The sequence below is a fragment of the Brachybacterium zhongshanense genome, from assembly GCF_055385755.1.
Window position 1 is genome coordinate 3,112,578 of sequence record NZ_AP043790.1, and the last position, 57,671, is coordinate 3,170,248.

Here is a 57,671-nt window from a genome sequence, read left to right on the forward strand (position 1 = left end):
CCCGGTGGGGCCGCCGAACTTCTCCAGCAGGTCCAGCACGAGCCCGGTGGCGAGGCTGCCGCCGGCAAAGACGCGCTCGAGCGCGGGATGGATCTGCGTCAGCAGTGACCGGATCCGGTTCAGCGCCCGCGTGGTCTCGTGGGCGAGGTCCTCATCGAACCCGGCGAGGACCTTCAACGCGGAGAGGACCTCGCTGTCTCGATCGACCCGCCGCAGCGTGTGGGGCATGGTGCGGGCCGTATCGGCGATGATGAACGCGTCCCGCGCATCGGTCTTTGACCTGCCTGGATAGAGGTCTGCGGCCTTCCGCATCGCCAGTCCCGGCAGGTAGGCGACCGCGCAACCGGAGTCGCGGGCGACCGCGATCGGCAGCGCTCCGATGGTGTTGGGCTGATCGACGACCATCAACACTTCGCCGTGGTTCTGCAGCTGGGTGAACAGCTCGCGGAGTCTGGTCTCGTCCTGCGGGAGAGGCTTGTCGAACAGCTTGTTCCCCTCCGGGTCGAGAGCGCACGCGTGGTGAGCTGTCTTCCCGACGTCCAAGCCGACGACGACCGAGAATCGTGTCTGCATGATGCTGTCCTTCCCTGGAGCATCATCGCTGGTCGCAGTCTCGACACCCGAAGCCGGCACCCACGTTACAAAGAGACCTCAGCAGTGCTGGGCCGTGTCCCTATCAGCGGTCAACGCGTGTCTCTCGACCGGGCGGCAACACCCCCCGGACCATTGATGGCAGGGCAACAAAGCCATACCCGGCCGAGCGACCAGACCCCGTCCATCGGGGTGCTCACAAGGTAACGGGGCGAGGGGGTCGCCGTGCCGCTCGGTCATCTCCGCGATGAGGCCCTGCATGGGGGCTGTGGAGAAGCCGCGGCCCGTCGAGGCGGCCCGTGCGGCGGCATCCAGGTCCATGCCGAGCCAGGCCATGAGAGGGCCGATCAGCGGAGAGATCCGTTCCATGATCGCGTCGGAGTTCTCGCCGGTGCGGGCGTAGCTCCCCGGCCGGGCGACGGGGGAGTCGCCCTCGCCGGTGCTCACGGCGAGGGCGGAGGGGAAGCCGCTCATGAAGCCGATGTCGACATGATGGTTGCGCAGGGCCTCGACGACCGCGGTGCAGTCCGGGACGTCGACGATCTCCACCTCGCGCCCCGACTCCTCCTCGAGGATCCGCGCGAAGGCCTCGATGGGGGTTCTGCGCTGTCGGATCGTCGCCCAGCGGCGTCATGGCAAGGGTGATCGCATCGTCCGATGAGGCATCGGCGGCGCCGACGGAGCGGCCCGACAGGGCAGCGGCACCGAGGGCGATGACGCCGAGTGCGGAGAGTGCGCGGGCACGCAGGGCAGATCCTTCCGGAGCAGTTTCGTGAATGCCGTTCCCGGAAAGGAAAGCGCCCGCACATGACCACGAATTACGAGACTGCCGTACCCGGAATGGAACCGCCGATGAACTTCCGGTGGCTCCACCCACCATCGATGGACCATCACCGGTGGGCCATCGCCGACGGTCCCCGGACATGCAGGAGCGCCCCGCACCACAAGGGTGCGGGGCGCTCCTGCATCAGTCGGACGGACCGATCAGCGCAGCACGTCGGTCAGGCCCGAGCAGAACCGCCCGACCTCCTACCGCTCGTGCCTCGCAGCACGTCGGTCAGGCCCGAGCAGATCAGGCCTTGACGCCCTTCGCGGCGACGACCTGCACGGTCAGGTTCGCGAAGATGTCGTCGTGCAGGCGCACGGTGGCCTTGTGCTCGCCCAGGGCCTTGATCGGCGCGGGGAACTCGACGCCACGGCGGTCGATGTCCTTCTCGAACGCGACCTTGACGCCCTCGGCGATCTCCTTGGAGGTCACGGCGCCGAAGAGGCGGCCGTTGTCGCCGGCGCGCTCGGCGACGACGATCGGCTTCGACTCCAGGGTGGCCTTCAGGGACTGCGCCTCCTCGATGCTGGCGATCGCGCGCTTGCCGCGGGCGGCACGGATCTGATCGAGCTGGCGCTGGCCGCCGTCGGTCCACGGGGTGGCCAGGTGGCGCGGCAGCAGGTAGTTGCGCGCGTAGCCGTCCTTGACCTCGACGACATCGCCGGCGGTGCCGAGGCCGGTGACCTCGTTGGTGAGGATGAGCTTGGTGGTCATGTGCTTCCCTTCCTCGCTCAGCGACCGGAGGTCGAGTAGGGCAGCAGGGCGATCTCGCGGGCGTTCTTCACGGCCTTGGCGATCTTGCGCTGCTCCTGGACGGAGACGCCGGTGACCCGACGGGCGCGGATCTTGCCGCGGTCGGAGATGAACTTGCGCAGCAGCGCGGCGTCCTTGTAGTCGACCGTCTCGAGGCCTGCGGCCTTCAGAGGGTTCTGCTTCTTCTTCGGCTTGCGAAGAACAGGCTTGGCCATCGTGGTGCTCCTTCTTCCTAAAGGGAGCCCGGGCATGCACCCGGGATGGAATGGATGATTCGTTGGATCGGTGCGGGCTAGGAGCCCTGCGGACGATCGCCTCTCGGCGCTCCGCTGTCCGGGGCGATCCCCGGATCCCGATCAGAAGGGCGGGTCGTCGTACCCGCCCTGGTTGCCGCCGCCGGCCCACGGGTCGGCGCCCGCACCCTGAGGTGCGCCGCCGTATCCGCCCTGGCCGCCCTGGCCGCCGCCCTGCGGGGCGCCGCCGAAGCCGCCGCCCTGCTGGCCGCCGCCGAAGCCGCCGCCCTGCTGACCACCCTGGTTGCCGCCGCCGAAGCCGCCGCGACCGCCTCCGCGCTGCACCTTGGTGGGCTTCGCGGTGGCGTAGCGGAGGGAGGCGCCGATCTCCTCGACGTCGAGCTCGATGGAGGTGCGCTGGTTGCCCTCGCGATCGGTGTACGAGCGCTGCTTGAGACGGCCCTGCACGATGACGCGCGCGCCCTTCTCAAGGGACTCGGCCACGTTCTCGGCGGCATCGCGCCAGATCGAGCAGCGCAGGAACAGTGCCTCGCCGTCCTTCCACTCGTTCGCCTGACGGTCGAATGTGCGGGGGGTCGACGCGACGGTGAACGACGCCACTGCCAGACCGGACTGCGTGAAACGCAGCTCGGGGTCGGCGGTGAGGTTGCCGATCACCGTGATGACGGTGTCATTCGCCATGGATGCTCCTGTGCTCCGAGGTCGGATGGATGGTGCGTGATGGCCGACGACCGGGAGGCCGTCCGGCCGGCGATGGGGTCCGGGCCCTCAGGCGCCGGACCGTGTGCGGGGCGCCGCGCCGACGAGCGGTGCGGAGCCCCCGACGATCACTTGGCGTCGGCTCGCATGAGCTTGGTGCGCAGGACGGACTCGTTGAGGCCGAGCTGGCGGTCGAGCTCCTGAGCGGTGGCGGGGTTCGCGGTGAAGTTCAGGACGATGTAGATGCCCTCGGACTTCTTGTCGATCTCGTAGGCGAACTTCCGCTTGCCCCAGACGTCGACGTTGTCGATGGTGCCGCCCTCGGTCGGAACGACCTGGACGAGCTTCTCGAAGGTCCCGCTGACGGTCCGCTCATCGACGGACGGGTCGAGGATCACGACCATTTCGTAAGCGCGCATGTTCTGGTACCCACCTCCTGTGGTCTCTGCGGCCACGGTCTCTCCGTGGCAGGAGGGTTCATGCCATCCGCGACATCGCACCGGCGGCGCATGTCACGGACCGTCCAACCCTACCCGGCGGCGCGGACCCCGGCCAGGGGGCCTGTCGACGTGCGCGGGGGATCACAGGCCGATAGCGTGCGGTCATGGAGCCCACCGATATCGAGCTGCTGACAGCCCTCTCACGCCCGTCCCTCGCCCCGGACGGCTCCTTCGCCGTCTACGCGTCCTCCCGTCCCGACCTGCGCGCCGACCGCGCCGTCGGACAGATCTGGCGCCTGGACCTGCCGCCCTCGGGATCCGACGGGTCCCACGGATCGGACGGGGCCTCGCAGGCTCCGGAGCCGCACCGCCTCACGCGCGGCATCCACGACACCGCCCCGCAGGTCTCGCCCGACGGGGAGACCATCGCCTTCCTGCGACCCGACGGGCGCGACCGTCCCCAGCTGCATCTGCTCGACGCCCGCGGCGGTGAGCCCCTGAGGCTGACGGACGAGCCGCTCGGCGTGTCGGCGTTCAGCTGGGCGCCGGATGCATCGCAGCTGGTCATGCTCGCGCGGGTGCCTGAACCTGGTCGGTACGGGAGCGTCGAGGGGCTGGATGCCGCGGCCGAGTCCCCGCGCCGCATCACGAGCGTCCGCTGGAGCGCCAACGGCCTCGGCTATGCGACCGACCGCACCACCCAGGTGTTCGTCCTGGACGTCCCCTCGCTCGAGGACGAGCCCGCATACCCGTCGGCCCCGCAGCCCGACGGCACGCCGGCCGCCCCCGCCCTGCTGCCCACGGAGCCGCTGCAGCTGACCGAGGAGGGCGCCGAGCACTCGTCGGCCGCCTTCACCGCGGACGGCTGGGCCGTCCTCGCGATCCGCGAGGAGTTCGAGTCCGACCGTCGTGACCTGCGCACCCAGCTGGTGTCGATCCCGCTGGACGGCGAGGACGAGACCGTCCTGCTGTCGGCCGAGGACGGCTTCGCGATCCAGGATCTCGCGGTGGCGTCCGACGGCGCGATCCTCATGATCGCCTCGACTCCCGCCGAGGGCCGCGACTTCGTCGCCCCGGACGCGGCGCTGTGGATCCTCGATCCGCTCGAGTCCGACGGCCAGGCCGACGGCGAGGGCAGGGGCTTCGCGGCTCCCCGCCGTCTCACCGACCCTGAGCTGCATGACGTGGCCGGGCCCGGCGTCGGCCCGATCGCGCTCGACGACGAGGCCATCGTCGCCGCCCTGACGCGGGGCCGCGCGCATCTGCTGCGCGTCGACCGGGAGGGGCGCACGACGACGCTCCTGGACGGAGACGTCCAGGTCACGGGTGCCGACGCCGTCCGCACTGCCGACGGCGATCGCGTCCTCGCGGCGCTCACGGCCCCGGACTCCCCGGGTCGCCTCGTCCTGCTCGGATCACCGGGCCCGTCGGCCGCGGAGGCGCTCGTGGACACCGGAGAGCCGCTGCGGCAGGTCGGACTGGCGTCGCCGCGCGAGCTCGAGCTCGAGGGCCGCTCCGGGTATCCGGTGCACGGCTGGGTCACGACCCCCGAGGGCGAGGGGCCCTTCCCGACGGTGCTGATGATCCACGGGGGCCCGCACGCTGCCTACGGCGTGTCCGTCTTCGACGAGGTGCAGACCCTCGTCGCGTCGGGGATCGCCGTGGTCCACGGCAACCCGCGCGGATCCGCGGGCTACGGTCGGGAGCATGGTCGGGCGGTCCGTCGGGCCTTCGGGACGGTGGACTTCGAGGACGTGATCGACCTGCTCGAGGGCGCGCTCGAGGCCGACGCCCGGCTCGATCGCGAGCGGCTGGGGATCATGGGCGGCTCCTACGGCGGCTACCTCACCGCATGGACGATCGCCCACGACCATCGGTTCCGCGGCGCGATCGTCGAGCGCGGCTTCCTCGACCCGTTGAGCTTCCAGGGCACGAGCGACATCGGCAGCTACTTCGGCGACGAGTACATCGGCACCTCCGCGGAGGACATCGCCCGGCAGAGCGCCTTCGCGGTCGCCGACCAGGTGCGCACGCCGACGCTCGTGATCCACTCGGAGGAGGATCTGCGCTGCCCGCTCGAGCAGGGCACCCGCTACTACTCGGCGCTGCGCCGAGCGGGCGTCGAGTCCGAGATGCTGATCTTCCCCGGAGAGGACCACGAGCTCACCCGCAGCGGCCGGCCCCGCCACCGGATCGAGCGCTTCGAAGCGGTGCTGGGCTGGTGGGAGCGCATCTTCGCCGACTGAGCGGCGAGTGGGACCGACCGGTGCGCGCGAAGTGGTGCGCGGGGAGGGTCGGGGCCCGTGGGCCTCAGCCCTTCCCGCCGCGTCCCATGGCCCGGCGGACGCGGGCGTACCAGCCTCCGGTGCTGCGGGCACCGGCGATCCCGCCGCCCGCCATCGCGCCGGCGGTGCGCCCCTGGAGGCGGGTTCCGCAGCGGTCGCACAGGATGCGGCCGGTCACGGAGCGGTAGGAGCGTCCACGGATTGTGGTCCGACAGTTCTCGCATCGCATAGCCATGCCCCGATCGTGGCACAGCCGACGGTCGGGCCCGGACGGGCGGGCAGGGCGGTCAGCCGCCGGCCTGACCGCCGGAGCCGGACCCGCTGCCGTTCCCGTTGCCCCCGGAGCCGGATCCGCTGCTCCCGGAACCGGAGCCGGAGCCGGCCGACCCCCCGTTCCCGGTGCTCCCGCTCCCGCCGGAGCCGGATCCGCTGCTGCCTGAGCCTCCGCCGCCGGAGCTCGCGTCGCCGCCGTCCCCGCTTCCTGAGCTGCTGCCGCCGTTCTGGCCACCGGAGCCGGAGCCGCCGGTGCTGTCGCCGTCCTGCTGCTGGTCGCCTCCGTTCTCGGGCTCGGTGGTCTGCTGCTGGGTGGGCTCCTCGCTGGGCTCCTCCGTCGGCTCCTCGGAGGGCTCCTCCGACGGCTCCTCGCTGGGCTCCTCGCTCGGCTCCTCGGAGGGCTCCTCGCTCGGCTCCTCCGTGGGCTCCTGGGTGGTCTCCTCCTGAGGGGCCTCGGTCTGGGCGGGGGCGGTCGTCTGCGGCGCCGTGGTGCGCTCGTTGGAGAGAGTCACCTCATCGGCGAAGTCGAGCTTCTCCTCACCGGCGAGCGCCTGCGACATGATGCCGCCCCAGATCGCCGTCGGGTAGGTTCCGCCGGTGATGTTGGTGTAGTCGCCCCAGGGGGTGATCACCTCCTCGCCGGAGCCGTCCTCGGAGGGCTGGAACATGCCCACGGCGGTGACGAGCTGCGGGGTGTAGCCGACGAACCAGGCGGAGCGGAAGCTCTCCGAGGTGCCGGTCTTGCCGGCGACCGGGCGCCCGTCCATCATGTCGACCAGGTCGTCGGCCGAGCCGGTCGACGGCGGGCCCTCGAGCGCGACCGTGGCGTTGGTGGCGACGTCCTCGGAGATCACCTGCTCGCCGTCGTCCTCGTGCTCGTAGTCGACGGAGCCGTCGGAGGCGACGACCTTCTCGATGTAGTAGGGGTCGTGGTGGACGCCGCCCGAGGCGATCGTCGCGTACGCCTCGGCCATGTTCATGACCGTCGGGGAGGCGGTGCCCAGCACGTTGGAGGACTCGGCGTTCAGGCCGGAGGTGTCCTCGGGCAGCCCCAGGGTGATCGCTGTCTCCTCGGTGCGCTCCGGACCGATGTCGATGTTCAGCTCCGCGTACGCGGTGTTGACCGAGTGCGTGGTGGCCTTGCGAAGGTCGATCCAGCCATAGCTGGTGCTCGAGAAGTTGTTGACCGTCCAGGTGCCGTTCCCGAAGGTCTTCGGGGAGTTGCCGTCCAGGTAGGTGTCCAGCGAGTAGCCATCCTCGAGGGCGGCGACCAGCGTGAAGGCCTTGAAGGTGGATCCGGCCTGCATGGTCGACTGGGAGGCGTCGTTGATCGACTGGCTGACGTAGTCCGCGCCGCCGTACATGCCCCGCACGGCCCCGGTGTCGGGGTCGAGGGTCACGGTGCCCACGCGGTTGCGCTCGGGCCGTTCGCCGATGCCCTCGACGCCGTCGACCGTGGCCTCCTGCACGTCCGGGTCGAAGGTGGAGATGATCGTGTAGCCGCCGGTGTTCAGCTCATCCTCGGTGTAGCCCTGGTTCAGGAGGGTGGTCCTGACGGCCATCAGCAGGTAGCCGTCGGTCCCTCCGAGGGAGTTGGAGGCGTTGACCTCGACCGTCTCGGGGAACTCGAGGGCGTCGGCCTCGTCGGCCGTGAGGTACCCGGTCTCGTTGACCTGGCGCTCGATGACGCGGGTCCACAGGCTCAGCGACTTCTCGGGGTTCACGTCGGGGTCGTAGGCCGACGGTGCGGGGATCACCGCGACCAGCAGGGCGGCCTCCGCATCGGTCAGGTCGGCGGCGTCCTTGCCGAAGTAGGCCTGCGACGCCTCCTGCACCCCATAGGCCCCGCGACCGAAGTAGATGGTGTTCAGATAGCTCGAGAGGATCTCGTCCTTGGAGAGCTGCTGGTCGATCTTGAGCGCCATGAACATCTCCTGGACCTTGCCGAAGTAGGAGGTGTTCGTGCCGGTGTAGTAGCGCTCGACGTACTGCTGGGTGATGGTCGACCCGCCCTGGCGGGCGCCCCCGGACAGGTTGTTCACGAGCGCGCGCACGATGCCCCGCGGGGAGATGCCGCGGTTCTCGTAGAAGGTCGAGTCCTCGCTCGCGACCACCGCGTCCTTGATGTTGTCGGGGATCTCGTCGTCGTCGATGACGGTGCGGTTGATCTCGCTGAAGTGACCGAGCTCGGTCTCGCCGTCGGAGTAGTAGACGCGGGTGGTCTGCGCGAGGGCGAAGTCCGAGGCCTCGGGCACATCGGTCGTGCTGTACAGCCAGACGGTCACGCCCAGCCCCGCGAGGACGAACAGCGCCATCGCTCCGACCACCATCCGCAGGGACGGGAACCAGCGCCACGGGTTCTTCGCACCGGCGCGCGGATAGTTCAGGAAGTTCTTGGGCGCTCGCTTCGCGGACTTCGCGGACTTCGACGCCTTCCCCGACGTCGCAGCAGCCTTCCCGAGCCCCGAACCGGCCGCCGCGCGCGAGGCCGTCGCGCCGCGACCGCCCGCTCCGGTCCCCGCATGACGGGCGTTGACGGAGGTGCGGCTCGTCGCACGCCCCCCGGCGGCCGACGACGCCGCGGCGGCCTTGCCTGCTCCGCCCTTGCCTGCACCGGCGCCGCCGGTGCGGGCGGTGCGGCTGGTGCCCTTGGAGCTGGTGCCCTTGGAGGGCGAGGTGGGGGACGAGGCCCCGGACCCGGAGCCCGAGGACGAGCGGGACGTCGACGAGCCGGAGGTGCGACGCACTCCGGCCGCACGGCGGGCTCCGCCGTTCGACGATCGGCTCGATCGCCGTGACGAGCGTCCGGAATCGCTCATGACTGCTGCTCCTGGTGCATCGGGGGCACGGACGACGGCCCGCCGGAGGGCGGGGCGACCCACCAGTATGAGCAGAGGAGCCTGGATCCGGTATGGGTCGGCGTCGAAGGACACACGGTGTCCACGTCGGCGCGCAGACCCTCACAACTCCCTCACGTCCTCGCGGTGCCGCATGCCGGGGGGCATCGAGAACACATCGGCGCGGACCAGGATCACCAGGCGGACTGCCTCCTCAGGCCCGGCCGCGAGCCTCCCACCAGGCGCGCAGCTCCTGCTCGGCACGCTCCTCTCCGAGCGGGCCGTGCTCCATCCGCAGCTCCAGCAGGTGCTTGTAGGCCTCTCCGACCTCACGGCCGGGCGCCAGACCGAGGATCTCCATGATCCGGTTGCCGTCGAGGTCGGGCCGGATGCGGCCGATCTCCTCCTGCTCGGCGAGCTCGGCGATGCGCTGCTCGAGATCGTCGTAGGAGCGGGAGAGGTGGCGCGCCTTGCGCCGGTTGCGGGTGGTGACATCGGCGCGGGTGAGGCGGTGCAGGTGCTCGAGGAGGTCTCCGGCGTCGGTGACGTACCGGCGCACCGCGGAGTCCGTCCAGGGTGCGTCGGCATAGCCGTGGAAGCGCAGGTGCAGCTCGATCAGCCGGGCGACCTTCTTGGTGGTGTCCTTGTCGAAGGTCAGGGCGCGCAGGCGCTTGGCGGCCATCTTCGCGCCCACGGTCTCGTGGAAGCGGAAGGTCACCACGCCGCCCTGCTCGAAGCGACGGGTGGCGGGCTTGCCGATGTCGTGGAGGAGGGCGGCCAGCCGCAGGACCAGGTCGGGGCTCTCGCAGGGGCCTCCGCTCCCGGCGGGGCTCTCGAGGTCGATCGCCTGGTCGAGCACCGTCAGGGAGTGCTCGTAGACGTCCTTGTGCCGGTGGTGCTCGTCGATCGTCAGACGCATGCCCGGGAGCTCGGGGAGCACATGATCGGCCAGCCCCAGCTCGACCATCAGCTCCAGACCGCGCCGAGGAGCCGCTCCCAGCATGAGCTTGGTGAGCTCCTCGCGCACTCGCTCGGCGGAGACGATCCCGATCCGGTCGCTCAGGTCCGCGACGGCCGCAGCGGTCAGCGGCTCGATGCGGATGTCGAGCTGCGAGACGAAGCGGACCGCCCGCATCATCCGCAGAGGATCGTCGTCGAAGGACTGCTCGGGCTCCACCGGGGTGCGCAGCACGCCCTTGGCGAGGTCGGAGAGGCCGTCGAAGGGGTCGACGAGCTCGAGGGAGGGGATGCGCACCGCCATCGCGTTGATCGTGAAGTCCCGGCGCGAGAGGTCGCCCTCGAGGGTGTCGCCGTACTCGACCTGGGGCTTGCGGCTCGCGGGATCGTAGGACTCGGTGCGGTAGGTCGTGATCTCGACCTTCACCCCGTCGCGGATCCCGCCGAGCGTCCCGAACTCCCGGCCCATGTCCCAGATCCCGCCGTCGCGCGTCCAGGTGCGCAGGATCGCCTCGGTCTGCTCGGGGCGCGCCGAAGTGGTGAAGTCGAGATCCGCGCTCGAACGACCCAGCACCGCGTCGCGCACGGGCCCGCCGACCAGGGCGAGCTCGTGCCCGGCGGCCTCGAAGCGGCGCCCGAGGTCGTGGATCTCCTCCGGCAGCGCGCGGAACATCGAGGTCGCGCGGGTGCGGGCGATCTCGAGCCGACGGAGGTGCTCGTCGGCAGGGGCGTCCGCAGAGGCTCCTGCAGCCGGTGCTGCAGAGGATCCTGCAGGCGATGCTGCGGCGGGAGAGGCAGGGGATGCTGCCGGGGTGTCTGCTGACTCGGTCACGGATGGTCCTCAGGGCGCGAAGGGGACGATGCGCGAGCCGCCCCGATCGCAGGACGGCGCGCAGGATCTCTACGGTAGCCGCCGCATACAGTGTCCCCATGCCTTCGTCCCCGTCGCTCGCGCGCCTGCTCATGGCTGCGCTGCTGGCGACCCTGATGATCGCGGGCCCGGCTCTCGCGGGCGGGCTCCTGCCATCGCTCGCACCGGCCGCCTCGGCGGCTACGGACTCCCAGGTCACGGCCGCTCCCGGGACGGTCGCGGCCCCGGCCGCACCCGGCGACGGCGAGGGCTCGGACGATCAGGGCTCCGACGACGATGCGGACGCCGACGACGCCCCTGTCTCGCTGGACCTCGTCTCGCTGGACCCGACCTCCCTCGCACCCGGGGGGACCCTCACAGCAGTCGTCGCCGTGACCAACACCTCGTCGGAGCCCGTCGATGCGGCGGCGCTCGAGCTGCGCGCTCGCAGCTCCCGCGTCACCGATCGGACGACGATCGCCGAATGGCAGGCCGCGACCGAGCCCGATGCCGTCGGCGAGCCCGTGGCGACCTCCGCGTCCACGAGATCGATCGCGCCCGGCGCGACCGTCCAGCTGACCGTGTCGGCGGATGCCGATGACCTGGGCTTCAGCACGGAGTCCTACTACTGGGGCACGCGCCGGATCTCGCTGACCGTCACCACCGGAGGCTCCGGGAGCGCCGTCTCCGACGACGGGACCGATGGCACGGCGGCCGACGGCGACGGCGGGGACGGCGAGGCCGTGCAGGGCGAGGTCGTGAGAGGCGAACCGGTGGCGAGCCTGCGCACCTTCGTGGTGTGGCGGCCCGAGGGGGCATCGGACACGATCGCCCAGTCCGTGCTGCTCCCGATGGCCAGCTCCGACCCCGGTGCCGCCGTCGTCGACGCCGAGGCCATGGCGTCGTCGGCGGAGAGCGGACAGCTCGCGACCGTCCGTGCGCTCGCGCAGCGCACCGACGTGGACTGGTGGCTGGATCCGGCGCTGCTGGATCCGCCTGCGACGGCCCAGGGCACGGAGACGACGGACGACGGCGCCGAGGACGGCGACGCCACGGCGGATGACGATGCCACCGGGGACGACGGGGACACGACCGGGGATGACGGCACGACAGGGACAGCCGGCGCCGACGACACGGGCGATGCCGGGGACGCCGGCGGCGCCGACAGCACCGACGACAGCACGTCCGGTGAGGAGGGCGAGGAGGAGTCGGCCGACTCCGACGCACCGCCGGCCCCGCCGACCGTCTACGCGGAGGACGAGCTGTCGGCGCAGATCGCCGACGAGCTGGTCTCGGCTGCGGGTGACCGCACGATCCTGTCCATGCCGTATGCACAGGCGGATGTCGAAGGGCTCGGGAGCGCGGGCGCCGACGACCTGCTCACGGTCCTCACCGAGCGGGCCGACGCGACCTGGGAGAGCACCGGCGTCTCCCCGCAGCTGACCGCCCTGTCCGTCGACGGCTCCGCGGCGGATGCCGACGCCCTGGAGACCGCCGCCGACGCGGGGGCGGAGGCTGTGATCGTCCCGTCCGCGTCGATCCGCACCGACCTGACCTCGACCGTCACCCCGAGCTCCGTGGCCCTCTACCAGGGCTCCGGGGCCTCGGAGGCGGGTGCGCTGACGCTGCTGACCCCCGACTCGGCGCTCTCCGCCGAGCTGTCCTCCCTCACGACGGGGTCGGACGCGGAGCTGACGACCCAGCGCATGCTCGCGGAGACCGCGACGATCGCCTCGGAGTACACCACGGCCGATCGGCATCTGCTGATCAGCCCGCCCACCCTCGAGGGGCTGGACGCGTCCGCCGTCGGAGCGGCGCTGGACGCCCTCGGCGAGGCGCCCTGGATCACCGCTGGCAGCACCTCCGACCTGCTCGATGCTGCGGAGTCCGGCGCGCTGACCACCGACACCAGGTCGGAGGACGACGATCTGTACGGCACGGGCGAGATCACCCCGGACGAGGTCCAGCCCTCGAGCGTGGACGCGTCGGGCCTCGCCGAGCATCTCGAGGTCTCCGAGGGCACCGGGCTCGCCGAGCATGTCGACGCCCAGCTCGTCCACCGGGTCCAGGCGACCTGGAGCCGCGCCGACCTGCTGGCCTCCACCATGGAGGACGACGTCTCGCTCGAGCCCTTGCGCCTCGAGCTGCTCTCGGCCGTGTCCTCACAGCTGCTCGATCAGCCCGAGTCGGCCTCCGACCGGGCGGACGACGCCGATGCGCGGACGACGACGATGCTCGACTCCCTGCACGTCGTCCCCGCCTCCGGCTACAACCTGATCTCGGACGCGGCCGGCGTGCCCATCACGGTCACCAACGAACTGGACTCGCCGGTGACGGTGCGGATCGCCGTCGAGTCGGACCGTCCGCTGGTGCAGGTGACCGATCAGCCTGTCGTGACCGTCCCCGCCCGCGGCCGGGTGGAGACGACGGTGCCGGTGGAGGCGATCGCGAACGGCACGGTCACCCTGACGACGCGGCTGACGACGGAGGACGGCACGTCGCTGACCGATGCGGTCGAGGTGCCGCTGAACGTGAACCCCGCCTGGGAGAACTGGACGACGATGCTGCTCGTGGTCGCCATGGGCACGCTGGTCGTGGTCGGGGTCCTGCGGGCTCGGCGGGTCGGTGCCTCGACCCGGGCTCCCGCCGTCCACGGCCCTGAGGACCCGGTCGAGCTCTCCCGCACCGGCATCTCCCAGCCGGTGTGTCCGGAGCACGAGGACCGGGAGGACGAGAGCCCGGAGGAGAGGTCATGAGCGAGCGGACACTGCGCGTCCACCACGTGCCCCGGCATCGCCGGCAGGGCACCCCGACCTCGCGCTCGAAGCTGATGCAGGCTAGCGTGCTGATGGCCTCGGGCTCGATGGTCTCCCGTCTGCTGGGCTTCGTGCGCAACTATCTGTTCGGCATGGTGCTGGCGGGCTCGGCGACCTCCGCTGCGAGCGCCTTCAGCGCCGCGAACGCCCTGCCGAACACGGTGTGGCTGCTGGTCGGCGGCGGCACCCTCAACGCGATCCTGGTGCCTGCGATCGTGCGGGCCGTGAAGCAGCCCGACCGCGGCAGCGAGTACATCTCCAAGCTGATGACGCTCGTCGTGACCGCCTCCGCGGTGCTCACGGCGATCTGCATCGCCGCCGTGCCGCTGCTGCTGGTGCTGACCAGCGGTGTGCTGCCGGCGGAGACGTACGCCCTGGCGGTGCAGCTCGGCTACTGGATGATGCCGCAGATCCTGTTCTCGGCGCTCTACGTCATGTGCGGGCAGCTGCTGAACGCCCACGACTCCTTCGGCCCGTACCAGTGGGCCCCGGTGATCAACAACCTCGTCGCGATCGTCGGCGCGCTGCTGTTCCTGGGCCTGTGGGGCGCGGCGGGCGACCCCTCGCAGTGGACGATGACGATGATCATCGCGATGGCGGCGATCAACGTCGGCGGATCCGCCTCCCAGGTGGTGTTCCTGACCTGGTACGTCAAGCGGCTGGACCTCAGGCTCCGTCCGCGCTGGGGCCTGAGGGGCCTGGGACTGGGCAAGCTCAGCCGACTGGGCCTGTGGACCCTGGCGATGCTGGGTCTCGGCCAGGTCGGCGTGTGGGCGGCGCGATGGTCGACCGGCGGCGCGGTCGCCATGACCGAGCAGCTGCACGACCAGCCGGAGCAGGCGGCGCAGTATCCAGCGCTGCTGTCCCTGGACTGGGCCTATCTGGCGTTCATGATCCCCCAGGGGATCATCGCGGTCTCGCTGGTCACCGCGACGTTCCCGGCGATCTCGCGGCATGCGGCCGACGGCGCCCACCGATCCGCGCTCGACGGCTACTCCCGTGCCAACCGCCTGCTGGCTGTGCCGATGATGCTGTGCACGGCGGTGTTCGTCGCGCTGTCGGGCCCGATCATGTGGGTGATCGGCGGCGGCACCGGGGAGACCGCTGCGCGCGCGAACGGGACGGTGCTGGTCGCGTACACGCTCGGCCTCGTGCCCTTCGCCGCGCTGTACCTGGTCAAGCGCGTCTTCTACGCCTACGAGGATGCGCGCACCCCGTTCATGGTGCAGATCCCGATCACGGTCCTGTCGCTCGTCGCGGTGCCCGTCATCCTGTTCGCGGTGGATCCCCGCTATGCGGCGATGAGTGCCGCGGGCGTGTCGAGCCTGGGCAACCTGGTGGCGTGGCTGATGGGTCTGTGGGTGCTGCGGCGGCAGTCCGCGCTGCGGGGGATCACCATGCCTCCGCTGCGCGGGGGACTCGCGCTGGGGGCGCGCCTGCTCGGCACCACGCTCGCATCCTGGCTGGTGGGGACGCTGCTGGTGGCTGCAGCGGGCGATCTGATGTGGTCCCATCGAGGGATGGCCGTGGTGGTGGGCGCCGTGGTGGCCGTCGTGATGACAGCGGTCTTCCTCGTTGCGGGCTGGCTGCTGAGGATCGATGAGGTCCGCTGGATCGTCGGACTGGGTGTCAAGCCTCTCCGCCGACTCCGGGGTCGGACCTCGTAGCATGGGGAGCGCTCGCAGCGGGCCCACCCCGCCAGGACGAGGAGAAGGACGGTCCGTGAACAGCTTTCCGCATCAGGAAGCCCTGCTCTCCCGGTGGACACTGGAGGGCGGAATCCCCCTGTCCGGAGTGGCCGCCGATGCCGCCTGGCAGCGAGCGCGCTCCCTGACCACCGGCGACCCGGTGGCGCTGTTCATCGTCTGGGGGCCGACGGCTCTCGAGACGGCCGATGCGGTCCGTCGGGCGTTCCTCGTCGAGGATCCCCACCTGATCCCGGTGAAGGACGTGCTCGTCCTCGGCGGGCCCGACGATCCGTCGGCCGATCCGTCCCTCCCGACGACGACGGTGGTGGAGTACCCGATGCCGACGGCCCCGCCGCTTGCGGCACTGCTCGGCGGGGATCCCCTGCATCCCGAGACCGCCCGCTCGATCATCGGCGAGGCCGCGAGCGGCCTGGATGTCGCACGGCGGCGGGGCATCCGCCACCAGCTCCTGGACTCCAACCGCATCTTCGTCGACACCTCATCGGGCGAGGTGACGGTGCTGGGCACGGGCGTGGAGGCGGCCTCGCGCGCCGACCTCGACCACAGCCGTGAGAGCGCTTCCCTCGAGGATGCGAACGCTCTGGTCACCCTGCTCTACAGGTGCCTGTCGGGGCACGGTCCCCGCAGGGACGCATCAGGTCGCGTCCCGCGCCCTTCGGAGCGCCTGGGCGCCCCTCTGCCCGAGGACCTCGACCTGCTGTGCGATCTCGTGCTCAACGGCGAGGGGGATGACGTCCCGGACACCACCCGCGGCCTCGTCGCGGCCCTGGCCCCGTGGCAGTCGATCCCCGTCACCCTCGAGGCGTACACCGTGCAGTCGGCGCAGGACGACGACACGATCCGGCGACCGCGATCCGAGGACGCAGACAGCACCGCCGCCAGCACCACCAGCACCACTGCGAGCACCGCTGCCGCCGCGAGCACCGCCGCCGCCAGTGCCGCTTCGACGGCCGGTGCGCCGTCGGCGGAGACGACGACGGGCGCGGCCGGGGATGCACCGGATCTCGAGGACACCGTCGTGCGGCCGTCCACGGCCCGGGGCACGACGTCTGCGGCCCCGTCGGACGTCCCCGACCCCGCCTCCGCCGCCGCCCCCTCCTCCGATTCCGCCGCTCCTGCCGCCCTCTCCTCCGATTCCGGCTCAGCCTCCGACTCGCCGGCTCCTGCCTCGGCGGCTGCCGCCTCGACCGCCACCTCAGCCGCTGCCGCCTCCGCAGCCGACGCGCGTGCCCTCGTGGACGATCTGCATCTGACGCAGCGGCGCAGCCGGAGCGCCTTCCCCGGCCACCTCGAGACCGGTCAGCACGCTCCAGTGGCTTCCGGCCCGGAGGACGTCTCGACCGACTCCGCACCGTCGGACCCGACCGCGGAGCAGTCGACCGCACAGCCCACCGCGCCGATTGCCGCGGCGCCGTCAGCCGCGGCGCCGTCAGCCGAGAATCCGCTCGCCCCGCCGCCCGGTCCGACCGCGCAGCTGTCATCCGCCGATGGGGCCACACCCTCGCAGGCGACGCCAGCGACCTCGGCCGCACCCGCCGTGACGGTCGCCTCCGCACCCGTCGTCCATCAGGCGACCGGGGCCTCACCGCAGGGACCCGTTCCCGTCACGGGCCGCGTCGACCGTGCAGCACCGGAGACCGCCGACGGACCGATCCTCGTGCCCGGCCGGTCCCGCTCCTCGACCGAGGACGATCCCGCGCGGTTCACCCCGGCGGCCTCGCGAAGCACCCTGTTCCGGGAGGTCATCGGCGTCGCCGTCGACAATGACGACCCCGACACCTTCGCCCTCGGCCCCTCGCAGCCGGCAGCCCGGTCGCGCCAGTCGCAGTGGATCCTGCTCGGTGCGGTGCTGCTGGTGATCGTCGCGCTCGTGTTCGCCGTCTCGACGATCACCTCGGGCCTCCGCGATCGCGTGGAGAACCCGCTGAACACGCAGCCGGAGACCAGCGCGGCCGCCACCCAGACGGAGGAGCCGACCGAGGAGCCCACCACCGAGGAGCCGACGGAGGAGGAGCCGACCCTCCCGGCCGCCCAGCTCAGCGGGGTCGAGGAGTTCTCCCCGAACGGTGACTCCCTCGACCATCCCGAGCAGGTCGACCGGACCACCGACGACGACCCCGAGACGTTCTGGTCCACGAAGATCTACCAGTCGCCCCAGTTCGGCGGTCTGAAGGATGGGACGGGCCTCAGGCTCAGCCTTGCGGAGGAGTCCACCCTCTCGTCCGTGACCGTGACCACGGCACGCAACAGCGGCGGCACGATCGAGCTGCGCGCCCTGAACGACGACGGCTCCCTCGGGGACGTCCTCGCCTCGGACGCCTTCGCCGGAGACGGCTCGGTGACCCTCTCACCGGAGGAGCCCGTGGAGGCCGAGGAGGTCGCCCTGTGGTTCCCCGAGCTTCCCTCGGACTCCAAGGGCGACGGCTATCGGGGCCGCGTCGCAGAGATCCAGGTCGGATGACGTCGCCGTCGGGCGGGTCCGCCGAGCGATCACGGGCCGGAAGGCGGCACGGATCCAGGATGCCGAGGTTCCTCGGGATCCCCGTTCCGCTGGTGGTCCTGGCGCTTCTGCTCTCCGCCGCCGTCGGCCTCCAGCTGAGCGGGACGCTCGAGACGGCGACGACGACACGATCCAGCGCGATCACCTCCGTGGACTCGACGGGCAGCACCGGGAAGAATTCCTCCGGTCTGCCCGTTGTCACGGACAGCACCCTCGGCACCGAGGTGCAGCGCCTGGTGGACACGGGCGCCATCCAGCCGATGACGAGCTTCGATGCGGCGCAGTGCCTGCAGGAGCTCGGCATCACCGACTCGGTGCAGATCATGGAGGAGGTCGCATGGGGAGCCGATCAGACCGCCAGCTGGCTGCTGGTGTACGGTCCGGGAGATCGCGACACCCTGCGGGCCGCGGGCGGCACCGTGAAGGTCGCTGTCGTCCTGCCGACCTGCGGCAACGGGGATGAGGCAGCGGCCGAGGAGAAGCAGCTGTGGTCGGGCTCCGTGCTCATCGGCAGCGTCTGACCCCACCCCGGCTCCCCGCCTCCGGCCGACGATCCCCGCACCCCGCACGAACCCCCGCACCCCACCGGCATCCTCCGCATCCTCGCCATCCTCTCCACATCACGGCACCAGCAGCATCACGATCACCAGCATCGGAAGGACATCCATGTCGCAGCCCATCCAGGCACTCAACATCCTCGGTTCCGTCACGCCCCAGACCGGCTCCGCCACCGCGGGGGAGTCTCCCCAGGATGAGACCGTGCACGAGGTCGTCATCGTCGGCTCCGGCCCCGCCGGGTACACCGCTGCGATCTACGCGGCGCGCGCCGAGATGAAGCCGATCGTCCTCGCCGGCGCGCTCGACGCCGGAGGCGCCCTGATGACCACCACCGACGTCGAGAACTTCCCGGGCTTCGCCGACGGGATCCAGGGCCCCGAGCTCATGGCCACCATGCAGGCGCAGGCGGAGCGGTTCGGCGCCGAGATCCTGTTCGAGGACGTCGTCGACGTGTCGCTCGAGGGTGACGTCAAGACCGCCACCCTCGATGACGGCACCGTGTATCGCGCGAAGGCCCTGATCATCGCCACAGGCTCCGCCTACCGCAAGCTGGAGATCGACGGCGAGGAGCGCCTGTCCGGGAAGGGCGTCAGCTGGTGCGCCACCTGCGACGGCTTCTTCTTCAAGGATCAGGACATCGTCGTCGTCGGCGGTGGCGACAGCGCGGTCGAGGAGGCGACCTTCCTCACCCGCTTCGGGAAGAACGTCACCCTGGTGCACCGTCGGGATGAGCTTCGCGCCTCGAAGATCATGAGCCGGCGCGCGGAGGCCGACCCGAAGCTGCAGTTCGCCTGGAACAGCGAGCTCGTCAGCATCAACGGCGGCGACAAGGTCGAGTCCGTGACTCTTCGTGACACCGTGACCGGGGAGGAGCGCGAGCTCGCGACGTCGGCGGTCTTCGAGGCCATCGGCCATCTGCCGCGCACCGACCTGTTCGCCGGCAAGCTCGAGCTCGACGACCAGGGCTACATCGTCTGCCAGGGAAGGTCGACGTACACCTCCGTCGACGGCGTCTTCGCCGCGGGGGACGTCGTCGACCACACCTACCGCCAGGCGATCACGGCCGCCGGCTCGGGCTGCCAGGCGGCCCTCGATGCGGAGCGCTGGCTCGCCGACCGTGCCGCGGAGGCCGACGATCCGAGCGCAGAGACCAGCACGGTCCCAGCCGCTCTCTGAAGCCGGCTCGGCGAGACTCCGGGCCGGCGCTGCATCAGTCCGCCGGCCCGGAGCACTGCCAGTCCTCCGAGCCGAAGAATCCCCAGTCCGGACGACCGGAGAGTCCCCAGTCCGGACGACCGGAGAGTCCCCAGTCCGGACGACCGGAAGCCAGGACGACCAGCCACCTGCAGCCCGGTGGGCCGGGGCGGGCAGGCGGTCGGCACCGCCCCGAACCCGGCCCTGCGACGATGAGAGGCCCGGCACACGCATGACAGCGCCTGATCCATCACCCGCCCCGTCCACGGCGGTCGTCGTCCTCTGGGCGCCGTGGGCGAGCCCTTCCCGGCCCGCCCCGACGGTCCTCCGTGAGCTGTCGCGCCGCTGGGGACCGAGCATCGCCACGCTCGCGATCGAGGATCCCGACGACGACATCCTCGACCAGCTCCAGGTGGAGGTGCTGCCGACCTGGCTCGTCCTTCAGCCGCTCGGCGACACTTCGACCTCTCTGACGCGCCGACCAGAGGCCTCTGCACCGGAACCCGCCGCATCATCGAGCCCGACATCGGGTTCGCCCTCCACTGCTCCGGTGCTCCACGATCTCGCGGCTCCCGCCGCAGCGGATCCGGCGAGCATCATCACGCTGGCAGGGGATTGGGTTGTCCGGAGCCGACGAAGCGGTGCACTGCCCAAGCACGTCGTCGCCCAGTTGGTCGATCAGCAGACACCCGACCGACCGCACTCGCCCACAGAGCACAGCTGACCCACAGAGCACAGGGCCTGCACCTCCCGGCGTCCGTCACGCTGCACCGGATCCCGGGTCCCCACACGGCGCCGAGCCCTGTGAGGGCCTCGAACCGGCGCGGTGCCCCGAGTCCCCGCGCGTGCTCGGGCCGAGCACAGCTCACCCCGAGCGACCACGCCGCCCCTGAAGACGTCGAGATTCGTCTGCGAGGTGCACAGCCCGTCCGTCACCGCCTTCCCACGTGGCGTCCCTCCTCCGATCCGCCGCTTCGGCGACACGCTGTCTCGGGTGCCCGTACGGAGTGCCCGCTCCGAGTTCGCCCGACAGACGTCGACTCCTACTGTCAACTCGACAACCAGGACCCGCGCTGACGTGCGGATTCCCTTCCGTCCACAGCGCCGTCCACAACGCTATGCACATCACCGTCCGCACTTATCCACACACTGGTCCACAGCCAATTGTGGATGGAACACCCGACGATCATCCTGGCACACTGTGCCATAATCATGCCCTGACCTGCGCAAATGATGTGAACAGCGTTCGACGTGGATCTCACGCTTCCTGTGCATCTGCCCAAAAGTGACCTCGTCGTGACATTCGCCGACGTACTTGTCCACAGACTTACGCACACTGTGTATGGGGGCGTGCCTGGACCGTGTTGCACGTGAAAAGCTGCCCCACTCCTACAGATCTCTCCGGCCCCGGAGTGGCCAACTGCAGCTCCACCTTTTGACCACCGCCTCATCCTCCCGAGCTTCGGGGAAGGACGCATCTCCCGTGTGCCCCTGGAGCCCTCTGATAAGCGAGCCGTTGATCGAACGCCGAGGTTGCACGTGAAATCCACGCACCCACAGCGGCATCCGCACCCTTCGCCATTCCACCATGCTCATCCATCGGGACATCCCCGATCTGAGCAGACACCGACGGGAGCGGGTCGCTAAGCGCCACAAGCCCTCTGCCGTACCCTGCTGCAGATTCTCTGCGGCAATCCCGCGCTGCGCCGGCTACCGGTCCAGGCCGGCGCAGGGGGCGCGTGATTCACGTGAAACGCTGCGCGCCGTCTATCGCAATCCCCGCGCCCTCTCTGCGCGACTGCTGCCCCCGAACTTGGCTGGGTCGCAACGCCTCCTGGGACGGGGCCTACATCACTTACCGGCGTAAGCTGGGACGACGGGCGATCGCAGGTTCCCTGCACCAGCTGACGGTCCGATGAAGGTGTCAGCGTTCCACGTGCAACACTCGCTACGCCGTCCCTCCGTCTCCAGCTCCCAGGCACGGCCACAGCCCAACTCGCCGAGGACTTCGTATTCGCTACAGGAGTCCGGTGCTGCCCCGCCCACTCATGGAGATTGACAAGGCTTGCCTGCTGTTCAGCGGCTGCAACCAAGGGTTTCACGGGAAACCAGTCAACGTCACCCACGATCCGCTCAAGGGTGCCCATCGCACGTCGCGCGCCGCGGTGGTGTGGGCATCCGTTCCGGTACTGGGCGGCATCCACGCCACGTCACCTACTTGGACAACGCCGTCCTTGTGGAGAGATTCCCTTCGGATCGCCTTTCCATCGCGACCCGCCCGGCTCCCGATCGGGCCGACGCGACCGGGAGTTTCACGGGAAACCTCCGGGTCGCGATGGCGGTCCGAACGGCTTCTGTCCCATCGATCGCGAGGCAATGTCAGCCAAGACCGTTGGACACGCGCGGGAGCGGGCGTCCCCAAGGGGCTGGAGCACATGGCTTCCCCAACAGGCACCGCGATATCAGGACGTGGCATGGACGTTGCGGGCACTGACTGTCTCTGACACGCGGGACGCTGTGGCACGAACGGTTCCACGTGGAACGCTGATCCTGCTTTCGAGTACCCCCAACCATTCTGCCAAGCACGGACCAGGAGACGTCCCCAGGCATCCCGGGTCAATCGACTTGGTCCACACGTGCGCCGTCGTCTGCTCTTGCCTCGCCTTCGCAGCAGATGCCGAGCAGCCAGTGGCTGATCTCGCCGCAGTCTGCTGACCATGAGGCACGTTGAGGGAGGCGGCAGCGAGGGCTGGGAGATGCTCAGCGAACACGGTCCGTGTTTCCCGTGAAACGCTCGTCGAGGTTCGGTCGCAGCAAGATGCCGGAGTTGGCCCAACCAGGGGATTTCAATCTTCAGTCCCGGCATCATGAGCATCAGCACGGGCGCCAGCACCACGGCACAGCTTCCGCTGCTCCAAGTATGCCGACGGTCCAGTGTTCACTTCGCTCTGACGGGCAGATGGACCAGGAGAGGGCTGAGGAGGCTGTCCACCCTTCACCGTCTCGCATCTCGAGATCTACCGGCCCCGTCGCTCATCCGTACGGATGAGGCATCAGGCTGCCTCGGCCGAGCCTCGAGTCGAGAGTCCACCCGCAGTGAGGGGCGACGGGGCAGTGCAGTGAAGTAGGCGAGCCGCTACACCCCAACGTTTCCCGTGAAACCCCTGCGTAGCAAGGTAGGGGTGGCATCTATTCTGACGTCACTCATCACTGAAGCTGGTTCGTCTCCACAGTCCCCAATCAGTGCCAGCCAAAGCGAAGAGGAGCGATCTACACCACGAAGGAAGCCGTCAGCGGTACGGCTTCCGGACCATCAAGCTTGGGGATGCTGGCACACCGGCAAAGCTACGGCGGCGAGACTGTCCCGTTTCCCGTGAAACCACATACGCTGTCGTAAGCAACCTCCGCTGGGTAACGGTAGGCGGGCACGCCGTGCGGCACCTCAGGCACGGGAACGCTGGGACGTCCGACCGGGAGGAGGGGCTGGCATCTTCGACGGCGCAAGACGTTTCACGGGAAACTCCTGCTGTTCCTGAGGTGCGGTGTCGCGGACGTCCTCTGGCTCCGGGTGTCCGCCTACCCGAGACTCGACGATCCAGAAGTTACTGCTCTCTGGGGCGCAGCGGACGCAACCCCCCTCCGGGGGGGGGTTCGTAGGCTCTACGCTCACAGAGATCCAGAGGAGCGGATCCAGTCGCTCAGTTTGAACGCGCTCGTACGTCTATGGTTTCCCGTGAAACCAACGACGCTCGGTGCTGTGAGAAGATTGGCCGTCGGCGACGGAAGCGCAGCCCCGATGGGTCCCGCACTCTACGGTGCTCTTGTAGGCCTGGTTCCACGGGAAACATTGCACCATCGACGGCTACCCAGCTGTCTGACCCACAGGAAGTCGGCGTCGGCCCCGGGATCGACCGGCAGATCGCACATTCGGAACGCTGCCGATCTGCTTGGCCAATGTGCACTCACCTTCAGATTCGAGCTTACTACGGTGCCCTGGTCGACCCCCGACCGAGCGGGCGGGGGACGGTACATCCGCACCGAACCAGCGGAGCGATCATCATCCACAGAGTTGTGCACATTGGTGGACAAGGTCGTAATGTGCCTCTGACCTGGGGCTGGCTTTTATGTTTCGCGTGGAACGGCTCTGTATGCACACGCCGTGCACATGCTGGGGATGGTGGAGCCACTCGCTGAATTGACGCTCCGGAGACACGTGCGGTGCGGCCCAACGCGGTCAGCCGGGACCCCCTCAGCCCTCTCGCACCAGCGTGATCCGAAGACCAGCCTTGGATAGTCTAACTATCCTCTCCTTGTCCGCCATGCCCGTGGCCAGATCAGAGGCGTCAGATGCCTCCCCGTGAGCGGTGGATACGCTTCGAGGTCGGGGCTGTCAGAAGGTTCTTCGCTCGTCCTACCGCACAGTCGAGCTGCTGCCAGCTCTGGGAACAGATCCCCGCAGCCTGAGACCCCACCGGTTCCAGCGGGGTGCACAACGAGCCCCAGAAGCCGAAGAGACCCGAGAACCCACCCTAGGAGCGTCTCTGTCTCCGTACGTCTCGCCAACGGGCCCACAGGGACGCACTACGGGCCGCGAGGGGATGCACAACTGCCGCGAGCGGTCGCGCAACGGCCGCTCGGGGGTCGGAGAGGGCAGCGGGGCGCCGCACAGGACCGCGGGAGACGGTCACCCTCCCCTCACCGGTGTCGGGCGATCGTCTCGACCGGCATCCGACTGCCTGTCGGTCCTGCTTCCCAGTATCTGGATCCGGAGCAAGGAGGATCGCCAGCTCCGCTGGGGCACCTTCGAAGTGCAGGCCTGTCCGCCTAGCCGAGCGACGATCTGCCAGCCGAGTGCTGATCAGCCTGCCGACGCGGTCGCCGACCCTCCCCGCAGCGGCGAGGGTCCATGACGGACGATGATGTACGACGGGACCGGAGACCAGACCCCTCCGCCCTGAGGAGAGGGTGAGGGGGCCGGGTATCAGGAGTCCGAGGACCCGACGTTCTCCGTCTGCTCCGCCGGAGTCGGGTCGACACCGAGAGTCCCGATCAGGCGCTCGAGATCATCCAGGTTCGTGAACTCGAGTGTGATCCGGCCCTTGCGCTTGCCGACGTCGATGCGGACTTGGGTCTCCAGACGATTGGCGAGACGGCTGGTCAGATCGACGACGTGCGGGTCGTAGGTGGAGCGGCGGGGGGCGCGCTGCCCCGTCGTCTGCTGCGCTCCGCCGGCGGACACCAGACGCTCCACAGCGCGCACGGAGAGGCCCTCGGAGACGATCCTCTGCGCGAGCTCCTCCATCAGCGCCGGGTCATCCAGCGAGAGCAGGGCACGGGCGTGGCCGGCGCTCAGCGCACCGCTGGCGAGCCGACGCTGGACGAGAGCAGGCAGTCGCAGCAGTCGCAGGGTGTTGCTGATCTGCGGCCGCGAGCGACCGATCCTCTCTCCCAGCTCATCCTGGGTGCAGCCGAAGTCCTCAAGGAGCTGCTGATAGGCGTTGGCCTCCTCGAGCGGGTTCAGCTGAGAACGGTGCAGGTTCTCAAGCAGAGCGTCGCGCAGGAGGTCGTCATCGCTCGTCTCCCGGATGATCGCGGGAATCGAGGTGAGGCCGGCTCGTCGGGCCGCCCGCCAACGGCGCTCGCCCATGACGAGCTCGAAGGACTCACCGTCGGCGGTGACCGGGATCGAACGCACGACGACGGGCTGCAGGACGCCGACCTCGCGGAGCGAGAAGGCGAGCTCATCCAGCTCGTCGTCGTCGAAGAGGGTGCGAGGGTTGCGCGGGTTCTCCCGGATCTCGCCGATCGGGATCTCGGCGAACACTGCACCAGGGACGGGGACGAGCCGCTCCTCGGAGTCGTCGACCTCGGATGCCTCCTGGGCGGCTGAGATCTGGTCCGTCTCGACCTCCGACGATTCTCCGTCGGTGTCCGCGGCGGCCGCTGGGATCACCTGGCCAAGACTCTCCGCACGCTCACCAGGTCCGGACTGCTCAGTCGGCTCCGGCCCCTCAGTCGACTCAACCGGTCGAGCCGGCTCTGCGGCATCATCGTCCGCGGATCCTGCGGCCGCCTCGACCGCGGGAGTCAGCTCGACCTTCTCGACGTCGACGACGGGGCTCTCCTCGACGACGGGGCTCGTCGCCGTCGTCGGGGCCGTGTCCTCCGTCGACGGGGCGCTCGTGACCGGCTCGGTCTTGGCAGCGGCCGCCTTCGCAGTCCGGGACGTCGGCTTCGCAGTGCCCGTCGAGCTCGACATCGACGCCGCCTTCGTACCAGCCTTCTGAGCCGTCGCACTCTTCGACGAGGCCTTCTCCGAGGCAGGCGCCTTCGTGGCGGCAGTCTTCGCAGGAGCGGCCTTCGCCGTGCTCTTCGTGGCAGAGGTCTTCTTCGCGGGTGCCTTGCTCGCCGGAGCCTTCTTCGCAGCCGCGGTCTTCGCCGGGGCCTTCTTCGCCGTGCTCTTCGCTGAGGGAGCCTTCTTCGCAGGAGCCTTCGCCTCGGCCGTCGCCGCGGTGGAGCTGTTCTCCCGCTCCGCGGGCGCCGGCTCGGTCGTCCGCTCCGACGCCGTCGCGGGAGAGGACGGCGATGCAGGGGACGCCGCAGAGGCCGCAGAGTTCGCCGAGCCCCCACGAGCGCCGGCGCCCCGGGATGCTCCGGAGCGGCTGCGTCGGGCGGCGGCCGCCCGTGCCATATCGCCCGCCAGGTCGCGGGACCGGCCGCGCTCGCGCTGCGTGTCCTCCTCCTCGCGATCGACCCGGTCACCGGTGAAGAACATGTCGACCGGTCGTGGTGAAGCGCTCCGGCCTGTCCTGTCCGCGTCCCCTGCCTGGGTGCGAGTGCGCAGCTCCGGGGCGGCCGCGGGTGCTCCCGCACCCGGGATCAGGGCGCCGAGACCCCGTCCGAGTCCTCGCTTCTGCGTCATCTCCGTCGTCCTTCCGGAATACATGTCCACCGTGGTGATCGCCTCTTGCCGTCGGCGCGACGTGCCCCCTCCGGGACGGCGTTCGGATCGTCCGCGACCATACTCATGGTGCCGATCGCGTGGTCAGCTCATGCGCAGCGACCCGGTACGCCAGGGCCCCGCTCGAATGAGGGTCATAGGTCAGCACTGTCTGCCCGTAGCTGGGCGCCTCCGAGATCCGCACCGACCTCGGGATCGTGATCTTGAGGGTCTGCTCGGGGAAGTGCTCGCGGACGTCCTCCGCCACCTGAGCGGCGAGTCTCGTGCGCGCGTCGAACATCGTGATCAGGATCGAGGAGACCACGAGTTCCGGGTTCAGATGCTGCCGGATCAGGTCGATGTTGCTCAGCAGCAGGGAGAGACCCTCGAGCGCGTAGTACTCGGCCTGGATCGGGATGAGCACCTCGCGGGCTGCGACCAGCGCGTTGACGGTCAGCAGTCCGAGCGAGGGGGGACAGTCCACCAGGACGTAGTCCAGCCTCGGAAGGCCCTCGTCCTCCCGATGGGCGAGATAGTCGCGGATCGCATTGCGCATCCGGTTCTCGCGGGCGACCAGGGAGACCAGCTCGATCTCGGCTCCGGAGAGGTTGATCGTCGCCGGGGCGCACCACAGGTTGTCCATGTCCGCGACCGGCTGGACCACGTCCGAGATCGGGGCGGACTCCACGAGCACCTCGTACATGCTGGCGACCTCCGCATGATGCTCGATGCCGAGCGCCGTGGACGCGTTGCCCTGAGGATCGCCGTCGATGACCAGCACCTGCAGCCCGCCCTGGGCGAGCGCGGCAGCGATGTTGACGGTGGTGGACGTCTTGCCGACCCCGCCCTTCTGGTTGGCGACCGTGATGATCCGGGTGCTCTCGGGGGCGGAGAATCGCAGACCCTCGAGGACTTCCCTCCGCTCATGGTCCCGCTGCAGTTCGCGCATCAGAGGAGTGTCCTCCAAGTCCCCTTTGCTCAGGGAGGACCCTTCGTGAAGGTCAGCCACGCGGATCTCCCTTCCTGGATTCCAGTGCGCGACGACGCACTTGGACCACTGTAGTGGGAACCTCGACCTCGTCCATGCCGTACCGCACGATGATCGGATCGATACCGCCGAGGCGGGAGAGGGTCCTCTCGGCCCGGTCCACCTCGTCCGCTGCGGAGCTTCCCTTCATCGCCAGCAGCTGTCCCCCCTCCTCCACGAGAGGGAGGGTCCAGCGGGCCAGCTTGTCCAGTGCCGCGACGGCCCGCGCCGTGACCGTCTCGAAGCTGCGGCGACCGTGGAGCTCCTCCGCGCGGGCGCGCACCACCTCGATGCCGAGACCGAGCTCAGCATCGACCTCCTCGAGCCAGGCGGTGCGGCGCTGCATGGTCTCGATCAGGGTGACCTGGAGGTCGCCGCGGGCGATCGCCAGCACGATGCCCGGAAGTCCGGCCCCGGAGCCGACGTCCGCCAGCGTGCGGGTCCCCTCGGGGACGGCGTCAGCCATCAGTGCGCAGTTGATGACATGGCGCTCCCACAGCCGGTCCACCTCTCGCGGCCCGATGAGGCCGCGCTCCGGCCCCTGGTCGGCGAGCATGTCCGTGAAACGGCGCGCAAGATCCAGCCGGTCGCCGAAGAGGCGCTCGGCCGGAGCTCGCAGATGGTCGGGCAGGGGAAGCACAGCGGGAAGAACCTCCAGGTCCTCAGAGGGCGATGCGGATGGGGACGACGATCAGCTCGCGGTTCAGGCCGTCGGATAGATGACGACGTGGCGGCCCTTGCCGTCCCCGTCGGACTCCGAACGCAGCCCCTCGCGCTTGGCGACGTCGTGGACGACCTTCCGCTCGAACGGGTTCATCGGTCGCAGCGGGACCGGTGCACCCTCGCTGCGCGCCTTCTCGACGGCCTCGGCGGCGAGCTGCTCGAGCGAGTCCTTGTGCTCAGCGCGGAAGCCGCCGATGTCGAGCATCAGCCGCGAGCGATTGCCGGTGCGGGTCTGGACCGCCAGGCGCGTGAGCTCCTGGAGAGCGTCCAGCAGCTCTCCCTTCGGCCGGTTCAGCGTCGCCAGCTGCTCCGCACCGCGGATCTCGACGGACGCGCGGTCCCCGTCGACATCGATATCGATGTCGCCGTCCAGGTCGGCGATGTCCAGAAGCTCCTCGAGGTAGTCCGCGGCGATGTCGCCCTCCTCCTCGAGGCGGCGAACCCGCTCCTCAGGAGACTCGACGTCGGAGGCATCGGCCTCGTCCGAACCGGGCGCATCGCCCGTCGTCGGCCCATCGGCGGATGACGCAGCGGGCGCGGCCGACGGATCGGCGCCGGACCCGTCGGCCGGCTCCTCGGCGTTCGTCCCGACGGTGCGGACGTCCTCGTCCGCCTCAGGGCTGGGCGTGGCAGTGGTGTCGTTCATGGAGTCCTCCGGAGTGCAGGGGAAACAGGGATCCCCGGGAGCGCCGGCGCTCCCGGGGAGAGGTCACTTGCGCTTCTTCTTGGTGCCCTTGCCATGCGAGGAGCCGCCGTCGGAGCCCTGCTGCTCGGCCTGCTCGGCCATGCGCTTGCGACGCTCCTCCTGGGCCTTCGCGCGCGCCTCGCGGGCGCGGGCCAGGCGCTCCTCGTCGGAGAGCTTGCGTCCGCCGTCGCTCTTCTTAGGCTGCACGCGGATCGGGGCTTCCTCATCGATCACCTGGACCGGCTTCTTCGGCGTGAAGTCCAGCGGCTCGAGGCCCTTGCGCTCGCGCTTGGCGTTGATGCGCGCATGCCGGGCGGTCTCCGCCGGGGAGCCGGGCGTGGGATAGGTCAGCACCACGATCAGCTGCTGGCCGAGCGTCCAGATGCTCGTCGTGAGCCAGTACATGAGCACACCGATCGGCATGCCCGGACCCGTGATCACGTAGATGAACGGGAGCATGTACAGCATCATCTTCTGCGTGCTCGCCATCGGACCCTCGAGGGCCGACGGCGGCATGTTCCGCATCGTCAGCTCCTTCTGGGTGATGAAGGTCGTCAGGCACATCAGGGCGATGATGATGCCGGAGAAGACCTTCGTGGAGACCCCGCCGTCACCGGAGTTGAGGAAGCTGTCGGCGATGGTGACGCCGTTGAGCAGGCTGCCGTGGTAGGCGCTCGAGGCCAGATCGACGGTCAGGGGACCGAACCTCGCGCCGTCGGCGGCCTCGGGGAGCTTGTAGAACAGCACCCGGAACAGGGCGAAGAAGATCGGCATCTGCAGGAGCACCGGCAGGCAGGAGGACAGCGGGTTCGCACCGGCCTCCTTGTAGATGGCCTGCATCTCCTCCGCCATCTTCTGGCGGGACTCCTGGTCGGTCTTGCCCTTGTACTTCTTCTGGATGGCCTGCAGGTGCGGGGAGACCGTCTGCATCGCGCGCGAAGATCGGATCTGCCGCACGAACAGCGGGGTGATGACGGTGCGCACCACGACCGTGAGGCCGACGATCGACAGCAGCCAGGTCCAGCCGGAGTCGGCGTCCATGAACAGCGAGAGCAGGGCATGGAACTTCACCATGACCCATGCGACGGCCCATTCGATCGGGTAGAGGGGATTCATCGGCCTGGTCTTCCTGCCGCCCGGATGCGCATGACGTTCATACGATGTGACGGCTGTGGTCGGGAGTCTCGGACAAGGGTAGGCCCTACGGACCTGGGTGCCGCAGTCGGCGTGGATTCCTCCACATGCCGGGCGCCGGCACAGGATCGGGACCGCCCCGGGAGAGCGGGTTGCACCGGAGGATCCGGGCGACGGTCAGCAGCGTCCCCTTGAGGGCGCCGTGCGCTCTCAGGGCGTCGACGCCGTACTGGGAGCAGACCGGCTCGTACCGGCAGGCGGGCGGCGTGTACGGGGAGATGCCCAGCTGGTATGCGCGCACCAGGAGCACGAGCAGGAGCCTCGGCAGGCGCAGGACCCGCGACGCCCACGAGGACGCCGGCAGGGCTCCATGGGGGGCGCTCATGGCGCCGTCGCCTCAGAGGGCTCCGACCGCACTGCGTCGCGACGACGCCGCTCGAGCTTGCGGGTCGCCGACCCGAGCGCCCCCAGCACCTCATCCTCGAGGTCAGTGAACGCGAGATCGTCGATGCCCGGCGACGTGCGGATCACGGCCGACGACCCTGCCGGGAAGCGATCGAGATGGGCGCGCACGATCTCCCGCAGCCGACGGGTCACGAGGTTGCGCACCACGGCGTTGCCGACCTTCTTGGACACGACGAATCCCACGCGGGGCGCATCGCCCTGCTGCGGGAGCAGAGCAAGATGCACCACCACGTGGGATCGTGCGGCGCGCACGCCACCACGGGTGACGGCGCGGAAGTCGTCGCCGGAGCGGAGCCGGTGCTGGGACCAGGACATGGCCCCGGACCCGTCGGCCCTCAGCCTCAGGCCGAGAGCTCGGCGCGGCCCTTGGAGCGGCGGGCGTTGATGATCGCGCGGCCGGCGCGGGTGCGCATGCGGGCGCGGAAGCCGTGCTTCTTGGCACGACGGCGGTTGTTCGGCTGGAACGTGCGCTTGCTCATCGGTTCTCCTCGTTCGCGGGCACGGGTGCGCCCTCGCGGCGGTATAGGGCGTGCTGCACGGACGATCGCGTCGGGCGCACCTGCTTCGCAGGGCGACTGCCATGAGACCGAGCCGACCCCGCGGACGGATCGTGGTGATCCGAGCAACCGCAGCGAGCCGGCGCGCAGCGCTGACTGCACGAGCTTAGGCGGCACCCCTGGGCGGGTCAACGGAACGTGGCCTGCCGCAGGGCAGGTGTGGCCGGATTCTCACGCGCCGCTCCCCGTTCCGCGGAGTGCCGGTGCGATATCGCCGTCCTGCGCCCGTCGGCCGTGCGCGCGGCCGACGTCCGTCGGCGCCGGAGCGGCCCAGTGATCCACAGCAGTGGTCCACAATGGCGTGGATACTGTGGAAAACTACCTCGACAGTCCCCGACCCTGCCCTGGAGAGCCCGATGAACGACGAGTCCGTGGACGCGATCTGGGACCGCACCCTGCAGATCCTGCGCCGCGAGAGCGCCGTCTCCCAGCGGGTCGTCGCGCTGCTCATGCTCTCCCGGCTGATGGCGATCGTCGCAGAGACCGCCCTGGTCGCAGCACCGAACACCTCGGCGAAGGAGCTCTTCGAGCATCGCATCGACCGGGAGCTGAAGGCGGCCCTGTCCAAGGCCGCGGGCCGGGAGATCCGTCTGGCCGTCTCCGTCGACGAGTCGCTGTTGATGGATGGGGACGACGACGACACACCCCCGATCGCCGCTGTGACCTCGGCATCCTCCAGCCCGTCTGTGCACAATGTGGACAGGGATGTGGACAACTTCGGGCAGGATGTCCACAGCTCCCGCTTCCGGCGTGACGCCGGTTCGGTGCAGCCCTCGGCGTCCCCCACGGGGCGCGCCCCCCTGCCGGGCGGCCCCCGCTTCTCGGCGAGCTCCCTGAGCGCCGAGGCGGCAGAGGGCGGCGACTACGCCGTCTCCTCCGCGTTCACGGGCTCCAGCGCCCCTTCCCCGCTGCCGACGCCCTTCCGCAGCGGCCGTCCGAGCACCGGCTCCGCATCCCAGGGGACGCTCGGCGAGGACTCCCGCCTGAACTCGAAGTACACCTTCGAGACCTTCGTGATCGGTGCGTCCAACCGCTTCGCCGCGGCCGCCGCCTCCGCGGTCGCCGAGACGCCCGCCAAGGCCTACAACCCGCTGTTCATCTACGGCGGCTCGGGCCTGGGGAAGACCCATCTGCTGCACGCCGTCGGCCATTACGCGCAGAGCCTGTACCCCGATATCGTGGTGCGCTACGTGAACTCGGAGGAGTTCACCAACGACTTCATCAACTCCGTCCAGTCAGGTCAGTTCGGCAAGGCGCAGGAGTTCCAGCGCCGGTACCGCGACATCGACATCCTGCTCATCGATGACATCCAGTTCCTGCAGCGTGCGCCCGAGACCATGGAGGCGTTCTTCCACACCTTCAACACGCTGTACAACACCGACAAGCAGATCGTCATCACCTCGGACCTCCCCCCGAAGGAGCTGGGCGGATTCGAGGATCGGATGCGGTCGCGCTTCGAGATGGGGCTGATGACCGACGTCCAGCCGCCGGACCTCGAGACCCGCATCGCGATTCTGCGCAAGAAGGTCGCCCAGGAGAATGCGGGAGAGGTCCCCCACGATGTGCTGGAGTACATCGCCTCCCATATCGCGACCAACATCCGCGAGCTCGAGGGGGCACTGATCCGTGTGCAGGCGCTGCATTCCCTCTCCCGGCAGCCCATGGATGTCACGCTCGCCGAGAGCGTCCTGAAGGATCTGCTCTCCCACGACGACGGCGCCCAGATCACGGCGTCGACGATCATCGCCCAGACCGCCACCTACTTCGGACTCTCGGTCGACGAGATCATCGGGACCGGGCGCAGCAGGCGGCTGGTCTCCGCCCGGCAGATCGCCATGTACCTCTGCCGCGAGCTCACCGACATGCCGCTGATCCGCATCGGCGAGGAGTTCGGCGGGCGCGATCACACCACCGTCATGCATGCCAACAAGAAGATCTCCGAGCTCATGAAGGAGCGCCGGGCGATCTTCAACCAGGTCACCGAGCTGACCGCGAAGATCAAGAGCTCCAGCTCCTCCTCGCGGAGCTGAGCGCTCGGCCCACCGGCCCGGTTGTGGACAGCGGTCCTTGCCGGAGCCCGTCCCAGCCCGTCCGAGCGCCCTCTCCATCGGTCCGCAGGGCGCGGGGCAGGATTATGACACCCCTCTGAGGGACCTCAGGATCCCCAATGTGGATAACTCTGTGGACAGTGTGGAGAGCGGCGCATCGTCGCAGGAGCCGATGTGGAGGGACGAATGACAGGAATCCCCCGACCCGTCCGGTCTGTGCACAGAGCCCTCACGAGGAACCTGCGCTCCTCCACGAGGAGCGCGACTTCTTGTCATTCGGAGCCACCTGCACCGACGATGCTCATCCACAGGATCAACAGCCGTGAAGAAGAGGACTGTCTCTTAGTGCTCATGGGGGATGTGGACGGCCCGGCGGGGAGCGTCCGACGGAGCGGCGGGCCATCAGCGGGGTCAGGAGGAGAGCCTCGAGGAGGAGACGAGAGGGTCTGGGAGGCGGCTGTCGCGCGATGGGGCGCCTCGGATGTCAAGGATCGAGGCCGGTGTGTCGGCGGATCGTGCGCAGAACCGATACGCTGTCCTCCGACCTGACAGCGACCACTGCGAAGGAGTGGCAACGGTGAAGTTCCACCTCGATCGCGGCGTCCTCGGCGACGCCGTCTCCTGGGCCACCCGAACCCTCCCCGTGCGACCGGCCATGCCGATCCTGCAGGGCGTGCGGATCGTGGCCGAGAGCTCCGGACAGCTGCAGCTGTCCACGTTCGACTACGAGGTGAGCGCACAGATCACCCTCGATGCGGAGGTCGACGAGCCAGGTGAGGTCCTCGTCCAGGGCCGCATGCTCTCCGACATCGTCCGGGCGCTGCCGAACAAGGACGTATCCATCGCCCTCGAAGGCACCAAGCTGCAGGTCCGCTGCGGGTCGGCGCGATTCGCGCTCGCGACTCTCCCGGTCGAGGAGTACCCGCAGCTGCCGGGGATGCCTCCCGGTGCTGGCTCCGTCGCAGCGGATGTCTTCTCGGAGGCGATCTCCCAGGTGACCGTGGCCGCTTCGAAGGACGACACGCTTCCGCTGCTGACAGGTGTGAAGGTCGAGATCAGCGGCGAGACCATGACCCTGATGGCGACCGACCGCTATCGCCTGGCCCTGCGCGAGCTCACCTGGAACCCCGCCACCCCGGGAGCCGAGCACACCGCCCTCGTGCGGGCGCGCACGCTGCACGAGGTGGCTCGCTCCCTCGCCACCGGGGGCAGCGTGAGCATCGCCCTGTCCGATGAGGACTCGGCCAAGCTGATCGGCTTCGAGGCCGGCGGTCGCAGGACGACCTCGACCCTCGTGGACGGCGAGTATCCGCCGGTCCGTCGGCTGTTCCCCGAGACCACCGCGATCACGGCCGTGGTCGCGACCGGTGCGCTCATCGACGCCGTCAAGCGCGTGTCCCTGGTCGCCGAGCGCAACACCCCTGTGCGCCTGTCGTTCACGCAGGGGCAGGTGGCGCTCGAAGCCGGTGCGGGTGACGATGCTCAGGCGAGCGAGGTGCTCGAGGCGCAGCTGGAGGGCGAGGACCTCGTCGTTGGCTACAACTCCGGCTTCCTGCTCGACGGTCTCGGTGCGCTCGGCACCGACTTCGCCCGGCTGACCTTCACCGACTCGATCAAGCCCTCCGTGATGAGCGGTCAGGAGTCCCTCGAGGGAGCACCGGACACCTCGTACCGGTACCTGATCATGCCCATGCGGATCTGAGCCCCGGGGGTGACCCCGTGCAGCTGACATCCCTGGAGCTGACTGACTTCCGCTCCTACCCTCGCCTCGAGCTGCCTGTCTCCCCGGGCATCTCCGTGCTCGTGGGCAGGAACGGGCAGGGCAAGACCAACGTGGTCGAGGCCGTGTGGTACCTCGCCACCCTCTCCAGCCATCGTGTCCCGCACGATGCGGCCCTCGTGCATCGCGGATCGTCGACGGCCATCATCCGGGCGAGCTTCGTGCGCGCCGGCAGGCCGCTGCAGGTCGACCTCGAGATCACCCCCGGGAAGTCCAACCGGGCTCGGGTCCAGGGGCAGAACGTCGCACGCCTGAGGGACCTGCTCGGCGAAGTGCGCGCGGTGCTGTTCGCCCCCGAGGATCTGGGCCTGATCAAGGCGGATCCGGAGGGCCGACGACGCTTCCTCGACGAGCTCCTGTTCGTCATCGCGCCGCGCTTCGCGGCGGTCAGGGCCGACTACGACCGGGTCCTCAAGCAGCGCGGCAACCTGCTCAAGCAGATGCGCAGCATGCGACGGGGAGGTGCGGGCCGATCCGTGGGCGGACTGGACCCGGCGGAGTCCGCCGCGAGCACGCTCGAGGTGTGGGACCAGCAGCTCGCCCGCCATGGAGCCGAGCTGCTGCGGGCACGGCTGCACCTGGTCAACAGGCTGCGCCCCCACCTGGGGTACTCCTACCTCCGGGTGGCGACCGATGAGGGGGCCGAGCAGGCGCTCGACCTGCCGCCCGAGCGCCGTGGGGAGATCTCCTCCCCAGCGGACATCGCCTACCGCTCCGCCGTCCTCGACGAGCTCGGGACGGGGGCGGGAGAGCTGCCCGGCATCCGTGAGATCCACGATGCGATGCTCGAGCTGCTCGCCTCCCGCCACGACGAGGAGATCGACCGGGGAGTGAGTCTGACCGGTCCGCACCGGGACGACCTCGAGATCCGGCTGCACGACTTCCCGGCCAAGGGCTATGCCAGCCATGGGGAGTCATGGTCCCTGGCGCTCGCCCTGCGGCTCGCCTCCTACGATCTGCTGCGGCTCGAGGAGGGCGATCTCGGCGACGGTGAGCCGATCCTCATCCTCGACGACGTCTTCAGCGAGCTGGACGTGCATCGTCGCGAGCGCCTGGGCCGTATCGTCGCCGGCGCCTCGCAGGTGCTCATCACCACCGCCAACGACACCGACATCCCCGCCTCGCTCGACGGCGAGATCCATCTGGTCGACGTGAGCCTCGGATCGGCGGTGCCGCGCACCCGGACGGGGTGGGCGTCATGATGAGGCGTGAACCATGAGGAGGCGGGAACCATGAGACCGCCCCGCGGAGGCGGATGGAGAGGGGCCGACGGCGCGGGAGACCTCGGCGACCGCGCCGGTGATCCGGAGCTGCGTCGGCCGAGGCTCGCGAACCCCTACGACCTGTCGACGTGGATGCGCCCGGCAGTTGCGCCCGACGGTGCAGGCGAGGACCCGTCGTCGGAGGCCGGCGCCGCGTCCGGTCCCTCGCGCCGGATCGATCGGCACCAGAGCGCTCGGAGAGGGGCCATCCCCTCGAGCGCATCGGCGAATCCGCTGCCCGAGCTCGAGATCGGCGAGGAGCAGCTCGTCGAGCCCCGTCCTGTGCCGCCGCGCTCCCCTCGGGAGCCGGGCGGAGATCGTCGGCGTCCGGAGGTGCGGTCCGAGGAGCCGGTCCGGCGCGTGGAGTCTGCCTCCCGTGAGGCACCGATCCGGCGCGTGGAGCCCGCCCGCCGTGAGGCACCGGTCCGGCGCGAGGGGCCTGCGCCCGTCGAGGAGCCCGTCGACCCGCCGGAGCTGCCCCGGCTGGACGATCCCTTCGAGCTTGCCCGTCGGACGGTGAACCGCTCGCGCGCGGCGGCGCGAGACCGGGGACTGTTCCCGATCTCGGCGAAGACCCAGGCGAGGCGCGACATCCGCGACCGCAGCGGTCGATCGCCGGGCTATTCGGGCGCCCGGCCGGATCCGCGTGATCCGCAGGGCATCGAGGGCGTCATGCGTCGTGTGCTCTCGGATCTGGGCTGGAACGAGGGCATGAGCAGCGGCCGGGTCCTCGAGGAGTGGGACGAGATCGTCGGCGACCAGGTCGCCGCCCATTGCCGTCCGGTCTCCTTCGAGGACGGCGTGCTGGTGGTGAGCGCCTCCTCCTCCGCCTGGGCATCGCAGCTGCGGATGATCACTCCCCAGATCGTCACCTCGATCGAGAAGCACGTGGGCTCGCATGTCGTGTCCGAGATGCGTGTGACCGGGCCCGCCGCCGCTCAGCGCAGCTGGAAGAAGGGCCCTCGGACGGTCACCTGGCGGGGCCCGCGCGACACCTACGGATGAGATCCGCAGATGCCCCGCAGGCGCACGGGGACCCCGGGGCGCGTACCGGACCTCGCCGGTGGTGCCTCTGAACGGTCCTGGGGCCCGCTCCGGGCCGTAGAAGGCCACTTCCGCGTCGACTTGTCCACAGAAATCAGGGTCTGATGCGGGGTCAGAGGCCCTCAGCGCGCTAGAATGGGCCGAGTCCGGCAGCGCGTCCCGTGCCGGACCGCCCCCGGTGCTCCAGTCGACCGGGGGTCCCGGACTGCGAGGAGCCACACCAGGTGAGCGAGAGCGATCGACCCATGCCCGAACAGGCCGAGGCCGCGGCCGTGGAAGCGCCGCACATGGCGGCCGGCGAGGCGGCCGCGCATGCCCCCACCCACTACGACGCCTCGGACATCACCGTCCTCGAGGGCCTCGAGGCGGTCCGCAAGCGTCCCGGCATGTACATCGGCTCGACCGGTGAGCGCGGCCTGCACCATCTGGTGTGGGAGATCGTCGACAACTCGGTCGACGAGGCCCTCGCCGGGCACGGCGACTCCATCGAGGTGACCCTCCTGGCGGACGGCGGCGTCCGCGTCGTCGACCATGCCCGCGGCATCCCGGTGGACATGCATCCCACCGAGAACAAGCCGGCCGTCGAGCTGGTGCTCACGGTGCTGCATGCGGGCGGAAAGTTCGGCGGCGGGGGCTATGCCGTCTCCGGCGGTCTGCACGGCGTGGGCTCCTCCGTCGTCAACGCCCTGTCGACGCGCATGGAGGTGGAGATCCAGCGCGACGGCTTCGTGTGGCGCCAGGCCTACGGGCGCGGCACCCCGCTGACTCCCCTCGACAAGGGCGAGGAGACCACCGAGTCGGGCACCACGATCACGTTCTGGGCGGACCCTGACATCTTCGAGACGACGGTCTACGACGTCGAGATCCTCCGCAAGCGCTTCCAGCAGATGGCCTTCCTGAACAAGGGGCTGGCGATCTCGCTGACCGACGAGCGGCCCGTCGAGAGGCCCCTCGCCGAGGTCGACGACGCCGGCATCGAGGGCGACGAGGCGGAGAGCGTCGAGACGGGGCCCCGCAGCTGGACCTACAAGTACGACCGCGGGCTCGAGGACTTCGTCGAGTTCATCAACAGCGCCAAGCGGGCCGAGGTGATCCACCCCGAGATCATCTCCTTCGAATCGGAGGACACCGAGTCCCACATCGCCGCCGAGGTCGCGATGCAGTGGACCACCGCCTACTCGGAGTCCGTGCACACCTACGCGAACACGATCAACACCCATGAGGGCGGCACCCACGAGGAGGGCTTCCGCACGGCCCTCACCTCGATCGTCAACCGCTACGCGAAGGCGCAGGGGCTCATCAAGGACAAGGATCCGAACCTCACCGGCGAGGACATCCGCGAGGGCCTCACCGCCGTCGTCTCCGTGAAGCTCGGCGAACCCCAGTTCGAGGGCCAGACCAAGACCAAGCTGGGCAACACGATCGCCCGCACGTTCATGGTGAAGATCATGAACGACCAGCTCACCGCCTGGTTCGAGTCGCATCCGAACGAGGCGCGGTCCATCGTCACCAAGGCCCAGGCCGCGGCCGCGGCCCGTGAGGCCGCGCGCAAGGCCCGCGACGCCACCCGCCGCAAGTCCCCCCTCGAGACCGGCGGCATGCCCGGCAAGCTGCGCGACTGCTCCAGCCGGAACCCCGCCGAGTGCGAGATCTTCATCGTCGAGGGCGACTCCGCCGGCGGCTCCGCGGTCTCCGGTCGCGACCCGCGCACGCAGGCGATCCTCCCGATCCGCGGCAAGATCCTCAACGTCGAGAAGGCGCGTCTGGACCGCGCCCTCGACAACCAGGAGGTGCGCTCGCTGATCACCGCCTTCGGCACCGGCATCGGCGAGGACTTCGACGCGACCAAGCTGCGGTACCACAAGATCATCCTGATGGCCGACGCCGACGTCGACGGCCAGCACATCTGCACCCTGCTGCTGACCCTGCTGTTCCGCTACATGCGCCCCCTGATCGAGCTCGGCCACGTGTTCATCGCGATGCCGCCGCTGTACCGCATCAAGTGGTCCAACGCCCCGCACGAGTACGTGTTCAGCGACGAGGAGCGCAACGCGAGCCTCGACGCCGGGCGCGCGGCGGGCAAGCGGATCCCGAAGGACAACGGCATCCAGCGCTACAAGGGCCTGGGCGAGATGGACTGGCGGGAGCTGCAGACCACGACGATGGACCGCGACTCGCGCACCCTCAAGCAGGTCACGGTCGACGAGGCGGCCGACGCCGACACCATCTTCTCCGTCCTCATGGGCGACGACGTCGAGTCCCGCCGCCGCTTCATCCAGGAGAACGCGAAGGACGTGCGCTTCCTCGACATCTGATCCGTCGGCCCGACCAGGCGCCCGTCCGACGACCGTCGGCCCGGCCCCGCCCGTCGGCCCCCACCGTCCCGTCGGCCCCCGTCGCCGCGCCCCGCAGGGCGCGCCCGGGGCCTGAACACCGGCCCGACCCGAAAGGTCCCTCCGCATGAGCGACACCCCGCAGGACCCGAGCACCCCGGAGGAGCCCCTCCCCGGCTCCGAACAGACTCCCGACCTTCCCGACCTGCCCTCCGGCACCGTCCCGGAGGGATCCACCGAGCTCTCCGGCGCCGAGGCCGCCGAGCGCACCGTCACGCTCGTGGACCCGCTCGACGAGGGCGAGGCCGACCGCATCATGCAGGTCGACCTCAACCAGGAGATGCAGCGCTCCTACCTCGACTACGCCATGAGCGTGATCGTCTCGCGCGCCCTCCCCGACGTGCGCGACGGCATGAAGCCCGTGCACCGACGCATCGTCTACGCGATGTACGACGGCGGCTACCGCCCCGACCGCTCCTTCTCCAAGTGCGCGAAGGTCGTCGGCGAGGTCATGGGCAACTACCACCCCCACGGCGACTCGGCGATCTACGACGCCATGGTGCGTCTCGTCCAGCCGTGGTCGATGCGGTACCCGCTGATCCTCGGGCAGGGCAACTTCGGCTCCGCCGGCGACGACGGCGCAGCCGCCCCGCGATACACCGAGTGCAAGATGGCGCCGCTGGCCCTCGAGCTCGTGCGCGACATCGACCAGGACACGGTCGACATGCAGGGCAACTACGACAACACCGTCGACGAGCCCGTCGTCCTCCCCGCGCGGTTCCCGAACCTGCTGGTCAACGGCTCCGCCGGCATCGCCGTCGGCATGGCCACGAACATCCCGCCGCACAACCTGCGCGAGGTCGCCGACGCCGTCCAGTGGCTGCTGCAGAACCCTGAGGCGACCAAGCCCGAGCTGCTCGAGGCCTGCCTGCAGCGCATCAAGGGCCCCGACTTCCCGACCGGCGCGACGATCGTCGGCACCAAGGGCATCGAGGAGGCGTACCGCACCGGTCGCGGCTCCATCACCCAGCGGGCCGTGGTCTCCACCGAGGAGATCAACGGGCGCATGTCGCTCGTCGTCACCGAGCTCCCCTACCAGGTCAACCCCGACACCCTCGCCCGCAAGATCGCGGAGATGGTCAAGCTCGGCAAGATCCAGGGCATCGCCGACATCACCGACGAGACCTCGGGCCGGACCGGTCAGCGGCTCGTCATCACGCTCAAGCGCGACGCCGTCGCCAAGGTCGTGCTGAACAACCTGTACAAGCACACCCAGCTGCAGGAGAACTTCTCCGCCAACATGCTGGCGCTGGCCGGGGACGTGCCCCGCACGCTCTCGATCGACTCCTTCGTGCGCGAGTGGACCCGCCACCAGATCGAGGTCATCGTCCGCAGGACCCGCTTCCGCCTGCGCAAGGCCGAGGAGCAGATCCACATCTACCGCGGCTACCTCAAGGCGCTCGACGCGCTCGACGAGGTCATCGCGCTGATCCGCCGCTCCCCGGACGCCGACGAGGCCCGCACCGGCCTCATGGAGCTGCTGGAGATCGACGAGATCCAGGCCAACGCGATCCTCGCGATGCAGCTGCGCCGCCTGGCCGCCCTCGAGCGGCAGCGGATCATCGAGGAGCACGACCGCCTGCAGGCCATGATCGAGGAGTACAACGCGATCCTGGCCTCCCCGGAGCGCCAGCGGCAGATCGTCTCCGAGGAGCTCGGCGAGATCGTCGACCGGTACGGCGACGACCGTCGGACCCAGATCCTCCCCTTCGACTCGGACATGTCGATGGAGGACCTGATCCCCGAGGAGGACGTGGTCGTCACCATCACCCGCGGCGGCTACGTCAAGCGCACCCGCACCGACCAGTACCGCGCCCAGAAGCGCGGCGGCAAGGGCGTGCGCGGGGCCTCCCTGCGGGCCGACGACATCGTCGAGCACTTCTTCACGACCACCACCCACCAGTGGCTGCTGTTCTTCACCAACCAGGGTCGGGTCTACCGCGCCAAGGGCTACGAGCTGCCGGAGGCGCCGCGCGACGCCAAGGGCCAGCACGTCGCGAACCTCATGGCGTTCCAGCCCGATGAGCACATCGCCTCGGTGCTCGCGATCTCGACCTACGAGGACGCCCAGTACCTGGTGCTGGCCACCCGTTCCGGCCTGGTGAAGAAGACCGCCATGACGGCCTTCGACTCCAACCGCTCCGGCGGCATCATCGCCATCAACCTGCGCGACATCGACGGCCCCGACGGTCCCGAGCCCGACCGCGTGATCGCGGCCCGCGCCGTCGACGCCGACGACCATCTGCTGCTGGTCTCCCGCAACGGCCAGTCCGTGCGCTTCCCCGCCTCCGACGACGTCCTGCGGTCCATGGGCCGCGCCACCAGCGGCGTGACAGGCATGAAGTTCCGCGGGGACGACGAGCTGCTGGCGATGGACGTCGCACGGCCGGGGAGCTTCGTGGTGACCGTCACCGACGGCGGCTTCGCCAAGCGCACCTCGATCGACGAGTACCGCATCCAGGGCCGCGGAGGCCTCGGGATCCGCGTCGCCAAGCTCCCCGACGACCGCGGCCACCTGGTGGGCGCCGCGACCGTCGACGAGTCCGACGAGCTGCTGGTGGTCATGGAGAAGGGTCGCGTGGTCCGCTCCCGGGTCGCCGAGATCCCGCCGAAGGGCCGCACCACCATGGGCGTGGTCTTCGCCAAGCCCGACAAGAAGGACCGCATCCTGCTGGTGACCACCAGTGCGGAGTCCGAGGAGGACGACGAGCTCGACGGCGTCGAGGCACCGGAGCTCGCCGATCCCGACAGTGGTGATCCCGTGGAGACCGCTGCGGATGCCGCGCCCACCGAGGGCGATGATCTAGGCTCGGACGCGTCCGACCCGACCGACTCCGGCGACACCGCCACCGAGGAGTGATCCGTGAGCACGAGCAAGACCCCCTCCAGCACGTCCGGTGCGACGTCTGCTGAGGCGACCTCTGCGCTCCCGGCGTCCGGGAGCAGCGGCCCCTCCGCGAATCCCGAGAGCACCGGCGGCTTCGAGGCTGCGCTCGGCAACGGCAAGGGAGGCAAGGGACAGGCCTCCAAGGGCGCCAGCCGCAGTCCCGTGAAGGGCTCCTCCGGCCCGGAGGGCGCCGAGCGCCGTGGCCCCCGCCGCGTCCGCCTGACCCTTGCGAGGCTCGACCCGTTCTCCGTCATGAAGCTGTCGTTCCTGGTCGCGATCGCGATCGGCGTGGCGACCGTGGTGGCCGTGGTGCTGCTGTGGAACCTGGTCGACGCGATCGGCCTGTGGAGCCAGATCGACCAGATCGGCCGCGACCTCAACGGCGGTTCGCCGCTGCCCTTCATGGACTTCTTCAGCTTCTCGAAGATGGTCAGCTACGGGACGGTCGTCGCCGTCATCAACGTCGTCATCATCACGGCGCTCGGAACGCTCCTGGCATTCCTCTACAACCTGGTCGCCGCTCTGCTCGGCGGCCTCAAGCTCACCTTCACCGACGAGTGAGGCGCTGAGCGCGGGCCCTCGCGGCCCCTCCGAACCGCAGCGGGCGGGCACCTGGGGAAGGGTGCCCGCCCGCTGCTCTCCGTGCGGAGTGCTCGCGGAGTGCTCGCGGGGTGCGGAAGCACCGCAGGTGCCGGGCATGGGACCCAGGCGGGGCGTGCACGGGAGGGTGCCTGGGTGTCAGTCCCGGGGCTGCTGCAGCTCGGTGACGTCGGCGACCTGGGCCGACAGATGTGCGAGGGCCGCCTCGGCGTCGAGCACGACAGCGACACCGTGCTCTCCCGCCCCCAGGGAGATCCGTCGGCCGGGCTCGCCGACGAGGGAGGCGTCGGCGACCACCGGCCATGCCGTCGTCGCGCCGAAGGGCGTGATCGTGCCGCGCTCATAGCCGGTGACCTCGCGGGCGACCTCCTTGTCCGGCATCGACAGCCGGTTCACCCCGAGCGCGGCACGCAGCTTCGGCCAGGAGATCTCGCGATCGCCGGGGACCAGCACGAACAGGAAGTCACCCTCGCCGCGGCGCACGACCAGGGTCTTGATGAGGTCCCGGGGCTCGATCCCGCGGACGGCCGCGGCCTCCGCGAGGGAGTCGACGCGACCGTGACGCACGATCCGATGCTCGAGACCGGAGGCCTCCAGGGCGGCGATGGCGGTGCGTTCGCTCATAGGACCAGCGTAGGCCCCGGCGCCGGCGTCGCGCCGATACCCGCTGCGCGGCTGGAAGGTGCCGTGCGGACAGAAGGTGCTGCGCGGCTGGAAGGTGCCGTGCGGGCGGAAGGTGGTGGGGGCTGGAGTGCCCTGATCAGGAGATGGTGAGATCGATGCTGTGCCAGCCGCTCGCGCCATCGGGAGCGGGGGAGGCGACCTCCTCCGTCTGCTGCTCGCCTTCTCCGCCGACCGCACGGACGGTCGCCGTGTGCTGGCCGGCCTGGGCACCTTCCCATCGCCATGACCACTGCACCCAGGTGTCCTCGCTGATCGCGGCCGCGAGCTGCGCCGTCTCCCAGGGGCCGTCGTCGATGCGGACCTCGACCGCGGAGATCCCGCGATGCTGCGCCCAGGCGGTCCCCGCGAGGACGACGGCCCCGTCGGCGTCGGGCTCGAGCTCCCCGCCCTGACCGGGGACGTCGATCCTCGAGGCGGTCTTGATCGGACCGCGCTCCGACCAGCCGCGGGTCGTCCAATAGGCCGTGTCGTCGGCGAAGCGGGTGACGGTGAGGCTCTCCAGCCACTTCGTCGCCGAGACGTAGCCGTAGAGCCCCGGCACCACCATCCGCACCGGGAAGCCGTGCTCCCGCGGCAGCGCCTCCCCGTTCATCGCGACGGCGAGGATGGCGTCCCGCCCGTCGGTCAGCGCCTCCAGGGGAGTGCTCGCGGTGAAGCCGTCGACCGAGCGGGACAGGACCATGTCCGCCTCCGCGCTCACGCCGACGCGCTCCAGCAGCGTGCGCACCGGAACGCCGATCCAGGTCGCGTTGCCCGCGAGATCGCCTCCGACCTGGTTCGACACGCAGGTGAGCGTCACATGGGTCTCGATCATCGGCTGCTCGAGCAGCTCCTCGAAGGTCATCTCGAGCTCCCGTTCGACAATACCGTCGATGCGAAGCGTCCATCCGGAGCTGTCGACCCGAGGCACGACGAGAGCGGTGTCGATGCGGTAGAAGTCCTCGTTCGCGGTGATCACGTCGGGCATGCCGTCCGCCTCCACCTGGGCGTCCGCCGGTACCTCCGGTGCGGACCTCGACGGCGTCGGCACCCGGAAGGCGTCGGCCGCCTGCCGTGCTGCGGTGCGAGCTCCGCTGATGATCCGGGAACCTCCACCCACGACGGCCGCGACCGCAGCCACCACGCCCAGGGTCAGCATGCTCCGTCTGCTCCCGGATGCTGGATCGTCGTCGGCGAGATCGTCCGGACGCTCTCCGGGAGGTGCCGGGAGGAGCGCCGACAGCACGAGCACCCCCGCCAGGGTTCCCAGCAGCGACGGTGCCGCGTCGATCGCGGTCGCGGAGGCCCGCGTGAGCGCCGCGCCCGTGGGGAGGAGCCCGAGCACCGCGAGCGAGACCGCCGCAGCGCCGGGCCGACGCGCGCCGAGTGCACCGATCACCCCCAGCAGCACGGCCAGGACCAGGACCATGCAGATCATCAGAACGGCCTTGTCTGCCGTCCCGAACAGGGAGATGACCAGGTCCTTCAGGCCGGCCGGGACTACATCAACGAACGCTGATCCGACGGACACGAGGGGCGTCGCCGAGGATCCGAGCACGAGCGCGGCGAGCTCCGCGACGGCGAGGAGGGCACCTCCGGCGACGATCCCGCTGAGCACGGCACGACGTCGGGTGGAGGCTGGCGTGGGTGCTGGGCTGGAGGTGGGAGCGGGCGCCGGGCCGGGGGCCGGCCTGAGTGCCGAACTGGGTGCCGGGCTGGAGGCCGACGACGATCGCGGCGGGTCGGACGACGGCGTCTCGGACATGGCTCCTCGATCCCTGGCGTGCATGCACTGTACGCTGGAAACCTGGGCCTGTGATGTGCCGTACAGCAGTGCCACGCGATTGGACGCCCGGTGACGGGACCGGTAAAGTTGCGTGTCGGTGGTAGCCGCCGGAGCGATCCGGAACCACACCCCCACGGGCCTATAGCTCAGTCGGTTAGAGCGCTGTCCTGATAAGACAGAGGTCACTGGTTCAAGTCCAGTTAGGCCCACTTCGATGATCGGAGGATTCGTGAAGAAGCTGATCAGAGTCGCCGCCATCCTGTTCGGTGCGGCCGCGACGGGAATCCTCGTGTGGCGCAAGGTCGAGTCCGACAATCTTCGCAACGACCTGTGGGCCGAGGCTGAGAAGGTCGAGGCCGAGAAGACCCCCCGCCCCGCATCCTCGAAGACGGAACCGGTCCCCGCTCCGCGGTCCTGATATCCGGAAAACTGAACACGGGGACTTAGCTCAGTTGGTAGAGCGGTAGCTTTGCAAGCAACCCCCTACAACTGAAAATCCGCCCCTCTCGGGGCCGTAGCTCACCTGGTAGAGCGCCGCTTTTGCAAGGCGGAGGTAAGGGGTTCGAGTCCCCTCGGCTCCACGTTTTACCTAGTCAGAGGCCGTTTCCGCACGTCGGAGACGGCCTCTGTCGCGTCCGGATGCCACTCGCGAGCCTGCCTTCTATTGGTAGTGGTTCGGTAGACGATGGTAGTGATTCGTGTTGGCTCCGGTGCGCCCCGTGCGTCCCCTCGGCCTGCGTGTTTCCGCGGCGACGCGCGCCTCGATCTGACGCCGTGCGCCCGGTGCGCCCGCCCCGACGCGGGGTGCCGGCCCGATCAGGTTGGGATCGAGGGCTGCTCATGCAGTGACGTCGAGGAACTCCGAGATGAGTGTCGACATCCACGGCACGGCTGTGACGCCGAGGCTGATGGCGTTCCCGCGCCCCTCGATGTCTACGCGCGACTGTCCCGCGATCTTCTCCTCGGGGCCGACCACGTATGACCAGAGGCGAGGCCATACATCCTGCTCGTTGAGCGCATAGCCGGCTGCCTGGTGATACCCGTTGCGACCGACGTACGACCCAGACCATGAGAACTTGCACTCGAGCAGGAGTGCGTGCCCTCGCGTGGGGATGTAGAGCGCGACGTCTGATCCGATTGCAGACTCAGATCCGCGCACGGGCCTCACGACTTTTCGGTACGCGGCTGGCTCAAGGCCGTAGTACGCCCGTGCGCCGGCAGCTTCGAACCACACATCGACCTTCGTGCCGTCCGGCATCGCGGCAAGGAAGTTCGGTCCGTCGCCGCCTGCGCCCATCGGGGTACGCCAACGGATCGATGCGCCTTCAGACCGCAGGGCCATCAGCGCGTGTCCCAGGACCGCGAGGTGGTAGAGCCGCCACCGGAAGTCCGGGTCCGGAGCCAGGAGCTGCAGTGCGAACCAGGTCAGGTCGGTCTCGGACCGCACGATCTTCGCGGTCACGGGTTCGACGTCAGACCATGGCTGTCCCGAGGTGCGGAGGGACTCGAGGTCATGCCGATCAGGACGCGGAAGGTCCTCCGGCACGTCTGTCAGAGCCAGTGCTTCGCGCGCGGCGGCCAGCGGGACGTCGATCGCCTCTTCCACCTCGTCCAGAGCACCGGTGCTCCGCGCAGCGGCGACGATGCGGTCGAGCGCCGTGACTGTCCAGGCGAGCGCGCTCACGGTGACGTCCGCGATCTCGCGCTCGCGCAGGCGGGTCACGTAGGCGCGGGCCGGCCAGCCAAACCGTCGCGACGTCTCACGCCAGTCGACACGTCCATGCGGGATCTGGGACACGAGCGTCCGGGCGGTCGATGCGATGGGCAGGTGTGGCAGCCACTCGTCGACGGACCTCGGCCAGGTCTGCAGGTCCGCCCTGACGTGCTCGAGCAGGATCCTCCCGGCACGACTGCGAATCGACTTCTCGTCCCAGTCTCGCTCGATCCCGTCCGGGTCGTCCACGGCTCCGAGCGCCTGGTAGAGGCTCCCCTGGCCCGACCAGCCGGACAGCACGTAGGAGACCCCTTCGATGGGGACCGAGAGCGCGCTCAGCCCAGCGTGTTCCGATGGCTCGTGATCCACGACCATCCGTCCTCCGAGATCGCGCCGTCGTCGATGAGCCGTGCACCCAGCGACTCCAGGATCGCGTCGTCGTACGCAGCGATGTACTTGCCCAGGTTCATCACGTAGGCCTCGGCAATGAGCTCTTCAGGGTCGTTGAGGGCAGGGTCGTCGTCGACGACATACTCAGCGATCCTCAGGAAGATCGCCGGCCCCAGCTGCGTGTGCGGGTCTGCGTAATGAGCAGCATAGAGGCCGGAGACGGCGTCGCTGAGGTCCTGGTCGAGGTCGGGAAACTTCTTCGACAGGAGCGTCGTGAACGATGCTGTGTCGAGCGCTGGAACTGGGATCACGACGAACCTGCGCGACAGTGCCAGGCCCATGCGGAACACCCGTTGCGCATCGGCCGGGTTGTAGGTACCGAACAGTCTCCAAGCCGAGCCGGCGCTATAGGTTCCGTCGTTGACTGAAGAGGTCGGTTCGTCGGTCCAGTCCAAGGTCACGGAGTTGCCGCCGTGAGCCGCAGCCCGCCCGATTTCGACGCTCTGCAGTGACAGCCACGTGAGCAGAGGCCCCATGATCTTGTCCATGTCCGCACGGTTCGTCTCGTCCAGTACGAGCCAGCGGTCCTCGGACACCGCATTCGGGAGCGTCCCAGGCGACCACAGGAGTGCGCCTGTGTCATCAGGGGCGAGACCTCCGATGAGGTCGAAGGCTGACCACGACTCGTCCGGCGTGCGCCAGATCGGATCGGGGTCGAAGCCTGAGTCAAAGCCGAAGGACTCGGGGTTCGACCTGACCTGTTCGGTGACCCATGAGACCAGCGTGCCCTTGCCTGTCCCCGGAGGGCCGACGAGAAGTATGAAGGGAAACCGTGCCACTGCACGACGGATCATTCGCTCCGTGCGCTGCTCGATCACCATCGTGGTCGGGGCCTGCTGTCCGGGCGTCGATGATGCCTTCGGCGGCGTTTGGATAGTAGTGGTGGCGACCGGCCTGAGGGAGTCGGGCAACGCCGCCATCGACCACTCGGGCATTGCGATGAGCGGCTCGCCCAAGGTCACGGTGTCATCGGTGATCTCGTCGTACTCGCTGGGCTGAAGTCCCAGAATCGCCTCAGCTCTTGCGTGTGCATCACTCCACGCTGCGGACTGAGCGAAGTCCTCGTTCCGGACGAGCAGGGCCGTCAGCGCTTCCTTCGAGGGTTTGTCCGGTGACGCCGCGACGAGGAGCCCGCGAGCGTTGGGAAGCAGACCCTGGCGAATGTCACCGTTGGTGAAGAGCGAGCTCGCCAAGGTGCCCTTGCCACGCGAGGCCTGGTTCCAAACGGTCTTTCGACCGGAACCATCCACCTGCGACCACGTGTAGCGGAACGGCTTCAGTCGACCTTCCTCGTCCTGAGGGTCGACGGTGAACAACTGGTCGACGGCGTCGTTCGCATCCTTGGTGCCGGGACTCGTGATGCCCTGAGCTGCGAACACCATCCCGGTGAGCAACGCTTCCCATGCCGATGAGACCTTGGTCTGGTACTGGTCCTTGTCGTGGAAGTAAGTCAGTGCCGCCTCCATCGCGGCTTCACTGATGAGGGCCATCCCATCCCCTGTCGTTGACGTCGAGATTGCTCAGAGACGAGCGTCATCGACTCGATCGTATCCGTCCCGGCACCGCCTCCAGAGGAGGTCCACGCACGGGCACTACGATGAGGCAATGGCCGAGACACCCACGACAACGATCCAGCCGCGCACTCCGGTGTCGAGTCTCGACCGATCCAAGTACCTCGACTCAGAGCGAACCTTCCCGATCAGGGACGTCGCGCCGGTCGTGGGCATGCAGGCGACCTTCATCAAGCGCGTGGTGGGGCACGACCGCAGGCTCTCGGTGTCGGACGTCATCATGCTTCTCGACCAGGACGCGTTCGCTGAAACTTTCGTGCCGCGCTCGAAGGTCCTCGACTACCTGATGCTCGACCCCAAGGCTCAGGCCGAGGTGAACTACGAGCTTCCTGAGCGGTACGACCTCGTCCATGAGGACTGCCTCTCGTTCGTTCGACGTCTGTCGGACGAATCCATCAACTGCATCGTCACGTCGACCCCGTACTGGGCCATGCGCGTCTACAAAGAGTCCCGTCCGATCGCGTGGGCAGACGGTGACGTCGCTCCCTATGGTCATGAACAGACCCCCGAGGGCTTCGTGCGCCACACCACCGAGATCCTGCACTCGCTGTCGCGCGTGCTGACCCAGGACGGGTCGATCTGGTGGAACGTGATGGATACCTTCAACACGCGAACTCAGATCCGTGGATCAGCCGTCGAAGCGCTGCGAGCGATGCAGGGCGGCGAGAACTACAAGGTGTGGAGCGAGCACGAGTACCGCCGGTACAGCGCCGGCCACGCGTACCTGAAGGATGGCGAACAGGTCGGCATCCCGGCCATGATCGCCCAGCGAGCTTCGCGGCTCGGCCTCTTCGTGAAGAGCACGATCACGTGGGCGAAGACGGCGACTCTGCCCGAACCGCAGAAGTCACGCGTGTCTCGCCAGCTCGAGTACGTCATCCACATCACGAAGCAGCGCTCACCGAAGTTCGACAAGGACGCATACTCGCGTCTCTCCGCGGCCATGGGTGGCCGTAATCAGCTGCTCGAGACGGCCAAGCTCTCCGACGTCTGGGTTATCCCGACGTCGAGCGGCGGGGACGGGCACGGTGCGCAGTTCCCCCTCGCGCTCCCTGCTCGCTGCATCAGCCTGTCGACCGACCCAGGTGATGTTGTCCTGGACCCCTTTGTCGGTTCTGGAACGGCAGTTGTGGCGGCGCTTGCGATGGGCCGGCGTGGAATCGGAACTGACACATCCCGCGCCTACTTGAATACTGCAGAGAGCAAGGTTCAGGCCCTCGGCGCACCGAAGGATCGAAACGTTAATCCTGTGGAGATCAAGATGCCGGAGATTCGGGCCGTTTAGTCAGCCGTGGCCAGAGTCCTCATTACTCCTCAGCTGAGACCTCCTGCCCCGGCACCAGCGGCGACCAGCCTCCGAGCGCCTCAGGCGAGAGGCAGGTCGAGCAACAGCAGAGCCCGAAGCTCACGCACCACAGCAACAGATCTTGGTCGTGGCAGGCGTTGAAGTCGCCGTCGCGAGGGTCGCGTCCGGGCACCGCACCGCAAACCGGCCACAAGTCGTTCTTCGGGTCGCGCAAGAGGTGATGAACCGTATCGGTTGCTGTCGTCATGCCCGTGATGATGCCACCAGGAAACGACATCTTGCGTTAATCAAAAGTCGGAACTAGAATAGGACTACCGACAAACAACCCGAGGCCGTCTTCGAGCCTGATCCACACTGCTAACGAGCCGTGGATCGACACCGTTCACCGGTGCCCGGGCGCGCGTCTTTCATCTCCCGTCCGGGCACCTCCAGCCCGGAAAGAGAAGACGCCGATGATCCCCATCCGCAAGCCCGCGATCGCCGCGGCAGCCCTCGCGCTCTCCGCGCTCACGCTCACGGCGTGCAGCGGCGCAGACGCGGGCCCTGCCGAGAGCCAGGCCCCCAGCGCCGGACAGTCCACTGACGCCGGCAACGACAAGACCTCTGACGCCGGCAGCAACGACAGCGGCGACGGTGACGTCGAGGGCACGCTGTACGACTTCGACGATCTGCGCGTCGACGACACCAGCGATGTCCCGCCGTTCGTCGTGGACGGACCGGTCACCATCCAGCTCTCTGACGAGCTGAAGGCAGTCGGCGAGACTGCTGGCAGCTCGATCGCCGTCGACGGCTTCACAGTGAAAGCGACAGCCTTCTCGACCGGCATCTGCCGCGTCGACGTGGACGTCCACTGGGCCGACGGCGGCTTCGAGGCGCTGGGTGTGCAGGACGAGTGGTCCGACTGGAAGAAGGACCGCGGTCCGATGCTCAACGCCATGGACCGGGTGACCAACATCGGCGCTGAGCCGGTGGTCGTCGACGAGTTGCCCTCCGATGACGACCTCGAGAAGGGCAAGCGCTACTTCACGGAGGATGGCACGGCGTTCACGAGAGTCGGGGAGTGCTCGACGGAGGAGTCCGGCGACCTCGCGGCCGTCATGTTCCCGTACGTCACGCCGCGGGAGCACGACAACGGCGGAGCCGAGCTGCATCTCGCGATGGCGGGGATCCGAGTCGTGTCCGGCGGCCAGAGTGGGCCGGATGGCGCGACGATCCTCCTCGAGGGCTCTGTCGACGCAGACGTGTCCGTGACTGGTGAGTGGGTGCCGCCCGAGTACTGAGCAGCCCCAACAACGGCACGAGACCCCGACGGTCGACCGTCGGGGTCTCTGCGTATCTCGCAATCGAGCGGAAATCGGGACGGTGCGACGTCACCGCGCGGAGCCCTCTGCAGCGGCTCTCCGCCGTCTCGCAACTGTGAACTTTAACTTTCCTGTTGAAGGTATCGAATTGAAGGACGGAATCATCATGGACATCGGATACGCCCGCGTCAGCAGCGAGGCGCAGGACCTCCGGCGGCAGGTCGATGAGCTGACGGCTGCTGGCTGCACGAAGATCTACGAGGAAAAGGCTTCCGGCAAGCACGGGGCCAAGCGTCCCGTGTGGGCGACGCTCATCGACGCGGACTCGCCCGTGCTGCGGCCGGGTGACCGACTCACGGTCGTCGAGCTCTCCCGCCTCGGACGATCGACCTCGCAGCTGACGGCGCTGCTGCGCGAGTTCAACGACCGCGGCATTGGCCTCCGGATCCTGAACCTCGGCATCGACACCTCGACGCCCACCGGCGAACTGATCTTCACGATCATCGGAGCCGTCGCTCAGATGGAGCGCGACCTCATCGCCGAGCGCACGCGGTCGGCGCTGGATGCCAAGCGCCGTCGAGGCGAGAAGGTCGGCGGTCGCAAGCCGACGCACACGGCCGAACAGGTCGCCCGGGCTGCTGAACTGCTCGATCGCGGCGACATGACAGCCCAGGAAATCGCCAACGCCGTTGGCATGAGCCGTTCGCGTATGTACGCGCTGGTCGCTCGTCTGAGGACGGAAAGAGGACAGGGCATCACGGCCTGACCGATGAAGCTCGACACAGAAGAAGACCCCGGCGTATCCGCCGGGGTCTTCGTTCGTTGCTCTCCGTTCTAGAACACGAAGCCGGCGATCGTCTCGCCGACGTCCTTGCACATGACGGTGTAGTCCGCGAGCACGGCATCGGTGTCCGTCGAGGCGACCTGGTCGCCGAGGCCGTTGTGTGGCTCCCACGTCGTGTCGGTCATGTCGAACCGGTCCGTCGCCGAGATGCCCCCGTTCGGGTTTTCCCCGTCCCAGGTCACCAGCGTGTACTGACTGTCCTCGCGGCCGGCCAGCTCGTAGGTGCCGGTGCCCTCGCGCTTGGTCGCACCCACGCAGTTGTGCTGGGAGTACGTCACCGTGTGCTCATCCTCGTCCACGATCCAGGTCTCGATCAGCGGCGAGAACGCTTGGATCGCCCGGACGTAGACCGTGCCGTCGGCGTCCCCGGTCACGCTGACCGTCTTCCCGCTGTCGTCCGTCTCGTCCGTCCCCTCGTCCTCGACAGGCTCGTCGGTCGGTGTCGACGACGGCTCTTCGGTCCCGGTATCGCCGTTCGCCGGCGCAGAGCTCGAGGCGGGAGCCTCGTCCGCGCTCGGCGGGGCGCTCTCGATCGTGATGCACCCGCTGAGCGTCAGGGCGGCGAGCACGGCCAGCGCAGCCCCCGTCGCGGTCCGCTTGATGATGCTCACTCCTCCTCCTTCGTCTCGGTGCTCTGCGCGACCTTCGTCGCCTTCGTGACGAGCTGGCGGACTACGCGCCGCGACGCCTTCTGCGCCTTCTCCTGCAGCGTCGGCGGGACTGCGAGAACCGCGATCGCCGCGCCGACCAGGAGCCAGATGATGCTCATGCGACTTCTCCTTCTTCTTCCGTGTTGTGGAGGCCGGCGACGAACGCCAGGACCTCCGTCTCGATGGCGTTGATGTCGGACACCCGCAGAAGCGCGTAGCCGTTGGCCTTGGCCCAGTCGTTCTTGATCCGGTCGCGGCGCTGGGTGCCGAGGAAGACCCGCTTGGCGTCCTCGGGCTTCATCCCCGGCCACCGGACTGGCTTGAAATGCTGCGCGCCGTCGAACTCGATCAGCGCGCCGTACTCCGGCAGGTAGAAGTCGAACCGGAGCAGTCGCTTGTCACGGCAGGTCTCGTGCGTCCACTGGGTGATGTGCATGATCCCGAGGTCTTCAAGAGCAGCAGCCGTCGCGTTCTCGCCCTTCGACCACTTGCAGCTCGGGCAGCCGCCGTGGTTGTTGACATGCACCGAGGCGACCTGCTCGAACTCGCCGTGCTTGGAGCAGATGATCGTGACCCTGTCACCGCCCAGTTCGAACTCGACCTTCGAGTAGTCGTAGGTGTCGCCGTGTACCTCGTACGCCTGAGCGAGCCACTCGGCCTTGGTCTTCCGGGACGAGAGGCCACGTGCTTCGATGGCACACGGCGTGCATCCGCCGCCTGCTGCGTGATGGATCGGACGCTTCTCGAATGCACCGTGCCTGGGGCAGATGATCGTGACCTTCGTGCTGCTGTCCGTGTACACCGCAAGCGAGTAGTCGTAGGTGTCGCCGTGGACCTCACGGACCCGTGCGATGAACTCTTCGGTCGACGGCGAGTAGCGATCGCTGCACCGGGAACAGCCATGGCCGAGGTTGACATGGTTCGACGCATTCTGTTCGAACGCACCATGCGTGGGGCAGATGATCGTGACAGGCTTGAGCAGGCCGGCGTAGACCACGTCCGAGTAGTCGTACTTGTCACCGTGGACCTCACGGGCCCGTGCGATGAACTCATCCTTCGGCAGCCGTCGCTTCTTGCTGCGGCTCTCAATGCCGCAGGTCCTGCATCCGTGCTTGAGGTGCTCACCCGCTCGCTGCTCGAACAGCCCATGCTTCGGGCAGACAATCGTCACGGGCGTGTCCTGATTGACGTATGCCACCTTCGAGTAGTCGTAGGTGTCGCCGTGGACCTGTCGCGCCCGCGTGATGAAGCCTTCGATCGACCAGCGCGAGGCCGCGCCGGTGCGCTCGTGGCCGCAGTCGGGGCAGCCGGCCTTGTTGTTCACGTGATTCCGGGCGATCTGCTCAAAGGGGCCGTGGGCAGAGCAGATGATCCTGATCGGCTCGGTCGCCAGCGTGTACACCGACTCGCTGTAGTCGTACCGGTCGTCGTGGACCGCCCGCGCACGGGCGATCCACGACTCGGTGTTCAGACGCGGAGGCATCAGCCCTGCCCGTTCTTCTTCGCCATGTGGCGACGGATCCAAGCCCAGATCTGGTCCTGAGCAACGACGAGACCACCAGCGATCAGGCCGACGCCGATCGCGACCCACATCGTCGTCAGCATGCTGATGCCGAACGCGACGATCGAGCGCAGAATCAGCCAGCCGATCGCGTAGGCCAGCGAGAACAGGACGAGCTTGATCATCGAGCTCTTCACGATGGCGGCCTGGATCTCGTCGTAGATCCGACGCAGCGTGCTCTTCGTGAAGGCGAGGTCGTCCTCAGCGCCCTTCTCCGGGAGGCGGAGGATGCCCGCCTTGAACATGTTGCCCACAAGGGCCGTCAGAAAGATCGAGATACCGCTCGCCGCAAGCTCGGCGAAACCGCTGAGGCTCAACTGGTAGGCGAGCACAGTCAGGCCGGCCGTGATCAAAAGGGTGAACAGGATGTTCCACCCCTTCGACCCACCGATCGAGGTCGTGTTGTGAACGTGGACGTCGATCTTCGGCTCGCTCTTCGGCTCCTCGTTCGCCTCGGGACCGCCCGCAGTGATGTCAGGCATGGCTGTTCTCCTTCTTCTCGTCGACGTCGTCCTCGAACGCGTCGTACTCGTCATCGGTATCGGTCTCGTCCTCGAGCGGCGGCAGGTCGTCGTACTCGTCCTGACTGTCGGCCAACGACAGTGCGGCGAGCGGGATCTTCTCCTCGACCTGCTCGCGAGGCTTCACGTCGACGCCGGCCAGCGGGTCGAGGCGGACCTTCTGCTTCTCAGGCGTCTTTCGGAACTCGCCGTTCTTGTCCTTCTCCGGCTTCGGTGCCGCGCCCTTGCCGACCGCGGCCCACCCGCACTGCCAGACCTGCACGCCGACAAGCAGCAGCGCGATCGAGGTCTGCACCCACAGCCAGACAGGCAGCGCGACCGGCGGGTAGACGTGCAGTCCCGAGGGCATCTCCATCCACAGCCCAGTGCCCGAGCCCATCGCCCCGATCACCAGTCCACCGGTGATCAGCGAGACGATGCCTCCTGCGAGCCACGGCCAGGACCAAAGCTGGCCGACTCGCGGTGCGAAGTACCAGAGAGCGCCGTAGATCATGGCGGCAATGAGGACTGCGGGACCGACGATCAGCGCGACGACGCCGAACCCGATAGGGACCATGAAGAGGCGCGCCATGCGCTCCTTCGAACCTTCGTCGGTCGTGAGCAGCCGACGGAACAGTGACGGCGTGATCTCCTCACGCAACGATGCCTCGGCCACCCCGGCGCTTCTCCGGCCCAAGCGGCGAGCTCGGCGGTTGAGCAACTCAGCGCGACGACGTGCCGTGGTGCCCGCCCGTGACCGAGCGAGCACCCACGCAGCCCGCTCCTTCTCCCAGCGCGAGACAGCCATCACTCGGCCTCGTCCGCGTCCAGGCACGCCTGCAGCGCCGCCGCGTCATCGATGGGCAGGCACTGCTCGACCGTCGTCTTGACGTCGTGCTCGGCAGACTCCGCAGCGAATCCGCCACCGACGACAAAGCCGCCGAAGAAGATGACGCCGACGACGAGCAGCACGCCGATGAACTTGAAGAGCATGGAGGCCATGTGTTTCGTCCTTCCGGGTGAGGCACCCGGAAGTGAAGAGCCCGGGCGCTGATGAGTAATGCAGATCTGCTTCACCGAAGTTGGCGGCGGATCAGGCTCAAAAGTGGCCTCGGGATGCTCTTATTCTAGTCCCCTCTCTTGATTATTTTCAAGTGTCTGAACTAGAATTTCTCGTATGCAGCTAGAACTTCCAGATGACGACACTCCGACGCTCAAGGCCGTCCTGAAGCAGGCGTCCGAGCAGGTGGATCGCCATGTGTCCGGTGCGGCGTGGCTGCAAGGTGCTGTGCGCGTAGCGGACGCCGATGCCGACGTCGCGCGGCGGATCGCTGAGGCGGCACCGGACACGGGCTACGGCGGTGCGCGACGTGGAGCCGGTCGTCCGCGCAAGATCAGAAAAGAAGAGGAGGCCCCCGATGGGACTGATGGACATGATGAAGAAGCCGACGGCCAACACGAGTAACGAGCGCGCGGCACAGCGGCCGGCTGCGTCCAAGACGCCGCTGATGCCCTACGCGGGCCTGCTCATCGCAGACCAGGACCCGCTGGACGACGGGCTCAACGCCGGACGCCGGGCGGGAGACCTTGCGCTGAGCGGCTGGCACATGCTCCTGTGCGGTCTGACCGGCTCCGGCAAGGGCCGCCGCGTGATCACCCCGGGCATCATCATGTTCGGACAGAACCCTGTGATCGCGATGTCGACGAAGGGTGACCTCGCGGATGACACCATCCGCAAGCGCGCTCAGCGCGGCCCTGTGTACACGCTCGACCTGTCGAACGAGATCCGCGAGTCCGAGCTCCACGGAGTCGACGTCACCGCCGTCCGCTCGGACCCGTGCGCGCTCGTGAGCACCGACGACGAGGCCATGGCGATGAGCGATCTGCTGCAGGCCACCGCGAAGGTCGGCGCGGCGGGCGGTGGAGGCGGCGGCGAGTCCGACCCGACCTGGACCAACCTCGCTGCGCGGCCGCTTGCAGCGATGATCCGCACCGGAGGCGCGATCCCGCACCCGAAGACCGGCCAGATGGTCGACGGCGGCGGCATTCAGTGGGTGCTGGACGCGCTCGACCACCCGCCGAAGACTGGGGCCGACGGTCAGCCCGTCGAGGACGAGACCGAGGATGATCTGATCACTCCGAACTGGTCGAACGCCTATCTGCGGGCGAGCTCGCTGCTGGAGTCGCGCCACGCCGAGTCGCTGCGCGCCGTGATGAACATGGTTGACAAGCAGCGTG

Annotated in this window: 47 protein-coding genes and 2 tRNA genes (2 of these 49 cut by a window edge); 22 read left to right on the forward strand and 27 right to left on the reverse strand. The window is 68.9% G+C overall.

Annotated elements, in window-relative coordinates:
* The 6 genes from ACZ5AJ_RS13825 to rpsF form a co-directional block, all read right to left on the reverse strand.
* A protein-coding gene (locus ACZ5AJ_RS13825) for an IS110 family RNA-guided transposase (protein WP_464135618.1) crosses the window boundary here: on the reverse strand, positions 1-573 show its 5' portion. Its footprint begins 651 nt before the window's first position; 573 of the gene's 1,224 nt are visible here — the first part of the coding sequence; it begins with the start codon at positions 571-573; its stop codon lies off the left edge, out of view.
* Between the two features lie 78 nt (positions 574-651).
* Complete coding sequence (locus ACZ5AJ_RS13830) at positions 652-1,140, reverse strand: hypothetical protein (protein ID WP_464135620.1); 489 nt, start codon at positions 1,138-1,140, stop codon at positions 652-654.
* A 523-nt stretch (positions 1,141-1,663) separates the two neighbouring features.
* Entirely contained in the window at positions 1,664-2,131 is a 468-nt protein-coding gene (gene rplI / locus ACZ5AJ_RS13835) for a 50S ribosomal protein L9 (protein ID WP_464135621.1), read from the reverse strand.
* Positions 2,132-2,148: 17 nt separating this feature from the next.
* Positions 2,149-2,385: a 30S ribosomal protein S18 gene (rpsR, locus tag ACZ5AJ_RS13840; RefSeq protein ID WP_010533203.1), complete on the reverse strand. Its 237-nt coding sequence runs from the start codon at positions 2,383-2,385 to the stop codon at positions 2,149-2,151.
* Between the two features lie 141 nt (positions 2,386-2,526).
* On the reverse strand, positions 2,527-3,105 hold the full coding sequence (locus tag ACZ5AJ_RS13845; RefSeq protein WP_464135622.1) for a single-stranded DNA-binding protein: 579 nt from the start codon (positions 3,103-3,105) through the stop codon (positions 2,527-2,529).
* Positions 3,106-3,251: 146 nt separating this feature from the next.
* Positions 3,252-3,542 carry a 30S ribosomal protein S6 gene (gene rpsF, locus ACZ5AJ_RS13850; protein ID WP_464135623.1) on the reverse strand — a complete coding sequence of 97 codons (291 nt, stop codon included), beginning with the start codon at positions 3,540-3,542 and terminating at the stop codon, positions 3,252-3,254.
* Between the two features lie 185 nt (positions 3,543-3,727).
* On the opposite strand from rpsF, the gene ACZ5AJ_RS13855 reads away from it, so the two are divergent.
* Positions 3,728-5,809 (forward strand): S9 family peptidase, encoded by a 2,082-nt coding sequence (locus ACZ5AJ_RS13855; RefSeq protein ID WP_464135624.1) that lies wholly within the window; start codon positions 3,728-3,730, stop codon positions 5,807-5,809.
* Between the two features lie 64 nt (positions 5,810-5,873).
* Here ACZ5AJ_RS13855 and ACZ5AJ_RS13860 read toward each other — a convergent pair whose 3' ends face one another.
* The 3 genes from ACZ5AJ_RS13860 to ACZ5AJ_RS13870 form a co-directional block, all read right to left on the reverse strand.
* Positions 5,874-6,026 (reverse strand): hypothetical protein, encoded by a 153-nt coding sequence (locus ACZ5AJ_RS13860; RefSeq protein WP_464135625.1) that lies wholly within the window; start codon positions 6,024-6,026, stop codon positions 5,874-5,876.
* A 109-nt stretch (positions 6,027-6,135) separates the two neighbouring features.
* Positions 6,136-8,940, reverse strand: a complete 2,805-nt coding sequence (locus ACZ5AJ_RS13865) for a transglycosylase domain-containing protein (RefSeq protein WP_464135626.1) — start codon at positions 8,938-8,940, stop codon at positions 6,136-6,138.
* A 232-nt stretch (positions 8,941-9,172) separates the two neighbouring features.
* Complete coding sequence (locus ACZ5AJ_RS13870; protein ID WP_464138776.1) at positions 9,173-10,588, reverse strand: CCA tRNA nucleotidyltransferase; 1,416 nt, start codon at positions 10,586-10,588, stop codon at positions 9,173-9,175.
* 257 nt (positions 10,589-10,845) lie between these two features.
* Here ACZ5AJ_RS13870 and ACZ5AJ_RS13875 point away from each other — a divergent pair, with 257 nt between their 5' ends.
* The 6 genes from ACZ5AJ_RS13875 (at position 10,846) to ACZ5AJ_RS13900 (ending at position 20,266) form a co-directional block, all read left to right on the forward strand.
* Positions 10,846-13,521, forward strand: coding sequence for a DUF6049 family protein (locus ACZ5AJ_RS13875; protein ID WP_464135627.1), 2,676 nt, complete (start codon positions 10,846-10,848; stop codon positions 13,519-13,521).
* Positions 13,518-15,248, forward strand: coding sequence for a murein biosynthesis integral membrane protein MurJ (gene murJ, locus ACZ5AJ_RS13880; protein WP_464135629.1), 1,731 nt, complete (start codon positions 13,518-13,520; stop codon positions 15,246-15,248). Before ACZ5AJ_RS13875 ends, murJ begins: the two co-directional genes overlap by 4 nt.
* Positions 15,249-15,303: 55 nt before the next feature.
* Positions 15,304-17,751, forward strand: a complete 2,448-nt coding sequence (locus tag ACZ5AJ_RS13885) for a hypothetical protein (RefSeq protein ID WP_464135631.1) — start codon at positions 15,304-15,306, stop codon at positions 17,749-17,751.
* A 59-nt stretch (positions 17,752-17,810) separates the two neighbouring features.
* Entirely contained in the window at positions 17,811-18,311 is a 501-nt protein-coding gene (locus tag ACZ5AJ_RS13890) for a hypothetical protein (RefSeq protein ID WP_464135632.1), read from the forward strand.
* A 145-nt stretch (positions 18,312-18,456) separates the two neighbouring features.
* Positions 18,457-19,524, forward strand: a complete 1,068-nt coding sequence (gene trxB / locus ACZ5AJ_RS13895) for a thioredoxin-disulfide reductase (protein ID WP_464135633.1) — start codon at positions 18,457-18,459, stop codon at positions 19,522-19,524.
* 250 nt (positions 19,525-19,774) lie between these two features.
* Entirely contained in the window at positions 19,775-20,266 is a 492-nt protein-coding gene (locus tag ACZ5AJ_RS13900) for a thioredoxin domain-containing protein (protein ID WP_464135634.1), read from the forward strand.
* A 4,257-nt stretch (positions 20,267-24,523) separates the two neighbouring features.
* Here ACZ5AJ_RS13900 and ACZ5AJ_RS13905 read toward each other — a convergent pair.
* The 8 genes from ACZ5AJ_RS13905 to rpmH all read right to left on the reverse strand — a co-directional run bounded on the left by ACZ5AJ_RS13905 (position 24,524) and on the right by rpmH (position 30,995).
* The gene (locus ACZ5AJ_RS13905; RefSeq protein WP_464138777.1) at positions 24,524-25,633 is read right to left on the reverse strand and encodes a ParB/RepB/Spo0J family partition protein; all 1,110 of its coding nucleotides are present in this window, start codon (positions 25,631-25,633) and stop codon (positions 24,524-24,526) included.
* A gap of 934 nt (positions 25,634-26,567) precedes the next feature.
* The gene (locus ACZ5AJ_RS13910; RefSeq protein ID WP_464135635.1) at positions 26,568-27,431 is read right to left on the reverse strand and encodes a ParA family protein; all 864 of its coding nucleotides are present in this window, start codon (positions 27,429-27,431) and stop codon (positions 26,568-26,570) included.
* 52 nt (positions 27,432-27,483) lie between these two features.
* Positions 27,484-28,149 carry a 16S rRNA (guanine(527)-N(7))-methyltransferase RsmG gene (rsmG, locus tag ACZ5AJ_RS13915; RefSeq protein ID WP_464135636.1) on the reverse strand — a complete coding sequence of 222 codons (666 nt, stop codon included), beginning with the start codon at positions 28,147-28,149 and terminating at the stop codon, positions 27,484-27,486.
* Positions 28,150-28,212: 63 nt separating this feature from the next.
* Positions 28,213-28,878, reverse strand: a complete 666-nt coding sequence (locus ACZ5AJ_RS13920; RefSeq protein WP_464135637.1) for a Jag family protein — start codon at positions 28,876-28,878, stop codon at positions 28,213-28,215.
* 63 nt (positions 28,879-28,941) lie between these two features.
* Positions 28,942-30,033: a membrane protein insertase YidC gene (gene yidC / locus ACZ5AJ_RS13925; RefSeq protein WP_464135638.1), complete on the reverse strand. Its 1,092-nt coding sequence runs from the start codon at positions 30,031-30,033 to the stop codon at positions 28,942-28,944.
* 85 nt (positions 30,034-30,118) lie between these two features.
* On the reverse strand, positions 30,119-30,436 hold the full coding sequence (gene yidD, locus ACZ5AJ_RS13930; protein ID WP_464135639.1) for a membrane protein insertion efficiency factor YidD: 318 nt from the start codon (positions 30,434-30,436) through the stop codon (positions 30,119-30,121).
* The gene (rnpA, locus tag ACZ5AJ_RS13935; RefSeq protein ID WP_464135640.1) at positions 30,433-30,831 is read right to left on the reverse strand and encodes a ribonuclease P protein component; all 399 of its coding nucleotides are present in this window, start codon (positions 30,829-30,831) and stop codon (positions 30,433-30,435) included. The genes yidD and rnpA overlap by 4 nt, the downstream gene beginning before the upstream one ends.
* Positions 30,832-30,857: 26 nt before the next feature.
* On the reverse strand, positions 30,858-30,995 hold the full coding sequence (gene rpmH, locus ACZ5AJ_RS13940; protein WP_376981537.1) for a 50S ribosomal protein L34: 138 nt from the start codon (positions 30,993-30,995) through the stop codon (positions 30,858-30,860).
* A 434-nt stretch (positions 30,996-31,429) separates the two neighbouring features.
* On the opposite strand from rpmH, the gene dnaA reads away from it, so the two are divergent.
* From dnaA to ACZ5AJ_RS13975, 7 genes are all read left to right on the forward strand, one after another.
* Entirely contained in the window at positions 31,430-33,103 is a 1,674-nt protein-coding gene (gene dnaA / locus ACZ5AJ_RS13945; RefSeq protein ID WP_464135641.1) for a chromosomal replication initiator protein DnaA, read from the forward strand.
* 595 nt (positions 33,104-33,698) lie between these two features.
* Positions 33,699-34,823, forward strand: a complete 1,125-nt coding sequence (dnaN, locus tag ACZ5AJ_RS13950) for a DNA polymerase III subunit beta (RefSeq protein WP_464135642.1) — start codon at positions 33,699-33,701, stop codon at positions 34,821-34,823.
* A gap of 17 nt (positions 34,824-34,840) precedes the next feature.
* Positions 34,841-36,103 (forward strand): DNA replication/repair protein RecF, encoded by a 1,263-nt coding sequence (gene recF, locus ACZ5AJ_RS13955; RefSeq protein ID WP_464135643.1) that lies wholly within the window; start codon positions 34,841-34,843, stop codon positions 36,101-36,103.
* A 30-nt stretch (positions 36,104-36,133) separates the two neighbouring features.
* Positions 36,134-37,168: a DciA family protein gene (locus tag ACZ5AJ_RS13960; protein ID WP_464135644.1), complete on the forward strand. Its 1,035-nt coding sequence runs from the start codon at positions 36,134-36,136 to the stop codon at positions 37,166-37,168.
* A gap of 263 nt (positions 37,169-37,431) precedes the next feature.
* Positions 37,432-39,522 carry a DNA topoisomerase (ATP-hydrolyzing) subunit B gene (gyrB, locus tag ACZ5AJ_RS13965; RefSeq protein ID WP_464135645.1) on the forward strand — a complete coding sequence of 697 codons (2,091 nt, stop codon included), beginning with the start codon at positions 37,432-37,434 and terminating at the stop codon, positions 39,520-39,522.
* A gap of 145 nt (positions 39,523-39,667) precedes the next feature.
* Positions 39,668-42,460: a DNA gyrase subunit A gene (gyrA, locus tag ACZ5AJ_RS13970; protein WP_464135646.1), complete on the forward strand. Its 2,793-nt coding sequence runs from the start codon at positions 39,668-39,670 to the stop codon at positions 42,458-42,460.
* A gap of 3 nt (positions 42,461-42,463) precedes the next feature.
* Positions 42,464-43,048, forward strand: a complete 585-nt coding sequence (locus ACZ5AJ_RS13975) for a DUF3566 domain-containing protein (protein ID WP_464135647.1) — start codon at positions 42,464-42,466, stop codon at positions 43,046-43,048.
* Positions 43,049-43,225: 177 nt separating this feature from the next.
* Here ACZ5AJ_RS13975 and ACZ5AJ_RS13980 read toward each other — a convergent pair whose 3' ends face one another.
* Together ACZ5AJ_RS13980 and ACZ5AJ_RS13985 are read right to left on the reverse strand one after the other, a co-directional pair.
* Positions 43,226-43,711: an aminoacyl-tRNA deacylase gene (locus ACZ5AJ_RS13980; protein WP_464135648.1), complete on the reverse strand. Its 486-nt coding sequence runs from the start codon at positions 43,709-43,711 to the stop codon at positions 43,226-43,228.
* A 136-nt stretch (positions 43,712-43,847) separates the two neighbouring features.
* The gene (locus ACZ5AJ_RS13985; protein ID WP_464135649.1) at positions 43,848-45,368 is read right to left on the reverse strand and encodes a molybdopterin-dependent oxidoreductase; all 1,521 of its coding nucleotides are present in this window, start codon (positions 45,366-45,368) and stop codon (positions 43,848-43,850) included.
* Positions 45,369-45,671: 303 nt separating this feature from the next.
* On the opposite strand from ACZ5AJ_RS13985, the gene ACZ5AJ_RS13990 reads away from it, so the two are divergent.
* From ACZ5AJ_RS13990 to ACZ5AJ_RS14000, 3 genes are all read left to right on the forward strand, one after another.
* Positions 45,672-45,745, forward strand: a tRNA-Ile gene (locus tag ACZ5AJ_RS13990).
* A 20-nt stretch (positions 45,746-45,765) separates the two neighbouring features.
* Entirely contained in the window at positions 45,766-45,954 is a 189-nt protein-coding gene (locus ACZ5AJ_RS13995) for a DLW-39 family protein (protein ID WP_464135650.1), read from the forward strand.
* Between the two features lie 90 nt (positions 45,955-46,044).
* Positions 46,045-46,117 (forward strand) — tRNA-Ala (locus ACZ5AJ_RS14000).
* A gap of 257 nt (positions 46,118-46,374) precedes the next feature.
* Here the strand turns inward: ACZ5AJ_RS14000 and ACZ5AJ_RS14005 are convergent.
* Complete coding sequence (locus ACZ5AJ_RS14005; protein ID WP_464135651.1) at positions 46,375-47,334, reverse strand: hypothetical protein; 960 nt, start codon at positions 47,332-47,334, stop codon at positions 46,375-46,377.
* Positions 47,335-47,585: 251 nt separating this feature from the next.
* Positions 47,586-49,190 (reverse strand): AAA family ATPase, encoded by a 1,605-nt coding sequence (locus ACZ5AJ_RS14010; RefSeq protein WP_464135652.1) that lies wholly within the window; start codon positions 49,188-49,190, stop codon positions 47,586-47,588.
* A 115-nt stretch (positions 49,191-49,305) separates the two neighbouring features.
* Between ACZ5AJ_RS14010 and ACZ5AJ_RS14015 the strand changes: the two genes are divergently transcribed.
* The 3 genes from ACZ5AJ_RS14015 (at position 49,306) to ACZ5AJ_RS14025 (ending at position 52,644) form a co-directional block, all read left to right on the forward strand.
* Positions 49,306-50,556: a DNA-methyltransferase gene (locus ACZ5AJ_RS14015; RefSeq protein WP_464135653.1), complete on the forward strand. Its 1,251-nt coding sequence runs from the start codon at positions 49,306-49,308 to the stop codon at positions 50,554-50,556.
* A gap of 473 nt (positions 50,557-51,029) precedes the next feature.
* Positions 51,030-51,857, forward strand: a complete 828-nt coding sequence (locus tag ACZ5AJ_RS14020; RefSeq protein ID WP_464135654.1) for a hypothetical protein — start codon at positions 51,030-51,032, stop codon at positions 51,855-51,857.
* Between the two features lie 187 nt (positions 51,858-52,044).
* A complete protein-coding gene (locus ACZ5AJ_RS14025) occupies positions 52,045-52,644 on the forward strand; it encodes a recombinase family protein (RefSeq protein WP_464135655.1) in 600 nt (199 codons plus the stop codon).
* A gap of 68 nt (positions 52,645-52,712) precedes the next feature.
* Here ACZ5AJ_RS14025 and ACZ5AJ_RS14030 read toward each other — a convergent pair whose 3' ends face one another.
* The 6 genes from ACZ5AJ_RS14030 to ACZ5AJ_RS14055 all read right to left on the reverse strand — a co-directional run bounded on the left by ACZ5AJ_RS14030 (position 52,713) and on the right by ACZ5AJ_RS14055 (position 56,435).
* Positions 52,713-53,333, reverse strand: a complete 621-nt coding sequence (locus ACZ5AJ_RS14030) for a hypothetical protein (RefSeq protein ID WP_464135656.1) — start codon at positions 53,331-53,333, stop codon at positions 52,713-52,715.
* A complete protein-coding gene (locus ACZ5AJ_RS14035) occupies positions 53,330-53,491 on the reverse strand; it encodes a hypothetical protein (protein ID WP_464135657.1) in 162 nt (53 codons plus the stop codon). Before ACZ5AJ_RS14035 ends, ACZ5AJ_RS14030 begins: the two co-directional genes overlap by 4 nt.
* Complete coding sequence (locus ACZ5AJ_RS14040; RefSeq protein ID WP_464135658.1) at positions 53,488-54,855, reverse strand: hypothetical protein; 1,368 nt, start codon at positions 54,853-54,855, stop codon at positions 53,488-53,490. The genes ACZ5AJ_RS14035 and ACZ5AJ_RS14040 overlap by 4 nt, the downstream gene beginning before the upstream one ends.
* Positions 54,855-55,415: a hypothetical protein gene (locus ACZ5AJ_RS14045; protein WP_464135659.1), complete on the reverse strand. Its 561-nt coding sequence runs from the start codon at positions 55,413-55,415 to the stop codon at positions 54,855-54,857. The genes ACZ5AJ_RS14040 and ACZ5AJ_RS14045 overlap by 1 nt, the downstream gene beginning before the upstream one ends.
* Positions 55,408-56,109: a hypothetical protein gene (locus ACZ5AJ_RS14050; protein WP_464135660.1), complete on the reverse strand. Its 702-nt coding sequence runs from the start codon at positions 56,107-56,109 to the stop codon at positions 55,408-55,410. The genes ACZ5AJ_RS14045 and ACZ5AJ_RS14050 overlap by 8 nt, the downstream gene beginning before the upstream one ends.
* A 131-nt stretch (positions 56,110-56,240) precedes the next feature.
* Positions 56,241-56,435 carry a hypothetical protein gene (locus tag ACZ5AJ_RS14055; RefSeq protein ID WP_464135661.1) on the reverse strand — a complete coding sequence of 65 codons (195 nt, stop codon included), beginning with the start codon at positions 56,433-56,435 and terminating at the stop codon, positions 56,241-56,243.
* A gap of 175 nt (positions 56,436-56,610) precedes the next feature.
* Here ACZ5AJ_RS14055 and ACZ5AJ_RS14060 point away from each other — a divergent pair, with 175 nt between their 5' ends.
* Together ACZ5AJ_RS14060 and ACZ5AJ_RS14065 are read left to right on the forward strand one after the other, a co-directional pair.
* Positions 56,611-56,898, forward strand: coding sequence for a hypothetical protein (locus ACZ5AJ_RS14060; RefSeq protein WP_464135662.1), 288 nt, complete (start codon positions 56,611-56,613; stop codon positions 56,896-56,898).
* Positions 56,852-57,671, forward strand: partial view of a type IV secretory system conjugative DNA transfer family protein gene (locus tag ACZ5AJ_RS14065; protein WP_464135663.1) — the 5' portion only. Its footprint extends 650 nt past the window's final position; the window shows 820 of its 1,470 coding nt (coding positions 1-820); it begins with the start codon at positions 56,852-56,854; its stop codon lies off the right edge, out of view. Before ACZ5AJ_RS14060 ends, ACZ5AJ_RS14065 begins: the two co-directional genes overlap by 47 nt.

What these genes read in the sequence shown, in the direction of transcription:
- ACZ5AJ_RS13910 (WP_464135635.1), bottom strand. Translation starts at nt 27,431, where the DNA reads ATGCGCGAACTGCAGCGGGACCATGAGCGGAGGGAAGTCCTCGAGGGT.
- ACZ5AJ_RS14015 (WP_464135653.1), top strand. Translation starts at nt 49,306, where the DNA reads ATGGCCGAGACACCCACGACAACGATCCAGCCGCGCACTCCGGTGTCG.
- ACZ5AJ_RS14035 (WP_464135657.1), bottom strand. Translation starts at nt 53,491, where the DNA reads ATGAGCATCATCTGGCTCCTGGTCGGCGCGGCGATCGCGGTTCTCGCA.
- ACZ5AJ_RS14020 (WP_464135654.1), top strand. Translation starts at nt 51,030, where the DNA reads ATGATCCCCATCCGCAAGCCCGCGATCGCCGCGGCAGCCCTCGCGCTC.
- ACZ5AJ_RS13870 (WP_464138776.1), bottom strand. Translation starts at nt 10,588, where the DNA reads ATGTTCCGCGCGCTGCCGGAGGAGATCCACGACCTCGGGCGCCGCTTC.
- rpsF (WP_464135623.1), bottom strand. Translation starts at nt 3,542, where the DNA reads ATGCGCGCTTACGAAATGGTCGTGATCCTCGACCCGTCCGTCGATGAG.
- murJ (WP_464135629.1), top strand. Translation starts at nt 13,518, where the DNA reads ATGAGCGAGCGGACACTGCGCGTCCACCACGTGCCCCGGCATCGCCGG.
- ACZ5AJ_RS14025 (WP_464135655.1), top strand. Translation starts at nt 52,045, where the DNA reads ATGGACATCGGATACGCCCGCGTCAGCAGCGAGGCGCAGGACCTCCGG.
- ACZ5AJ_RS13900 (WP_464135634.1), top strand. Translation starts at nt 19,775, where the DNA reads ATGACAGCGCCTGATCCATCACCCGCCCCGTCCACGGCGGTCGTCGTC.
- ACZ5AJ_RS14055 (WP_464135661.1), bottom strand. Translation starts at nt 56,435, where the DNA reads ATGGCCTCCATGCTCTTCAAGTTCATCGGCGTGCTGCTCGTCGTCGGC.
- ACZ5AJ_RS13845 (WP_464135622.1), bottom strand. Translation starts at nt 3,105, where the DNA reads ATGGCGAATGACACCGTCATCACGGTGATCGGCAACCTCACCGCCGAC.
- ACZ5AJ_RS13855 (WP_464135624.1), top strand. Translation starts at nt 3,728, where the DNA reads ATGGAGCCCACCGATATCGAGCTGCTGACAGCCCTCTCACGCCCGTCC.
- ACZ5AJ_RS14040 (WP_464135658.1), bottom strand. Translation starts at nt 54,855, where the DNA reads ATGCCTCCGCGTCTGAACACCGAGTCGTGGATCGCCCGTGCGCGGGCG.
- ACZ5AJ_RS13865 (WP_464135626.1), bottom strand. Translation starts at nt 8,940, where the DNA reads ATGAGCGATTCCGGACGCTCGTCACGGCGATCGAGCCGATCGTCGAAC.
- gyrA (WP_464135646.1), top strand. Translation starts at nt 39,668, where the DNA reads ATGAGCGACACCCCGCAGGACCCGAGCACCCCGGAGGAGCCCCTCCCC.
- ACZ5AJ_RS14060 (WP_464135662.1), top strand. Translation starts at nt 56,611, where the DNA reads ATGCAGCTAGAACTTCCAGATGACGACACTCCGACGCTCAAGGCCGTC.
- yidC (WP_464135638.1), bottom strand. Translation starts at nt 30,033, where the DNA reads ATGAATCCCCTCTACCCGATCGAATGGGCCGTCGCATGGGTCATGGTG.
- dnaA (WP_464135641.1), top strand. Translation starts at nt 31,430, where the DNA reads ATGAACGACGAGTCCGTGGACGCGATCTGGGACCGCACCCTGCAGATC.
- rpsR (WP_010533203.1), bottom strand. Translation starts at nt 2,385, where the DNA reads ATGGCCAAGCCTGTTCTTCGCAAGCCGAAGAAGAAGCAGAACCCTCTG.
- trxB (WP_464135633.1), top strand. Translation starts at nt 18,457, where the DNA reads ATGTCGCAGCCCATCCAGGCACTCAACATCCTCGGTTCCGTCACGCCC.
- rplI (WP_464135621.1), bottom strand. Translation starts at nt 2,131, where the DNA reads ATGACCACCAAGCTCATCCTCACCAACGAGGTCACCGGCCTCGGCACC.
- ACZ5AJ_RS13890 (WP_464135632.1), top strand. Translation starts at nt 17,811, where the DNA reads ATGCCGAGGTTCCTCGGGATCCCCGTTCCGCTGGTGGTCCTGGCGCTT.
- rnpA (WP_464135640.1), bottom strand. Translation starts at nt 30,831, where the DNA reads ATGTCCTGGTCCCAGCACCGGCTCCGCTCCGGCGACGACTTCCGCGCC.
- yidD (WP_464135639.1), bottom strand. Translation starts at nt 30,436, where the DNA reads ATGAGCGCCCCCCATGGAGCCCTGCCGGCGTCCTCGTGGGCGTCGCGG.
- ACZ5AJ_RS13875 (WP_464135627.1), top strand. Translation starts at nt 10,846, where the DNA reads ATGCCTTCGTCCCCGTCGCTCGCGCGCCTGCTCATGGCTGCGCTGCTG.
- ACZ5AJ_RS13960 (WP_464135644.1), top strand. Translation starts at nt 36,134, where the DNA reads ATGAGACCGCCCCGCGGAGGCGGATGGAGAGGGGCCGACGGCGCGGGA.
- ACZ5AJ_RS13980 (WP_464135648.1), bottom strand. Translation starts at nt 43,711, where the DNA reads ATGAGCGAACGCACCGCCATCGCCGCCCTGGAGGCCTCCGGTCTCGAG.
- ACZ5AJ_RS14045 (WP_464135659.1), bottom strand. Translation starts at nt 55,415, where the DNA reads ATGCCTGACATCACTGCGGGCGGTCCCGAGGCGAACGAGGAGCCGAAG.
- ACZ5AJ_RS14010 (WP_464135652.1), bottom strand. Translation starts at nt 49,190, where the DNA reads ATGGCCCTCATCAGTGAAGCCGCGATGGAGGCGGCACTGACTTACTTC.
- rpmH (WP_376981537.1), bottom strand. Translation starts at nt 30,995, where the DNA reads ATGAGCAAGCGCACGTTCCAGCCGAACAACCGCCGTCGTGCCAAGAAG.
- ACZ5AJ_RS13920 (WP_464135637.1), bottom strand. Translation starts at nt 28,878, where the DNA reads ATGAACGACACCACTGCCACGCCCAGCCCTGAGGCGGACGAGGACGTC.